General features: G+C 44.8%; 52 protein-coding genes and 6 tRNA genes (1 of these 58 only partly in view). 16 read left to right on the forward strand and 42 right to left on the reverse strand.

The genetic code is table 11. The features are described from left to right. Window positions 1-37: 37 nt before the first annotated feature. The 11 genes from HLM86_RS05765 to lolB form a co-directional block, all read right to left on the reverse strand. Window positions 38-122: transfer RNA gene (locus tag HLM86_RS05765), tRNA-Leu, on the reverse strand. Between the two features lie 30 nt (window positions 123-152). Beyond that, window positions 153-237: transfer RNA gene (locus HLM86_RS05770), tRNA-Leu, on the reverse strand. Between the two features lie 47 nt (window positions 238-284). Then, a tRNA-Met gene (locus HLM86_RS05775) sits at window positions 285-361 on the reverse strand. 78 nt (window positions 362-439) lie between these two features. After that, window positions 440-514: transfer RNA gene (locus tag HLM86_RS05780), tRNA-Gln, on the reverse strand. Between the two features lie 32 nt (window positions 515-546). Continuing rightward, window positions 547-631 (reverse strand) — tRNA-Leu (locus HLM86_RS05785). A gap of 38 nt (window positions 632-669) precedes the next feature. After that, window positions 670-746: transfer RNA gene (locus HLM86_RS05790), tRNA-Met, on the reverse strand. A gap of 267 nt (window positions 747-1,013) precedes the next feature. After that, complete coding sequence (ychF, locus tag HLM86_RS05795; protein WP_076587558.1) at window positions 1,014-2,105, reverse strand: redox-regulated ATPase YchF; 1,092 nt, start codon at window positions 2,103-2,105, stop codon at window positions 1,014-1,016. Between the two features lie 11 nt (window positions 2,106-2,116). Next, a complete protein-coding gene (gene pth / locus HLM86_RS05800; RefSeq protein WP_076587600.1) occupies window positions 2,117-2,707 on the reverse strand; it encodes an aminoacyl-tRNA hydrolase in 591 nt (196 codons plus the stop codon). 148 nt (window positions 2,708-2,855) lie between these two features. Then, entirely contained in the window at window positions 2,856-3,800 is a 945-nt protein-coding gene (locus HLM86_RS05805) for a ribose-phosphate pyrophosphokinase (protein WP_076587556.1), read from the reverse strand. A 29-nt stretch (window positions 3,801-3,829) separates the two neighbouring features. Next, a complete protein-coding gene (ispE, locus tag HLM86_RS05810) occupies window positions 3,830-4,702 on the reverse strand; it encodes a 4-(cytidine 5'-diphospho)-2-C-methyl-D-erythritol kinase (protein ID WP_170882392.1) in 873 nt (290 codons plus the stop codon). Next, a complete protein-coding gene (gene lolB, locus HLM86_RS05815; protein ID WP_170882470.1) occupies window positions 4,699-5,316 on the reverse strand; it encodes a lipoprotein insertase outer membrane protein LolB in 618 nt (205 codons plus the stop codon). The genes ispE and lolB overlap by 4 nt, the downstream gene beginning before the upstream one ends. Before the next feature lie 162 nt (window positions 5,317-5,478). Here lolB and hemA point away from each other — a divergent pair, with 162 nt between their 5' ends. The 8 genes from hemA to ybaK all read left to right on the forward strand — a co-directional run bounded on the left by hemA (window position 5,479) and on the right by ybaK (window position 13,470). Next, window positions 5,479-6,735: a glutamyl-tRNA reductase gene (gene hemA, locus HLM86_RS05820; RefSeq protein WP_076587552.1), complete on the forward strand. Its 1,257-nt coding sequence runs from the start codon at window positions 5,479-5,481 to the stop codon at window positions 6,733-6,735. A gap of 54 nt (window positions 6,736-6,789) precedes the next feature. Continuing rightward, window positions 6,790-7,878, forward strand: coding sequence for a peptide chain release factor 1 (gene prfA, locus HLM86_RS05825; protein WP_076587596.1), 1,089 nt, complete (start codon window positions 6,790-6,792; stop codon window positions 7,876-7,878). Between the two features lie 3 nt (window positions 7,879-7,881). Then, window positions 7,882-8,751, forward strand: a complete 870-nt coding sequence (gene prmC / locus HLM86_RS05830) for a peptide chain release factor N(5)-glutamine methyltransferase (RefSeq protein WP_170882471.1) — start codon at window positions 7,882-7,884, stop codon at window positions 8,749-8,751. 2 nt (window positions 8,752-8,753) lie between these two features. Continuing rightward, a complete protein-coding gene (locus tag HLM86_RS05835; protein WP_076587548.1) occupies window positions 8,754-9,137 on the forward strand; it encodes a SirB2 family protein in 384 nt (127 codons plus the stop codon). Window positions 9,138-9,156: 19 nt separating this feature from the next. Then, on the forward strand, window positions 9,157-9,966 hold the full coding sequence (locus HLM86_RS05840; RefSeq protein ID WP_170882393.1) for a SirB1 family protein: 810 nt from the start codon (window positions 9,157-9,159) through the stop codon (window positions 9,964-9,966). 43 nt (window positions 9,967-10,009) lie between these two features. After that, window positions 10,010-10,861 (forward strand): 3-deoxy-8-phosphooctulonate synthase, encoded by an 852-nt coding sequence (kdsA, locus tag HLM86_RS05845; protein WP_170882394.1) that lies wholly within the window; start codon window positions 10,010-10,012, stop codon window positions 10,859-10,861. 395 nt (window positions 10,862-11,256) lie between these two features. After that, window positions 11,257-12,918: a bifunctional UDP-sugar hydrolase/5'-nucleotidase UshA gene (gene ushA, locus HLM86_RS05850; protein WP_076587543.1), complete on the forward strand. Its 1,662-nt coding sequence runs from the start codon at window positions 11,257-11,259 to the stop codon at window positions 12,916-12,918. Between the two features lie 78 nt (window positions 12,919-12,996). Continuing rightward, entirely contained in the window at window positions 12,997-13,470 is a 474-nt protein-coding gene (gene ybaK / locus HLM86_RS05855) for a Cys-tRNA(Pro) deacylase (protein ID WP_076587541.1), read from the forward strand. An 81-nt stretch (window positions 13,471-13,551) separates the two neighbouring features. Here ybaK and HLM86_RS05860 read toward each other — a convergent pair whose 3' ends face one another. Further along, window positions 13,552-14,799: a uracil-xanthine permease family protein gene (locus tag HLM86_RS05860; RefSeq protein ID WP_076587539.1), complete on the reverse strand. Its 1,248-nt coding sequence runs from the start codon at window positions 14,797-14,799 to the stop codon at window positions 13,552-13,554. A gap of 234 nt (window positions 14,800-15,033) precedes the next feature. Here HLM86_RS05860 and HLM86_RS05865 point away from each other — a divergent pair, with 234 nt between their 5' ends. Then, entirely contained in the window at window positions 15,034-16,224 is a 1,191-nt protein-coding gene (locus HLM86_RS05865; RefSeq protein WP_170882395.1) for a DUF2066 domain-containing protein, read from the forward strand. A gap of 31 nt (window positions 16,225-16,255) precedes the next feature. Here the strand turns inward: HLM86_RS05865 and HLM86_RS05870 are convergent, their stop codons facing one another. The 4 genes from HLM86_RS05870 to bepA are packed head-to-tail and all read right to left on the reverse strand — an operon-like array spanning window position 16,256 to window position 19,091. After that, complete coding sequence (locus HLM86_RS05870) at window positions 16,256-16,675, reverse strand: DUF2069 domain-containing protein (protein WP_076587535.1); 420 nt, start codon at window positions 16,673-16,675, stop codon at window positions 16,256-16,258. A gap of 1 nt (window position 16,676) precedes the next feature. Further along, entirely contained in the window at window positions 16,677-17,246 is a 570-nt protein-coding gene (wrbA, locus tag HLM86_RS05875; RefSeq protein ID WP_076587533.1) for an NAD(P)H:quinone oxidoreductase, read from the reverse strand. Next, window positions 17,243-17,587, reverse strand: a complete 345-nt coding sequence (arsC, locus tag HLM86_RS05880) for an arsenate reductase (glutaredoxin) (RefSeq protein WP_170882396.1) — start codon at window positions 17,585-17,587, stop codon at window positions 17,243-17,245. The genes wrbA and arsC overlap by 4 nt, the downstream gene beginning before the upstream one ends. Window positions 17,588-17,636: 49 nt before the next feature. After that, window positions 17,637-19,091, reverse strand: a complete 1,455-nt coding sequence (gene bepA, locus HLM86_RS05885; protein WP_170882397.1) for a beta-barrel assembly-enhancing protease — start codon at window positions 19,089-19,091, stop codon at window positions 17,637-17,639. Between the two features lie 227 nt (window positions 19,092-19,318). On the opposite strand from bepA, the gene HLM86_RS05890 reads away from it, so the two are divergent. The 3 genes from HLM86_RS05890 (at window position 19,319) to HLM86_RS05900 (ending at window position 22,696) form a co-directional block, all read left to right on the forward strand. Continuing rightward, entirely contained in the window at window positions 19,319-19,555 is a 237-nt protein-coding gene (locus tag HLM86_RS05890) for a sulfurtransferase TusA family protein (protein WP_076587527.1), read from the forward strand. Further along, complete coding sequence (locus HLM86_RS05895) at window positions 19,548-20,621, forward strand: AI-2E family transporter (RefSeq protein ID WP_076587525.1); 1,074 nt, start codon at window positions 19,548-19,550, stop codon at window positions 20,619-20,621. Before HLM86_RS05890 ends, HLM86_RS05895 begins: the two co-directional genes overlap by 8 nt. Window positions 20,622-20,824: 203 nt before the next feature. After that, window positions 20,825-22,696, forward strand: a complete 1,872-nt coding sequence (locus HLM86_RS05900) for a methyl-accepting chemotaxis protein (RefSeq protein ID WP_076587523.1) — start codon at window positions 20,825-20,827, stop codon at window positions 22,694-22,696. Between the two features lie 42 nt (window positions 22,697-22,738). On the opposite strand, the gene bcp is transcribed toward HLM86_RS05900, so the two are convergent. Both bcp and HLM86_RS05910 read right to left on the reverse strand, forming a co-directional pair. After that, window positions 22,739-23,206 (reverse strand): thioredoxin-dependent thiol peroxidase, encoded by a 468-nt coding sequence (bcp, locus tag HLM86_RS05905; RefSeq protein ID WP_076587521.1) that lies wholly within the window; start codon window positions 23,204-23,206, stop codon window positions 22,739-22,741. A 12-nt stretch (window positions 23,207-23,218) separates the two neighbouring features. Further along, on the reverse strand, window positions 23,219-23,761 hold the full coding sequence (locus tag HLM86_RS05910) for a glycine cleavage system transcriptional repressor (protein ID WP_076587519.1): 543 nt from the start codon (window positions 23,759-23,761) through the stop codon (window positions 23,219-23,221). 296 nt (window positions 23,762-24,057) lie between these two features. Here HLM86_RS05910 and dapA point away from each other — a divergent pair, with 296 nt between their 5' ends. After that, window positions 24,058-24,936 carry a 4-hydroxy-tetrahydrodipicolinate synthase gene (gene dapA, locus HLM86_RS05915; RefSeq protein ID WP_076587517.1) on the forward strand — a complete coding sequence of 293 codons (879 nt, stop codon included), beginning with the start codon at window positions 24,058-24,060 and terminating at the stop codon, window positions 24,934-24,936. Between the two features lie 55 nt (window positions 24,937-24,991). Beyond that, window positions 24,992-26,008: an outer membrane protein assembly factor BamC gene (bamC, locus tag HLM86_RS05920; RefSeq protein WP_076587514.1), complete on the forward strand. Its 1,017-nt coding sequence runs from the start codon at window positions 24,992-24,994 to the stop codon at window positions 26,006-26,008. A 77-nt stretch (window positions 26,009-26,085) separates the two neighbouring features. Here bamC and HLM86_RS05925 read toward each other — a convergent pair whose 3' ends face one another. After that, complete coding sequence (locus HLM86_RS05925; RefSeq protein ID WP_170882398.1) at window positions 26,086-27,411, reverse strand: Na+/H+ antiporter family protein; 1,326 nt, start codon at window positions 27,409-27,411, stop codon at window positions 26,086-26,088. A gap of 34 nt (window positions 27,412-27,445) precedes the next feature. After that, complete coding sequence (gene rnt / locus HLM86_RS05930) at window positions 27,446-28,099, reverse strand: ribonuclease T (protein ID WP_076587511.1); 654 nt, start codon at window positions 28,097-28,099, stop codon at window positions 27,446-27,448. Between the two features lie 201 nt (window positions 28,100-28,300). Here rnt and motY point away from each other — a divergent pair, with 201 nt between their 5' ends. Beyond that, on the forward strand, window positions 28,301-29,182 hold the full coding sequence (gene motY / locus HLM86_RS05935; protein WP_076587509.1) for a flagellar protein MotY: 882 nt from the start codon (window positions 28,301-28,303) through the stop codon (window positions 29,180-29,182). A 29-nt stretch (window positions 29,183-29,211) separates the two neighbouring features. Here motY and HLM86_RS05940 read toward each other — a convergent pair whose 3' ends face one another. Both HLM86_RS05940 and gloA read right to left on the reverse strand, forming a co-directional pair. Then, on the reverse strand, window positions 29,212-29,649 hold the full coding sequence (locus HLM86_RS05940; protein WP_076587507.1) for a DUF2753 domain-containing protein: 438 nt from the start codon (window positions 29,647-29,649) through the stop codon (window positions 29,212-29,214). A gap of 99 nt (window positions 29,650-29,748) precedes the next feature. Next, on the reverse strand, window positions 29,749-30,165 hold the full coding sequence (gene gloA, locus HLM86_RS05945) for a lactoylglutathione lyase (RefSeq protein WP_076587505.1): 417 nt from the start codon (window positions 30,163-30,165) through the stop codon (window positions 29,749-29,751). Window positions 30,166-30,714: 549 nt separating this feature from the next. Here gloA and HLM86_RS05950 point away from each other — a divergent pair. Next, window positions 30,715-32,985 carry an AAA family ATPase gene (locus HLM86_RS05950; RefSeq protein ID WP_254868760.1) on the forward strand — a complete coding sequence of 757 codons (2,271 nt, stop codon included), beginning with the start codon at window positions 30,715-30,717 and terminating at the stop codon, window positions 32,983-32,985. Window positions 32,986-34,917: 1,932 nt separating this feature from the next. Here the strand turns inward: HLM86_RS05950 and HLM86_RS05955 are convergent. From HLM86_RS05955 to HLM86_RS06045, 20 genes are all read right to left on the reverse strand, one after another. Next, the gene (locus HLM86_RS05955; protein ID WP_122056052.1) at window positions 34,918-35,169 is read right to left on the reverse strand and encodes a hypothetical protein; all 252 of its coding nucleotides are present in this window, start codon (window positions 35,167-35,169) and stop codon (window positions 34,918-34,920) included. 522 nt (window positions 35,170-35,691) lie between these two features. Next, entirely contained in the window at window positions 35,692-35,934 is a 243-nt protein-coding gene (locus tag HLM86_RS05960; protein WP_170882247.1) for a type II toxin-antitoxin system TacA family antitoxin, read from the reverse strand. Window positions 35,935-36,219: 285 nt separating this feature from the next. Beyond that, window positions 36,220-36,765 (reverse strand): hypothetical protein, encoded by a 546-nt coding sequence (locus tag HLM86_RS05965; RefSeq protein ID WP_170882399.1) that lies wholly within the window; start codon window positions 36,763-36,765, stop codon window positions 36,220-36,222. Window positions 36,766-36,817: 52 nt separating this feature from the next. Then, window positions 36,818-40,591, reverse strand: coding sequence for an anti-phage protein Upx-like protein (locus HLM86_RS05970; protein WP_170882400.1), 3,774 nt, complete (start codon window positions 40,589-40,591; stop codon window positions 36,818-36,820). Window positions 40,592-41,514: 923 nt separating this feature from the next. Continuing rightward, a complete protein-coding gene (locus HLM86_RS05975) occupies window positions 41,515-41,766 on the reverse strand; it encodes a hypothetical protein (RefSeq protein WP_170882401.1) in 252 nt (83 codons plus the stop codon). A gap of 188 nt (window positions 41,767-41,954) precedes the next feature. After that, window positions 41,955-42,842: an ATP-dependent DNA helicase gene (locus HLM86_RS20160; RefSeq protein WP_254868761.1), complete on the reverse strand. Its 888-nt coding sequence runs from the start codon at window positions 42,840-42,842 to the stop codon at window positions 41,955-41,957. A gap of 34 nt (window positions 42,843-42,876) precedes the next feature. Next, window positions 42,877-44,010, reverse strand: a complete 1,134-nt coding sequence (locus HLM86_RS20165) for a helix-hairpin-helix domain-containing protein (protein ID WP_254868762.1) — start codon at window positions 44,008-44,010, stop codon at window positions 42,877-42,879. A gap of 7 nt (window positions 44,011-44,017) precedes the next feature. Further along, the gene (locus tag HLM86_RS05985; RefSeq protein ID WP_170882402.1) at window positions 44,018-44,413 is read right to left on the reverse strand and encodes a VPA1267 family protein; all 396 of its coding nucleotides are present in this window, start codon (window positions 44,411-44,413) and stop codon (window positions 44,018-44,020) included. 42 nt (window positions 44,414-44,455) lie between these two features. Further along, entirely contained in the window at window positions 44,456-44,878 is a 423-nt protein-coding gene (locus HLM86_RS05990; protein ID WP_170882403.1) for a hypothetical protein, read from the reverse strand. A 10-nt stretch (window positions 44,879-44,888) separates the two neighbouring features. Further along, window positions 44,889-47,210, reverse strand: coding sequence for a hypothetical protein (locus HLM86_RS05995; protein ID WP_217702102.1), 2,322 nt, complete (start codon window positions 47,208-47,210; stop codon window positions 44,889-44,891). Beyond that, on the reverse strand, window positions 47,207-48,853 hold the full coding sequence (locus tag HLM86_RS06000; protein WP_170882404.1) for a hypothetical protein: 1,647 nt from the start codon (window positions 48,851-48,853) through the stop codon (window positions 47,207-47,209). Before HLM86_RS06000 ends, HLM86_RS05995 begins: the two co-directional genes overlap by 4 nt. Beyond that, window positions 48,850-49,935 (reverse strand): site-specific integrase, encoded by a 1,086-nt coding sequence (locus HLM86_RS06005; RefSeq protein WP_217702103.1) that lies wholly within the window; start codon window positions 49,933-49,935, stop codon window positions 48,850-48,852. Before HLM86_RS06005 ends, HLM86_RS06000 begins: the two co-directional genes overlap by 4 nt. Window positions 49,936-50,291: 356 nt before the next feature. Further along, window positions 50,292-50,927, reverse strand: coding sequence for an endonuclease III (nth, locus tag HLM86_RS06010; protein WP_170882405.1), 636 nt, complete (start codon window positions 50,925-50,927; stop codon window positions 50,292-50,294). A gap of 32 nt (window positions 50,928-50,959) precedes the next feature. Continuing rightward, on the reverse strand, window positions 50,960-51,652 hold the full coding sequence (locus HLM86_RS06015; RefSeq protein ID WP_076587501.1) for an electron transport complex subunit E: 693 nt from the start codon (window positions 51,650-51,652) through the stop codon (window positions 50,960-50,962). Continuing rightward, entirely contained in the window at window positions 51,645-52,280 is a 636-nt protein-coding gene (gene rsxG, locus HLM86_RS06020) for an electron transport complex subunit RsxG (RefSeq protein WP_076587499.1), read from the reverse strand. The genes HLM86_RS06015 and rsxG overlap by 8 nt, the downstream gene beginning before the upstream one ends. A gap of 8 nt (window positions 52,281-52,288) precedes the next feature. Then, entirely contained in the window at window positions 52,289-53,335 is a 1,047-nt protein-coding gene (rsxD, locus tag HLM86_RS06025; protein ID WP_076587497.1) for an electron transport complex subunit RsxD, read from the reverse strand. After that, window positions 53,335-55,758 carry an electron transport complex subunit RsxC gene (gene rsxC / locus HLM86_RS06030; RefSeq protein WP_171831434.1) on the reverse strand — a complete coding sequence of 808 codons (2,424 nt, stop codon included), beginning with the start codon at window positions 55,756-55,758 and terminating at the stop codon, window positions 53,335-53,337. Before rsxC ends, rsxD begins: the two co-directional genes overlap by 1 nt. A gap of 8 nt (window positions 55,759-55,766) precedes the next feature. Further along, window positions 55,767-56,351, reverse strand: a complete 585-nt coding sequence (rsxB, locus tag HLM86_RS06035) for an electron transport complex subunit RsxB (protein ID WP_076587494.1) — start codon at window positions 56,349-56,351, stop codon at window positions 55,767-55,769. After that, entirely contained in the window at window positions 56,351-56,932 is a 582-nt protein-coding gene (gene rsxA / locus HLM86_RS06040; RefSeq protein WP_076587594.1) for an electron transport complex subunit RsxA, read from the reverse strand. The genes rsxB and rsxA overlap by 1 nt, the downstream gene beginning before the upstream one ends. Window positions 56,933-57,195: 263 nt before the next feature. Next, a protein-coding gene (locus tag HLM86_RS06045; RefSeq protein ID WP_170882407.1) for a lytic transglycosylase domain-containing protein crosses the window boundary here: on the reverse strand, window positions 57,196-57,671 show its 3' portion. The gene runs 223 nt beyond the window's last position; 476 of the gene's 699 nt are visible here — the last part of the coding sequence; the start codon falls outside the window, past its right edge; the stop codon is at window positions 57,196-57,198.

The raw sequence follows: 57,671 nt of genomic DNA on the forward strand, positions 1-57,671 counted from the left end.
GACCTGCAGTGAATCAACCACTGGTTGATTCGAATAATGGTGCGGAAGGAGAGACTTGAACTCTCACACCTTGCGGCGCCAGAACCTAAATCTGGTGCGTCTACCAATTCCGCCACTTCCGCGTATTATTCTATATGTAGTTTATGTCAAGATGGTGCGGAAGGAGAGACTTGAACTCTCACACCTTGCGGCGCCAGAACCTAAATCTGGTGCGTCTACCAATTCCGCCACTTCCGCTTCTTGAAACTACAGGACTGAATGCTAAGGCGAACAGTCTAATTTAATGGTGGCTACGACGGGATTCGAACCTGTGACCCCATCATTATGAGTGATGTGCTCTAACCAGCTGAGCTACGTAGCCACTCGTGAGCGAGACAATATAAACCTTCCCGCTCTTAGTGACAAGCCTTTTTCTATAGGGCTTAGCACTTTAAATAAATGGCAGGTCTACCTGGATTCGAACCAGGGAATGGCGGCATCAAAAGCCGCTGCCTTACCACTTGGCGATAGACCTGCAATGAATCACTCAATGAGTCATTCTAATCATGGTGCGGAAGGAGAGACTTGAACTCTCACACCTTGCGGCGCCAGAACCTAAATCTGGTGCGTCTACCAATTCCGCCACTTCCGCATTATCCCTAATCACTTTCTCAGACAGAAAGGTAGTAATGGTGGCTACGACGGGATTCGAACCTGTGACCCCATCATTATGAGTGATGTGCTCTAACCAGCTGAGCTACGTAGCCATTCCAATAACGTCCTAATCAATAAGCAATGTTATTGTTGGGAACGGCGCGCATTATGCGAAGTTGAGACAAAATCGTCAATAGTTTTTTTGAATAAATCAGCACAAAACAGTTGTTCGGTTTCTTTTTAAGCAAAGAGGCGTGGAAACGATCGAAAAGTGGTAGCAAAATATGGTCGTTTAACTCATTTAAGTGAAATGTGGCTAGACAGAAAACAATAAAGCCAGCACTCGTGCTGGCTTTGAAAGTCAATAACTTGCAATGAAATTACACATTAAAACGGAAGTGAACAACATCCCCATCTTTGACGATGTATTCTTTACCTTCTAAACGCCATTTGCCCGCTTCTTTTGCGCCACTTTCACCTTGGTGAGTGATAAAGTCATCATAACCCACCACCTCGGCTCGTATGAAACCTTTTTCGAAGTCGGTATGTATTTTACCTGCAGCTTGTGGCGCGGTCGCCCCGACAGGGATGGTCCAAGCTCGGACTTCCTTTACGCCAGCGGTGAAGTAGGTATGGAGCGTTAACAGCTCGTAACCGGAACGAATCACACGATTTAGACCGGGTTCTTCAATCCCCATATCGGCAAGGAATTCCTCGCGGTCTTCATCATCCAGTTCGGAAAGTTCGGATTCTATGGCTGCACAGACGGGGACCACGACGTTATTTTCCTTCTCGGCAAACGCCCTTACTGCATCCAGATAGGGGTTGTTTTCGAAGCCATCTTCGTTAACGTTAGCGATGTACATGGTCGGTTTGAGCGTCAAGAAGTTCAGGTAGCCTATGGCGGCGAGTTCTTCTTTGGCCAACTCAAGGGTTCGTGCCATTCCGCCTTCGGTTAACACGGGAAGAAGTTTTTCCAGCACAGTCAGCTCGAATTTTGCGTCTTTGTCACCGCCTTTGGCTTTTTTAGCGTTGCGCTGGATGGCGCGCTCACAAGCATCAAGATCAGCCAGAGCCAGTTCTAGATTGATGACTTCAATGTCTTCAATCGGTGATACTTTGCCTGCCACATGGACAATGTTTTCATTTTCAAAACAGCGAACAACATGGCCTATAGCGTCTGTTTCACGGATATTGGCCAGAAATTTATTTCCTAAGCCCTCACCTTTGGAGGCGCCCGCAACAAGACCTGCTATGTCAACGAACTCCATTGTCGTTGGCAAGATCTTTTGTGGGTTAACAATTTGTGCCAGAGCGTCAAGGCGAAGATCCGGTACAGGCACAACGCCAGTATTTGGCTCAATAGTACAGAAAGGGAAGTTAGCTGCTTCTATTCCTGCTTTGGTGAGTGCGTTAAACAGAGTCGACTTACCTACGTTAGGTAGACCAACGATGCCACATTTAAAACCCATGATAATAAACCTTATTCTGCTTTGAACGTATGTAGCCGATTTTGTGCTTTGGATAAGCCATCCTTTAAAAGGATATCCAAGCTGCGGACAGATTCGTCGACTGCGGCATCAAGAAGTTCTTGTTCTTTAATGGGCGCTTTACCTAGGACAAAACCCGCTACTTTATCTTTGTGTCCCGGATGGCCAATGCCAAGTCGAAGACGATAGAAGTCTTTGCTATTTCCCAATTTGTTGATGGTGTCACGCAGGCCATTGTGGCCACCATGACCGCCGCCTTTTTTAAACTTAGCGATTCCCGGAGGTAAGTCCAATTCGTCGTGCGCTACCATGATTTCTTGCGGAGAAAATTGGTAGAACTTTGCCATTGCGGCAATCGCTTTGCCAGAAAGGTTCATAAACGTTGTAGGGATGAGTAATCGAAGATCCTGACCATTGATCATGATGCGTCCGGTCATGCCATAAAACTTAGCGTCATTTTTAAGCGTGATACCGTGAACGCGTGCGAGCTCTTCTACTACCCAAGCGCCAGCATTATGACGGGTTCTGGTATATTCGGGCCCAGGATTAGCCAAGCCGACAAGAAGTTTGATTTGTTGACTCAAGGTGAGGATCTCTCTTGGAATCTCAAAAAGCGCAGTATCATAGCACAGAAATATTACTTCGAGCGAGTGTACTGGACTGGCTTGGCTTGTCATATAAAAAAAGCACCCCTAATCAGGGGTGCTTAAACCATGTTTCAGAGATGAGTAATCAGTTAAACATCGCAGAAATTGATTCTTCATTACTAATGCGGCGAATCGCCTCAGCGAGCATACGAGACAAGCTCAAGGTGGTGACTTTGCCCGTTGCCTGCATTTCTTTGGATTGAGTAATTGAGTCGGTAACGATGACTTGATCCAAGACTGAGTTTTTGATGTTTTTGGCGGCGTTGCCAGAGAAGACCGCATGGGTTGCGTAGGCAAAAACACGTTTTGCTCCACGCTCTTTCAGTGCTTCGGCTGCTTTACACAACGTACCACCTGTATCAATCATATCGTCGACAATAACACAATCACGGCCTTCCACTTCACCTATCAGGTTCATGACTTCAGACACGTTCGCTCTTGGACGTCGTTTATCAACAATCGCGATATCAATGTCGCCGAGCGCTTTTGCTGTTGCACGTGCGCGGACCACACCGCCAAGATCGGGTGAGACGACAACTGGATTCTCCAAACCGCGTTCAGCCATATCATCAAGGAGGACAGGCGTGCCGAATATGTTGTCGACGGGGACATCAAAAAAGCCTTGAATCTGTTCAGCGTGGAGATCAATCGTTAGAACGCGATCAACACCAACGTTGGACAGAAAATCGGCCACGACTTTCGCGGTAATAGGGACTCGAGCAGAACGGACTCGTCGGTCTTGGCGAGCATAACCAAAGTAAGGAATAACGGCTGTAATACGGCCCGCTGAAGCGCGGCGCATTGCGTCAATCATCACTACCAGTTCCATTAGGTTATCGTTAGTGGGTGCGCAGGTGGATTGGATGATGAAAACATCACTACCACGTACATTCTCGTTGATTTGTACAGCGACTTCGCCGTCAGAAAAACGAGATACAGTTGCGTCACCAAGAGAGATGTAAAGACGATCAGCAATACGTTGGGCTAGTTCAGGTGTAGCGTTACCAGCAAAGAGCTTCATATCAGGCACAGTGGAAACCTCAGGGTTGCGTCCAGTATTTAGATAGATAGATTGTGAGCTAAGCGATACTTAGCGAGCGTCTCATACAAAGGGGAGATGTTTTTCCCTTTTGCCACAAAAGCAAAGACGCTGTCAGAGCGTTTTTCAAGGACCTGTTTTGCTTCGCGTTGACTCGAAAACTCAGCAAAAACGCAGGATCCAGTCCCTGTTAGTCTTGACGGCGCGTATTGTAGCAGCCAAGAAAGTTGCTTATCAACCTCTGGATAAAGCATTCTCACAATTTTTTCGCAATCGTTTTCGTCGGCAGTGTCAAGAAGTGTTGCCACGTCACGTTTTGGCGTGTTTCTGGGTAATTCTGGGTGAGCAAAAATATCGGCAGTCGCGATACTGATATTTGGTTTAACCACGAGATACCATTTTTCATCAGGTTCGACTGGTGTGAGATGTTCACCAATCCCTTCGGCAAAGGCGGCAAAACCACGCGTAAAGACGGGCACATCTGCGCCGAGTGAGAGCCCTATATCCGCCAATTGATCGACGGTCAGTTGAGTTTGCCATAAATGGTTCAACGCGACCAAGGTTGTGGCGGCATTTGAAGAGCCTCCCCCAATACCTCCGCCCATCGGTAGCACTTTATGGATCTTTATATCTGCGCCCAAAACACGCTCTGATTGCTGCTGTAAAGCCGTCGCTGCTTTCCATATGAGATTATCAGTTAACACCACACCGGATAAATCCGGAGTAATGGTGATCGTTCCACTGGTGTTGGCTGTGATTGTCAGTTCATCGCCATAATCAAGAAACTGAAATAAGGTTTGTAGCTCGTGGTAGCCATTGTCTTTTTGGCCTGTGATATACAAAAAAAGGTTCAGTTTAGCCGGAGAGGGCCAGAACGTAGTTTCCGCTATCATGGTTCAAGGTTCCAATTTGTGATCACCATATTGATGGATATCTCGCCCTGCCTCAATTTGAGTTTCTGTGGTAAAGGTAGCGGCGTCCCTTCGTAGGTGATGTCCTGATAATTCAGGTATTCGAGGTGCCAAGATTTATCATTGATGGTTTTGGTTAGAGAAGCCAGAGTATGTGTCGGGTTAAGCTGGTGCTGGTCAGCTCCTGTTGGTCTGCCAAGAAACCAGTCGTTGAGCTGCTCAACGGGGAGGGCTAGCCCCGTTAACCGTTTGATCAAAGCCTGAGCATCATGTGCATAGAAGGTGTCACCATCGTAGGTTTCGACTGAGGAACCAGAAGCGTCGATTTTCATATTGAGAGCCGTCTGGCCGATAAAGGTTGTGAGCCTTAACTGGGTGAGGGTGACTTGGTGTCGCCAATGAAAATTGAGTGACTGGCGCTGTGCAGGAGAAATATATCCCAGCTTTCCGCTTGCCGAGTAACGGTCGATGCTGGCCAATCGCTGTTGGTGTGTTTGCCATTCTACGTTGGTCGTACTAGTGTCAATAGTTGTACATCCTGAAAGAATTAAACTACTGAGAAAAAAGATGAAGATGGGACGAAAGTAAGCCGTCATTGTTGGTTTTTTATCCATTTTGGCGCTTGTCTTTTGTCACACTATATCACTGATGTGATAGCGTCGTAAAAACATCTTCCGAATACCCTTTAATTAAATTGGGCCATACAGTAAAATTCCGGTCTTATTTGTTCATTTGCTGATTCAGAGAACCGAGATCACATGTCTTTGCTTGCTATAGGTATCAACCATAATACGGCCTCAATTGAGCTGCGTGAGAAAGTCGCATTTGGTCCGGATAAATTACCTCAGGCACTGGCGCAACTTGGTACCCACCCTCACGTCAACGGCAGTGTCATTGTCTCGACCTGCAATCGGACGGAAGTATATTGTGATGTGAAAACGTCGGGCCGTGGCAAAGTTATCGATTGGCTGGCACAGTTTCATCAGGTTAACCCAGAAGATTTAAAGCCAAGTTTGTACATTCATGAAGAGCAAGCTGCTATTCGTCATTTGATGAGGGTATCTTGTGGGCTCGACTCTCTAGTGTTAGGTGAACCCCAGATTTTGGGGCAAATCAAGCAAGCTTATTCCGAATCTCGCGAACATAAAACCGTCGATACGGCAATGGATAAGTTGTTTCAGAAAACTTTTTCTGTGGCCAAACGAGTTCGTACCGAAACGGATATAGGGGGCAATGCTGTTTCGGTTGCTTATGCGGCTTGTACGCTTGCTCGGCATATTTTTGAGTCTCTTAAAGACTCGACCGTGTTGCTGGTTGGAGCGGGTGAGACGATTGAACTGGTGGCCAAACACCTTGCGGGCAGCGGGTGCAACAAAATGATTGTTGCTAACCGAACCCGCGAGCGGGCGCTTGCGCTTGCTGAACAGTTTGGCGCGGAGATAATTAGCTTACCAGAGATACCGGACTATCTCCCGCGGGCCGATATCGTGATAAGCTCCACCGCTAGCCCTTTACCTATTATTGGCAAAGGAATGGTAGAAACCGCACTGAAAGCTCGCCGCCATCAACCCATGTTGCTGGTGGATATTGCGGTTCCACGCGATGTTGAATCTCAAGTTGCGGACCTTAATGACGCATACCTTTACTCGGTTGATGACTTGCAGTCGATTGTGGAAAACAATATAGAGCAGCGTAAAGTTGAGGCGATTCAGGCAGAAGCCATTGTGAGTGAAGAAAGTGCAACGTTCATGTCTTGGTTACGTTCGCTGCAAGCCGTTGACAGCATTCGAGATTATCGCAATGCGGCGAATGATATTCGCGAGGATGTCTTGAACCGAAGTTTACAGTCGCTGGCGGCAGGAGCCGACCCAGAAAAAGTGCTACTGGAACTCAGTAATAAATTAACCAATAAGCTTATTCATGCCCCCACCCGTGCATTGCAAAGTGCAGCACAACAAGGGGAACCCGCTAAGCTACACACCTTGAGACAAAGTTTAGGTCTTGAAGATTCCTAATTTTTGTTGGTCGTTGCGACGGCCAACCTATCGACCCCTGAGTTAACAAAAACTATGAAAGCCTCTATTCTAACTAAGCTAGAAACCCTTGTTGAACGGTATGAAGAAGTTCAACATTTACTTGGTGACCCTGGTGTCATCGGTGATCAAGATAAATTCCGTTCTCTCTCAAAAGAGTATTCTCAATTGGAAGAGGTGACTCAGTGTTTTCAGGCTTTTCAGCAAGCGCAAGACGATTTGGCTGCGGCGGAAGACATGGCAAAGGAAGACGACGCTGAAATGCGAGAAATGGCTCAGGAAGAAATGAAAGAAGCCAAAGCCACGATTGAACGTCTCAATGACGAACTGCAAATTCTGTTGTTACCGAAAGACCCAAATGATGATCGTAACTGCTTCCTTGAAATTCGAGCGGGTGCAGGTGGAGACGAAGCGGGCATTTTTGCTGGTGATTTATTCCGGATGTACAGTAAATTCGCTGAAAAGAAAGGGTGGCGTATTGAAGTGATTTCTTCAAATGAGTCAGAACAAGGCGGTTACAAAGAGATGATTGCTAAAGTCAATGGCGAGGGCGTTTACGGAGTGCTGAAGTTTGAGTCTGGCGGTCATCGTGTGCAACGTGTTCCAGCAACGGAATCTCAAGGACGGGTTCATACTTCGGCATGTACGGTTGCTGTGATGCCAGAGATCCCTGAAGCAGAAATTCCAGAGATCAAAGCGGCGGACCTTAAAATTGATACGTTTCGCGCCTCGGGAGCGGGTGGTCAGCACGTTAACACGACCGATTCGGCTATTCGTATTACCCATTTACCGACGGGCACCGTGGTTGAATGTCAAGATGAGCGTTCACAACACAAAAATAAAGCGAAAGCGATGTCTGTTTTGGCGGCACGGATTATACAAGCAGAAGAAGCTAAACGGGCGGCTGAGGTCTCGGATACACGACGAAATCTGCTCGGCTCTGGGGATCGTAGCGATCGGATTAGGACTTATAACTATCCGCAGGGGCGGGTCTCTGATCATCGAATTAATCTGACGATTTATCGGTTGAGTGAGGTGATGGAAGGGGAATTAGTGACGTTAGTGGACCCAGTCATTCAGGAATATCAAGCCGATCAACTGGCAGCACTTGCTGAAAGTCACTAAGTGATGATAATCCTCACGACCATTGAGCAAACGTTAAAGCAGGCGTCCAAAGCGCTAATGGAGAGCGGCAGTGATTCGCCTTCCCTTGATGCGGCGGTACTGCTTTGCCATAGCTTAGGTAAACCCCGTTCGTTCTTGCTCACTTGGCCTGATAAACCACTTCAACCGGAACAACTTGCAGATTTTGAGGCAATATTAGACCGCCGCCTTAAAGGCGAACCTGTCGCCTATATCATTGGAAAGCGAGAGTTTTGGTCATTGCCATTGAAAGTGTCACCTTCTACCTTGATTCCTCGGCCAGATACTGAGCGTTTAGTGGAAATCGCGTTAGAGAAAAGCGAGGAAATATCGGGTGATATTCTGGATTTAGGGACTGGAACCGGCGCTATTGCACTGGCGTTGGCCTCTGAACTTCCAGATCATCAGGTATGGGGAGTCGATCTCCAAAAGGAAGCTCAGCAGTTAGCTCAGGACAACGCGCAGCGTTTGCAATTGACGAACACTCAGTTTTTGTCAGGCAGTTGGTTTGACCCTTTGCCATCTGGTACAAAGTTTGCTTTGATAGTTTCAAATCCGCCTTATATCGATGAAAAAGATCCTCATCTGTCTCAGGGCGATGTGCGTTTTGAACCTTTAAGCGCCTTAGTTGCTGAGGATAAAGGATTGGCTGATATTCAGTTTATTGCAAAACGTGCTTTGGATTTCTTACATACCGATGGCTGGCTGATGTTTGAACACGGTTTTGAACAAGCAGAATCGGTCCAAGCTATTATGAGTGATTTTGGGTATCAAGAGATAAAAACGTATAAAGATTATGGTGATAATGACCGAGTAACTGTCGGTCAATTGCCATCAATAAAGCAAGAGAGATAATTATGTACGAAGGCTTGAAGCACTTTCATTTGCTGACCATTGGCGTCAGCGCAATCCTATTGTCGGTGCGCTATGTGTTGATGATGACCAACTCAGATCTTCTGGAAAAGAAGTTTTTAAAAGTATTTCCTCATATCAATGATACCTGCTTATTGTTGTCTGGTATCGGCTTAGTTGTGATTACTGGGTTTATTCCTTTTACATCGGCGGCGCCGTGGTTGACGGAAAAGCTCACTTGTGTGCTTGCGTATATTGCCTTGGGTGTCTTTGCACTCAAGTTAGGCAAAAATAAGTTGTTCAGAACATTTTCGTTTTTTGGCGCGCTAGGTTGGTTAGCCATGGCAGGTAAAATTGCGGTGACCAAAGCGCCAATGTTTTTGAGTTAATAAGCAACAGGTAATCAACATGCTTGAATTGTTTGATGAAGATTTTGATGCAATGGAGCTTGCCGAAGGGGCGCTGATATTAAATAAAGCGGTCGACCCTTCTACTGAGGTGACTTGGGCGGAGCACGAACTGCGTCGGTTGCTTCAAGAGGCTCAGTCATGTCTGCGTCATGATGGTGATGAAAAACAAGGTTTTGATTCACTCTTGAGATTGTTTTATTGCCAATGGGGATTCTGTGGCGATCACAACGCTTACTTTGATTCGGCCAATGCGTTTATTGATAAAGTCCTTGAACGACGCAGAGGGATCCCTGTCAGTCTGGGCGCTTTACTGCTTTATTTTGGCCGAAAGCTGGGCTTTCCAATATCGGGTGTTACTTTCCCGAGCCAGTTTTTGCTCAAATTGGAATGGCCCGGTGAACCCCCACTGTTTATCAATCCGTTCAATGGTGAGTATGTGTCCAAACATATTCTCCGAGCGTGGTTGATTGGTCATAGTGGTCCGTTGGCGAAACTCGAATCTACCCACCTCAAAGTCGTTGATAACCCGACGGTCATTGGTCGATGGCTCGCGTTAATTAAGAGTGCGTTGTTGCGCGAGGAACGCTATACCTTAGCGCTTAAGTGCACTGATTTAGCGTTAACCTTTGTCCCCGATGACCCTTATGAGATCCGAGATCGTGGGTTTATTTACCAGCAGTTGGATTGTCACCAAGTGGCGCTGAGTGATTATCAGTATTTTATTGACCAATGTCCGGATGATCCTGCCACTCGATTGTTAAAAAATCAGGTCAATGCGATGAGTCAGACTCAGGTTACCCTGCATTAAGTCCGTCCTAGGTTGGACGACACGTTGAAAGAGAGAGAGTAAAATGGAACAAAAAATCGTTCATGTTGGTGATATTCCAGTGGCTAACAATAAGCCCTTCACTTTGTTTGCTGGTATGAATGTGCTTGAGTCGCGAGATCTGGCGATGCAAATTTGTGAACATTATGTCCAAGTCACAGATAGATTGGGTATCCCTTACGTTTTTAAAGCGTCTTTCGACAAAGCAAACCGAAGTTCAGTTCATTCATATCGCGGTCCTGGTCTAGAAGAAGGGATGAAGATCTTTGAAGAGCTCAAAGAAACCTTTGGTGTAAAAATTATTACGGATGTTCACACAGAAGCACAAGCTAAGCCGGTGTCTGAAGTGGTGGATGTGATTCAACTGCCGGCATTTTTGGCTCGTCAAACCGATTTGGTTGAAGCGATGGCAAAAACAGGTGCTGTGATTAATGTTAAAAAACCTCAGTTTATGAGTCCAGGTCAAGTCGGAAACATAGTCGACAAATTCGCGGAGTGTGGGAATAGCAACGTCATTCTTTGTGAACGAGGTTCGTGCCTGGGTTATGACAACCTCGTGGTTGATATGCTGGGCTTTGGTGTGATGAAAAATGCGACCAAGGGTAGCCCGATCATCTTTGATGTGACCCATTCTTTGCAAATGCGTGACCCTTCTGGTGCAGCGTCCGGTGGCCGTCGAGAACAGACGGTAGAATTGGCCAAAGCAGGTCTTGCGACGGGCATTGCTGGGCTTTTCATTGAAGCGCACCCAAATCCGGACCAAGCAAAATGTGATGGTCCTTCAGCGTTGCCACTGGATCAACTGGAACCTTTCTTGACACAAATGAAGGCGCTGGATGATCTGGTTAAAAGTTTTGCACCCATCGATATCCGTTAGACTGAAAGCAAAAGGTTAGCCATTGGCTAACCTTTTTTGTATTCCCATCGGCGGATTACGCTGGATGAATCATATACTCACTGTTGATTGTGAAATCATTGATGGGTCATAGTCAATGCTGTTAACGGATAGCCTTCCACGTTAGTTCACAGTCAAATCTTTGCTTGTGAACCTCTCCTGAAGCATGTGCAATCGGATCGCGTTATTACATACTTATATATCAATTAAAGTGATCAAGTCTAAATAAATATGAAATTAATATGTCATGCCAAAGTGGTTAATTTAGACTAGCCAAAATTTTACTGGGTACTCAATCATTCAATGCTCCACATTTGGGCATTATGAGTGCTCAATATTCAAAACAGTGAAATCTTCACAACTTTAAAGGTATGACAATGAAGCAACGCCTGATTGTAAAAACCGCATTGAGCGCCGCTATTCTTGCCACATTAGCTGGTTGTGCCTCGGCACCGACACACGAGTGGAAAACCGACAAAACCTATAAACTGACCGTACTGCACACCAATGATCATCATGGACGTTTTTGGCAGAATAAATACGGTGAGTATGGAATGGCTGCACGTAAGACGCTGATTGATGACCTACGCGCGGATGTGGAATCGGAGGGCGGCAGTGTTCTTTTATTGTCAGGGGGGGATATCAATACTGGTGTGCCTGAGTCAGATTTGCAAAATGCTGAACCGGATTTTAAAGGTATGAGCAAAATCGGTTACGACGCGATGGCATTGGGTAACCACGAGTTCGACAACTCACTTGAGGTACTGTTTCAACAGAAAGAGTGGGCAAACTTCCCCATGTTATCGGCCAACATTTATGACAAAGAAACAGGTGAGCGTATGTTCCAAGCTTACCAGATGTTCGATAAACAAGGGATTAAAATTGCGGTTATCGGTCTGACGACAGAAGACACGTCTAAAGTAGGCAACCCAGAGTTTATTGGTGGTCTTGAGTTTAGAGATCCCAAGAAAGAAGCCCAAAAGTTAATCGCTGAAATTAAAAAGACAGAACACCCTGATCTGATTTTTGCGGTAACGCATATGGGGCACTACGAAAACGGTAACCGGGGTATTAATGCGCCGGGTGATGTGGCCCTTGCTCGTTATCTGGATGAAGGTTCTCTCGATATGATAGTGGGCGGTCACTCTCAGGAACCTGTATGTATGGAAGCGCCGAATGTGGTTAAGAAGAACTTCAAACCATCTGACGAGTGTAAACCAGACCTTCAGAATGGTACGTACATCGTTCAGGCTCATGAGTGGGGCAAATATGTCGGACGCGCTGACTACGAGTTCCGTAATGGTGAACTTGAGATGGTGAGCTACGATTTAATCCCCGTAAACCTCAAGAAGAAAGTGAAAGTCAATGGTAAGAAACAGCGAGTGCTGATTGAGAGCGAAATTCCTCAAGATAAGGACATGCTCGACTTCTTACGTCCATACCAAGAGAAAGGCAAAGCGGAACTTGACGTCAAGATTGGGGAAATCAATGGTGAACTTGAAGGTGATCGTAATGTCGTTCGTTTCAAGCAGACCAACCTCGGGCGTTTGATAGCAGTTTCTCATATGGAACGTGCTAAAGCCGATTTTGCAGTCATGAATTCGGGGGGGGTGCGAGATTCGATTGAAGCGGGTAACGTGACCTATAAAGACGTTCTGAAGGTTCAGCCTTTTGCTAATATCCTTACCTATATCGATATGTCAGGCAAAGAAGTGCTTGATTACCTCAACGAAGTTGCGACTAAACCTGTTGATTCTGGCGCCTACGCTCAGTTTGCTGGTATCTCAATGACGGTTGCCAATGGGAAAGTGTCGGATGTCGTGATCGGTGGCGCGCCACTGAGTTTGGGTAAGACTTACCGATTTACGGTACCAAGCTTTAACGCAGCAGGTGGCGATGGTTACCCTAAATTGACGAATCATCCAGGTTTCGTTAACACTGGCTTCGTAGATGCAGAAATTCTAAAAGAATTTTTGGAAAGTAATAGCCCAGTTGACGTAACTAAATTCGAACCATCGGGTGAGATCGTTTACCAATAAATTTGGTCATCATCCGGCCCCGCCATTCTCTCAGGCGCTGCTTTACGGCAGCGCTTTTTCATCCTCTAGGATAGTGTCATGACCCCAGCCATCAACCTCGCGAAAAAGAAAAAAGTGGCGTTTACTGTTCATCAATATGAGCATGATCCTGCCGTGGTGAATTATGGAATGGAGGCGGTACAAGCGTTAGGGCAAAATCCAGAACAAGTCTTCAAAACCTTGTTGTTCAGCCTGAATGGTGAGGCTAAAACTCTCGCCGTTGCAGTGATACCAGTGAGTCAAAAACTCAATCTTAAGTTGGCAGCCAAAGCGGCAAAGGTAAAAAAAGCGCAAATGGCCAATCCCGATATTGCTCAAACGATAACAGGCTATGTCGTGGGTGGAATTAGCCCTCTTGGGCAGAAAAAAACCTTGCCGACTTTCATTCATGACAGTGCCTTGGCACATCAAGTTGTTTATGTCAGTGCGGGAAAACGCGGCCTTGAAATTGAACTGACTCCGCAAGACCTTGCCGTCTTGACACAGGGCCAGTTTGTGTCGTTATGTGGGTAAACATCATGCATTGTTGCCGTGTTCAATCAGAGCGGCGTGTAAAAACGCCACTCCTAAATACGCCGTTACGTTGAGCAGAGGTTAACGGTCTTGCTCGTCTATTTGGGCATGATCAACGATATGGTTTTCGCCTAGATCTTTAGGCAATATTAAGTTGAGTAAAATGGCAACAATACCGCATAGGCTCACACCTTGGAGGCTAAATTCGCCGATGCCAAATGCCATGCCACCGATGCCAAATACCAATGTAATCGCCACAATCACCAAGTTACGTGATTGATGCAAATCAACATTGTTCTTGATCAGTGTGTTGAGTCCGACGGTTGCAATGGAACCAAACAACAAAATCATGATTCCGCCCATAACCGGCATAGGAATCGTTTGCAGTACTGCACCTAATTTCCCCACCAACGCTAAAACAATCGCAGAGACGGCAGCCCAAGTCATGATGACAGGGTTAAAAGCTTTCGTGAGTAGGACCGCGCCTGTAACCTCCGAGTAAGTGGTGTTGGGCGGTGCTCCAACCATAGAAGCGGCGATAGTCGCGATGCCATCGCCAGTCAGGGTGCGATGCAACCCTGGTTTTTTTAGGTAGTCTTTTTGAGTCACGTTTGAGATTGCTAACATATCTCCCACGTGTTCTACCGCAGGTGCAATGGCGACCGGAATCATAAACAGAATGGCATTGATGTTGAATTCTGGCATTGTAAAGTTTGGCATTGCTAACCACGCCGCATTTTGTACGGGTGAAAAATCGACCACACCAAAGGCTAGGCTGGCTATGTAGCCAACAACTATGCCGCCTAAAATCGGGGTGAGTTTTAGGAATCCCTTTGCAAAGACGCTAATTACAATTGTGGTGAATAGAGAAAGACTGGAAATGATCAGCGAAGCGTTAGCATCAATCAATTGTGTCCCATCGCCCCCTTTGCCCAGCGCCATATTGACGGCCACCGGTGCCAAACCTAATCCTATCACCATGATGACAGGGCCTACGACGACGGGGGGGAGTAACCGGTGTACGACCTCGACACCTCGGACTTTGATTATCGCGCCCATCAGGACATAGACACCACCAGCTGCCATAAGACCACCCATGGTTGCTGGGATCCCCCATGCTTGAACACCGTACAAAATCGGTGCGATAAACGCGAAGGATGAGGCAAGGAAAATCGGCACACTTCGGCGTGTAACTAACTGAAAAAGAAGTGTCCCCACTCCAGCGCCAAATAGAGCGACACTGGGGTCTAAACCTGTGAGTAGTGGAACCAAGACGAGTGCACCAAATGCAACAAAAAGCATTTGTGTTCCTTGAATGGCATTTTTCATCATGTATGTCCTTTAGTGGTGGCCAATCTACAAGCCGTCCAGCGCACTGAAAAATAAATTTTCCGGATTCTACCACCATGGCAATCGATTGCAATTGAGTTCGGAGCAAACAGTGAGGCGCGAGTGTGAGAAGATTTGGCACTTATAAACACATAAAACCGTGCATTAGTTGCTCCTTTTTCGATAGTTGCTTATCATCCGAAGTTGCAATGTTCAATTGACCGTAGGAAAGCTATGCGACATTTCGTTTTGTTGGCGTTAGGGTTGGTCGGGTTTCCGGCTGCCGCTCTGACTAATGTAGATTTATATCAGACTGAGATAGTACTCGATCAAGCGACCGACAAAGGTGACGCGCAAGCTCGGGTAGAAGGCATGAAAGAGATCATCATTCGTGCTTCGGGAAGTCAAAGCTCGGTGTCGAGTCCAGTGGTACAGAAGGCGTTAAGAAAGAATGGACAATACTTGTCTCAAATGAGTTACGGCGAATTGGAAGGCAAAAAGACAGTGAGACTCGGTTTCAACGCACCTCAAATTCGTTCGTTACTCAGCCAAGCACAGCTACCTATATGGCCAGCATCTCGATCCAACCTACTTGTGTGGTTAATTGAAGAAACTCAATTTGAGCGCAATATACAGTGGGAGCACTCAGAGTCGGGGGTGTTGCGTCAACTCAAAGAGCAAGCGCAAAAAAGAGGCTTACCTTTGACCTTACCTGTCGGGGACATAGACGATATTACCCGTGTTGCCGTGTCTGATCTTTGGGGTGGGTTTACACGTCCGGTAGGAGAAGCCAGTCAACGTTACCCTGCGGAAGCGGTTTTGATTGTCCGTGTTCAGGGTGAAGCACTGAGGTGGACGCTCTATGACCAAGCACCAGCCAGCATTGGCCTTACTCAACAGGCGCCGTTATCTGGGGCAAGCCGTGGTGAAGCTGGCGCAACCCAGCTTATCGACCAATTGAGCGATTTTTACGCCAAGAAAAATGCTGTTGTTGTCGCGAGTGAATCGTCACAAACACTTAAGGTGAGATTCACCTCGTTAGGTAATGCAGTGGACTTCTTTTCTTTGGAAAGGCAACTCAAGAAACTCAGTTCTGTTGCCTCATTGGACATTGTGAAAATTCAAGGTAATCAAGTTGTGTTCAATGTCCATCTGATTGCGTCTCAGCGTGAATTTGAACAAGAGCTGAGTCGGGTCCCACAAGTTATTAAGCCACTTGAGACTGCCCAGCCTCCTGTGCCTGAAGTCATAGAGGGTGTTGTTGAAAATCCTGATGAGGTAGGCTCTCTTCCACAGGGATCGGAAATAAGCCTGTCGCCACATATATTAACGTTTGGCTGGCAAGGGCGTGCTTCATCTGATGCTGACATAGTAGAAGAATCAGATGAAACGGACGTGATGTTGGAAGCCTTTGAGGAATTCTAATAAAAAAGGTCTGGCATTGGCCAGACCATGATCATTCGAATCGTTCTTTCTCTTGTTTTTCGACTTTAGAGAGTCGAGTGAGGGTGAGGCCTAATTCTTTCCCTCGTGCTCTTGCAAAGAGAATATTGCCGATAAAGGCTGAGAACGTGAGGGCTAACTCTACAAGAGCAAGTGAGCGTTCTCCGCCATCGATATAAACAATGGTTAAAGCGTGTAAAAAGTAGAGCATTAAAACAAAGTTAGCCCAAGCATGGGTATAGGGTTTGGCTAACAGGATGCCTGGTAATGGTAAGAGCAAGGGGATACTCCATGCTAACGCTAAAACGAGATTATTGAGATGAGGATGGGGTGATAGGCTAACTTGCCAAAGCACGACCCAAGCCAACAATCCCAAATTTCCGCATAGTGCCAGTCTTCTGAATTGCTTGGTGCTCGTTTGCATTTGCTGCATGCTATGAATCCTTCATTTTAAGTGCGGTGGTGGCCAGCCTTTTACCCAATTGTTGGGCCAGTTCTATTTCATCCTGACTCAAAGTATGACCGTCGTGGCTGACAGAAGTCGCACCATAGGGAGTCCCCCCACTTTTGGTGGTATGCAGTTTGGGCTCTGAATAAGGGATACCTAAAATCATCATGCCGTGATGAAGCAGTGGCAGCATCATACTTTGGAGCGTGGTTTCTTGCCCTCCATGCAGGCTGGAAGAAGCACTGAATACACAAGCAGGTTTATCTATCAGATCACCAGACACCCACAAGGGGGTTGTCTGGTCCCAGAAATGTTTCAGTGATGCCGACATATTGCCAAACCATACAGGACTGCCCATAGCCAATCCGTCACAGCGTTTGAGTTCCTCTATCGACAATACCGGGTCTTGGAGGTGGGTTTGCTCGCTCAGATCAGTGACGCTGCGCAACAGAGCATGACAATGCGGTATTGACTCTACGCCTCGAGCAATCTGTCGCGCGAGTGTTCGTGTTGTACCATGGCGGCTGTAATAGAGGACGACAATATCACAACTCATAGTATGTCAAGGACCTGTTCTGGTGGTCGACCAAGTTTGGCGTGGCCCTTGCTAACCACAATAGGGCGTTCGATTAACTTCGGGTTTTTGGCCATCGCTTCAAACAATTGTTCATCGGGGGCATCTTTTAAATCAAGGGTCTGATAGATCTCCTCCTTGACTCGCATCATCGCCCGAATATCCGCTAAATTTAGCTGACTATACAATTGCTTGAGTTCAGCCACAGTCGGAGGTGTATCCAGATACTTGATGATTTCAGGCTCTATGCCTTTTTTTTGAAGCAAGGTTAACGTTTGACGGCTTTTTGAACAGCGTGGGTTGTGAAAAATCACGACGGACATAATGTATTTCTCCCAAAATTTTGTATCGTTAGCACCGTTAATAGGCACACTATTGTAACGCTAGAAATCGTTCGCGTTGAACCATAAATTGATCGATTCGTGCGTCATAACGCGCTTGTTTAAGGCTGCCAAGCTCTGCCAGCTGACTGGCTTGAGTGTAATATTGGATGGCCTTATCCCAATTGGCTTTCAACGCGAGAATTTCTGCTCTTGCGGCAAGATCTTCGTCGCTGTGCCCAGAATGAATGTTGGCTTCAGATAATAGGTGCCACCCAGTGACGTCGTTGGGGCTATTATGAGTGTAACGTTGTAGTACTCGAATCGCCTGTTCATTTTTGTCTTGCTTCATCAGAGCGTTGGCGTAGTTGATGGTGAGCACGGGATTATTTGGTTTATCATCGAGCGCGGCAAATAACATTTTTTCTGCGAGTGCGGGTTTATCTTTTGCTATATATAAATCAGACATGGCATCCAGATAAAAAAGGTTGTTTGGCTCCTGTTTCAGCAAAGTTTGCAAGATGGACTCGGCTTCTTGTAACTGATTATTATCTAAGTGCACCAGTGCCTTTCCATATTGAAATGATGGCTTTAAGCTCGGGGAAGCTTTTTTTTCAGAACGCTTGAACCAATCTAAAGCAGACTCTGCGCTGGTGCCCGCGTATCGAGCGACGACTCGGGCTCTGGCAAGATGATAGTTCAGCGAGGGAGCGAGCTTTTTCTTCGGGAAATTCTGAGCCCGTGCGCGACTGTCTGTGATCCGGTCTTCGGGGAGAGGGTGGGTTAAAAGCATCGGTGGTGGTTTGCTCGCATAGCGATATTCGTCTGCCAGACGGCCGAAAAAGCGTGGCATGGCATTGGCTTCAAAACCGGCTTTTGACAGTGTGTTTATACCAAATCGGTCGGCCTCTTTTTCATTGCTTCTCGTGTAGTTGATTTGTCCCTGAATATTGCCTGCTGTTGTCGCTGTTAATGCCGCGATACCGGCTTCTGGAGCGGCAATGGCTAGCAGCAATGACCCCGCAATGGCAGCCATGGTCGCGGGAGAGCGCCGAGCTTGCTCCTCCATACTCCGGGCTAAGTGACGCTGAGTGACGTGAGCAATCTCGTGTGCGATGACCGATGCCAGTTCGCTCTCACTTTGTGCATGGAGGAACAGTCCTGAGTGCAAGGCCACATAGCCGCCAAAAAAAGCGAAGGCGTTAATGTTGCGGTCACGGATCATAAAAAAGGTAAAGGGTGTTTTGACATCATTGGCATTAGCGACCAATTGGTGGCCTAAATTATCAATGTAAGCGTTTAATACTGGGTCATTAACGATCGGTTGACTGCTGCGCAGCATACGCATATAAGCATCACCATACTGACGTTCTTGATCAATAGTGAGGGTGCTACTGGCTGTTGTACCAATGTCGGGTAAATCTAGCGAATTGGCAAATGCGGGGGGCTGGGTGGCTAAAATAGAAGCAGCGCATAGGCAGGCCAGTAAGCGAGTACGTTTAAACATATTTTCGGTGATACTCCGTAATCATTGAATGCATGACTGAACTCACCTGCTCAGTATTACAGCGTTTGACACTGAATTGTTGAGATGGTTTCACGTTTATCTCACCTGAACGGTCTCGCTTGGGAGTCATGTCAGCGTTAAACTTTTCGTGCATTGACGTATTTGCGCTGACGCTTGAAAAAAAACTCTATACAATATTGCGCCTATGATAAGCATCAGGCTGAAAAATGAAACTGAATCTTTTAGATTTGCGCCAAGAGCGATGCCCAATGGCACTTTTACTTGCCAAACGTCACATTAAAGGGTTGGTTGAGGGAGAGCAAACGTCTATTTATGTTTCAGATCCCAGTTCGTTGTCTGACATTAAACGCTTCCTTTTGACGCAGCCACTTGAGTTGGTCTGTATCGCTGAGGATGATTATTGTTGTTTGCAAGTGACTAAAGGAATCTTGTCTAATGTTTGAAATGGTCAGTCGTTGGTACAAGCGACGCTTCTCTGATCCCCATGCTGCAAGCTTAGTGGCGATACTGTTGTTTGGTTTTATTACGATCTATTTTTTCGGTCATTTAATTGCGCCGCTGTTGGTGGCGATTGTGCTTGCCTATTTGCTTGAATGGCCAGTCGCTCAGCTTGCACGGCTAGGTATTCCGCGCACGGTGGCGGTGATTTTGGTAATTTCTGGTTTTACTAGCCTGATGTTGATCGCTGTATTTGGCCTTGTTCCGACTATTTGGCAACAAGTAGGAAATTTAGTGAATGATGTCCCATCAATGTATTCAGGCCTGCAGAAAGCGATCGCAGAGTTGCCACAACGCTATCCAGAACTGGCAAACTTCCAAATTGTAGAGTCTTTGGTCACTAACGCAAAAAACCAAATCATTGGGATGGGAGAAACCGTTGTTAAAGGGTCGGTCGCTTCTTTAGTTAGCCTTGCTACGCTGGCGGTGTATTTGATTTTGGTCCCTTTATTGGTTTTTTTCTTACTTAAAGACAAGAAAGAGATGATTGCGATGGCAAGTGGTGTTTTACCGCGCAATCGTAAGTTGGCCAACAAAGTTTGGCATGAAATGAATCAACAGATTTCCAATTATATTCGTGGCAAAGTGATGGAAATTCTGATCGTTGGTAGTGTGAGCTATGTGACTTTTGCCATTATAGACTTACGCTACTCGGTACTATTGGCTGTGGCTGTTGGCCTGTCTGTGCTGATTCCCTATATTGGAGCGGCCGCGGTGACTGTACCTGTTGCTATCGTCGGGTTGTTCCAGTGGGGGCTATCCCCTCAGTTTTATACGTTATTAATTGCTTACGGTATTATTCAGGCGTTAGACGGCAACGTGTTAGTCCCTGTTTTGTTTTCGGAAGCGGTTAACTTGCATCCTGTGGCGATCATTGTTGCAGTTCTGGTGTTTGGTGGCCTATGGGGATTTTGGGGTGTCTTCTTTGCTATCCCATTAGCGACATTGGTCAAAGCCGTCTGGAACGCGTTACCAAGCCATGATGAAGAGGTTTATACTCACCCAGGTTAAATGATTTTTTATAGAATAATCAATAAAAAGCCCTAAGATATGCATTTTGGGGCTTTTTATTTGTGGAGAGGGTATATACTTTTCAAAAGACTGTTTTACTTTGTACATTATTTGTTAGAGATTTATTAAGCCTGTGCTTCTTAGGGCGATATAATAAACTGATAACTATTAACGAATGTACGAACTACTCTTTGAGGGACGCTATGAGATTTAGTCAAAAGATTGTTGCTGCATCATCAGCCTTACTGTTAGTCACCGTGGTGCTACTCTCAGTACAACAATTGAGCACGGTCAAACGGGAAGTTGAAGAACTGGTTGATACCAGTCTTACAGAGATCGTGAAAGGGGTAAAAAATACGGTTACCTCTGATGTGGAGAGTAAAAAGTCGCTGGCAAGGTCAACCACGGAAATATTGGCGCTTGATCCCCAGAACAAAGCCTATGTGAAAGACGTGTTGGAATCCCCCAATCTTAAGAGCAGCTTTCTGGCGGTGGGTTATGCGTTCGAATCAGATGGCTCTGTCGTTGAAAATGATGATGGGTGGGAAGCAGCAGCTGATTATAACCCGCGGGTCAGACCATGGTATAAGGAAGCCAAAGCTCAAGGGACTCTCGTCGTGACGGCTCCTTATGTCGACGTATCGTCGAAAAAAGTCATTATCTCAATTGGTACGCCTGTTCGTGACAATGGCCAGTTTATGGCGGCGATGTTCTACGATGTGGAACTTACAGGGCTTGCAGACCTTGTCAACAGCGCCAATCTACTGGATGCCGGATACCTTTTTATTATCACAGCGGATGGCACCACCATCGCGCACCCTGAAGCGAAGAACAACGGCGAGAATTTGTCGACTTACCTTCCTGAGGTGAATATTCGGGAGGGAAATCAGCGCATAGAGAAAGATGGCATATCTTATTTAGTTCACTTCACCAAAGTGCCAAGTGAGAACTGGTACATCGGTGCCATTGTTGATGAAAGTATCGCCTTCGCTACGATTGATCATATGCGGAGTAGCTCCATGCTTTATGCATCGATCAGTGTGATCCTCAGTGTCTTAGTGCTGAGCCTCTTGATCCGGTTCCTGATGCGCCCATTAGGGACGTTAAATGATGCGATAAAAGATGTGGCCTCGGGGCAAGGTGATCTAACCAAACGTTTGGATACCAATACTGATATCGAATTTGCTCAATTGGCGCATGGCTTTAATACCTTTACGGAAACGCTACAAAAGCAAATTCAGCAATCAAAAGCGATCGGTGCGGAAATTTTGCGCGGCACTGAAATGACGGTACAAGGTTCGCATGAATCATCAGAAGCGATGCGCAGTCAGCTGCATGAGCTTGAGCAATTGGCCACGGCGATGAACGAAATGGCTGTGACGGCGACCGAAGTCGCAAACAATGCTCAAGGCGCCGCTTCCGCGGCTAAAGATGCGGATGATGCGACTCAAGACGGATCGACGGTGGTGAGTGAGACGACAACCTCGATCGATGCGTTATCTGCTCGTATTGATCAGGCCGTTGAAGAAGTTCAGGGACTGGAGTCAGCCACTTCAAATATTGAAACCATTTTAAAAGTCATCAATGATATCGCGGATCAAACCAATCTGTTGGCGTTGAATGCGGCCATTGAGGCGGCAAGGGCAGGAGAGTCAGGTCGTGGCTTTGCGGTTGTTGCCGATGAGGTAAGGACTCTGGCACAGCGGACACAAGAGTCAACCACTGAAATCCGTAACATGATTGAGCAGCTCCAATCTGGGGCGAGCTCGGTTTCAGCAGCCATGCGAGAGAGCAAAAGCACGGCCGTTGAGGCGGTGGATAAAGCTCAAGCGGCCGATGAGTCTTTACAGCGTATTCGCGAGTCGATTCAAAGAATTACGGATATGAACATGCAAATTGCTTCCGCGGCAGAAGAACAAAGTTTGGTTGCCGAGGAAATCAACAGTAATACGGTCAAAATAAAAGACTTGTCGACTCAGGTGGCTGATGCTGCTGATGAAGCCAATATGGCGATGCAGGTGCAAACCGAAAATGTCCGAGAACAAGACGCGATTTTGAATAAATTTATTGTTTAAATGGGAATAAAAAAGCCAGCACACATTGTGTGCTGGCTTTTTTTAGTCTTGCTTGAGGTAATCGAGAACCACTTCATGGTGATTCTTGGTTTTGAATTTATCAAACACGTGTTCAATAATCCCGTTCTCATCGATGAGGAAGCTAATTCGATGGAGGCCGTCGTAGACTTTACCCATAAACTTCTTTTCTCCCCAAACACCGAACTGCTCAGCGACAGCATGGTCTTCGTCAGAGAGCAGTGTGAAATTGAGGTTGTCACGTTCAATAAACTTGCCGAGACGTTTGACTGGGTCAATACTGACCCCAAGAACGACGAGGTTGTGGGCATCTAGCTCGGTTTTTGTATCTCTGAGGCCTTGGGCTTGTACCGTGCAGCCCGGAGTCATGGCTTTTGGGTAGAAGTAAAACAGGACCTTTTTACCGCTAAAGTCGCTGAGTGAGACAGCCTTACCATCTTGATCCAGTAGTGAAAAAGCAGGAGCAGGGGAGCCTGCGGTTAGCGTATTCATTGACTTTCCTTTCTATTGACTGTTATTGGTCATATTGATGTCACCCTTGACGTCAAGGCTTAAACATAATGCATTAAACTCTTGCTCAAGGTTACTCATGTCGTATTCAGCCGCACAAGTTGCTGTAATGCCAATATGGAATTGATTGGTGGTGGACAAAGCTTTTGTCTTGTCGACGACTTGAGCGCTTAATGACGACAGGCCGATATTTCTGTCGGCAAAAAATTGGGTGAACTTTTCTGTTAGTCCTACTTTATCTTCGGATTCAACGAGGACTTCTATTCGATAAGAGTTGTCGATGCAGGCATGCTCTGAGGTACGCTTGGTGATGGTAATAAGATCAAGATCTTGTCCCAGAAGAGGCAAGGTCGTTTCCACGCGAGTGACGGCGGTAGCGTTACCAGAGAGTAACATGATCAGTGTAAAGTCATTGCCAAACAGTGCAATGCGACTATCAACAATATTGCATCCAGATTGTGTAACCAAGTGCACTACTTGATTGCAGACCCCCGGGCGGTCAGTTCCTACCGCTGTAATCACCAGATGATGAGTCATAATATTACTTCGAACATTGTTAGGATTGTTAATGAGCTAGCTTAGCACAGAAATATCAGAGAAAAATCGACACCAGTGAAAAACAAAGCGCATTTTATTGGCGAGGATAGAGTCTCCCAAACCTACGTGCTTCTCACCTTGTCTTGACAACAGACCCCAGAAATGAAGTAAGTTGCCAAAGTGGTCACATCTGACAAATATTCATTCAATTAGGTGATTTAAGCAGGTTTAATCTCTTGTGTTTTTCAATCGCCTTACAGTACCATGCAAACAGTATCTAAATTAGGGAGAAAGACATGTTTTCAGGAAGTATCGTCGCGTTAATTACACCCCTCACTCGTGATGGTGAAGTAGATTACGTAAGCCTGAAAAATCTGGTGGATTTTCACGTTGAAGCAGGCACCAATGGCATTGTGGCGGTTGGCACTACCGGCGAATCTGCAACCTTGACCATAGAAGAGCATGTCAAAGTGGTGAGCAAAACCGTTGAATTTGCCAATGGTCGAATTCCTGTTATTGCAGGCACAGGAGCGAACGCTACTCATGAATCAGTGACCTTCAGTCGTTTACTGAACAATTCGGGGATAGTGGGTTGCCTGAGTGTTACGCCTTATTATAACAAACCGACTCAAGAAGGTTTGTTCCAACATTATAAAGCGATTGCGCAAGAAAGTGATGTTCCACAAATCCTTTACAATGTGCCAGGTCGCACCGCGGTAGACTTGTTGCCAGAAACGGTGGCCCGTTTGTCGGAAATAGATAATATTGTTGCGCTGAAAGATGCGACCGGTGATTTGAGCAGAATTGCAATTCATCGTGAACTTTGTGGCGAAGAATTTATCTTACTCAGTGGGGATGATTCAACGGGACTTGATTTTGTGAAGCAAGGTGGTCAGGGCGTCGTGTCTGTAACGAACAACATTGCTGCCGAAGACATGGCCCGAATGATGAACTTAGCGCTCGACGGAAAGTATGAAGAAGCAGAGATCATTAATCAGCGTCTTATGCCACTTCATAAGAATCTGTTTATTGAATCTAGCCCTATCCCAGTGAAATGGGCCGCAAAACAAATGGGTTTGATCCAGCATGGTGATTTAAGGTTACCGTTGACCGAGCTATCTGAAAATGCTCGTCAGATTGTCGCACAGGCGATGACACAAGCTCGAATAGACTAAATTAGAATGAATTGCCGGCTGTTTCATCATCGGCATTGACTTATCAGGAGTTTCAATGAAATTGTCTCATCAGCTAGTGGTTAGTTCGCTAGCTGTTCTTGTTTTAAGCGCTTGCTCTGGCAGCGCCTCTCAGCGTCGTCAGGCAAAGGACGACTTTGACTATCTCAACACCACCCCTTTGAGTGAGTGGAAAAACATTGATGGTGCTGAGCCTAGATACTATAAGAATTATCAGATCCCCCAAGGTGACTACCAAGGAGGTCTAGGTAGTGAGGTTGATATTCGACCGCCACAACAGGTGCTGGAGTTGATTCCCGGTGCGCGCGCTGAAAGTAAAAATGGCGAAGTCACTCTATGGTTGTTGCGCTCGGATGAGCTGGATAAAGTTTGGCAAACGGCGATGGTCATGCTTGACGAGCAAAAGATTTCGCTGAGAAAAAAGACCGATAATCGGGTTGAAACGGACTGGGTAACGTGGGTATCGGAAGACGAAGATGTAGAAATTGGTTCTCGATATGTGATCAGTACGGTTGAAGCTAACCATCGTTATGGATTCAACATATCTCTGATAGATTGGCGCAAAGGCGGTAAAGAAATGCCCGTTTCTATGACCAATAAGGAGAGATATAACTCGTTGATGACGAATTTGGTCACGGCTCGATACGATTTGGAGACTCGTCAAGAAGCGGCGCGTCGTGCAGAGGAATTGGTCAAACGCATCCCGATTACAATGGGGACGGATCGAGGCGGTTTACCCGTTATTATCGCTCGTGCACCCTACGATGTTTTGTGGCCACGCTTGCCTCAATTGTTACCGGAAATGGGATTCACGCTTGAAGAACGTAATCAATCTCAGGGAACGATCAAGGCAAAGTACGCGGCACCTAATGATGAGTTTTGGACGAATATAGGGGTAAAACCTATTGAGTTACCGTCAGGGACATACACGTTCTTATTTGGTGATTTAGGTAACCGAACGTCAATTAACGTGACAGATTCGTCAGGAAAACCGGTCGAGGAAGCGTTGATGAAGGATATGGTGCCCGTCTTGTCTGCGGTTGCAGATAAGTAGCTCGTTACGATAGCCGTTAATAAAAAAAAGCTGACTCAACGTCAGCTTTTTTTATGTTCAAATGGTAGCGGCAACGATCAGAGCACCATCGCGGCAATCCAGCCAAAAATAATCAAAGGAATATTATAGTGCACAAATGTCGGCACAACAGTTTCCCATATGTGTTCATGCTGCCCATCAGCGTTAAGACCGGACGTTGGACCCAAGGTTGAGTCGGATGCAGGGGAGCCTGCATCACCTAACGCCGCCGCCGTGCCAACAAGAGCTATGGTTGCCATAGGCGAAAATCCAAAAGCCGCTGCAAGAGGAACGTAGATCGTCGCAATAATAGGTATGGTTGAGAATGAGGAGCCAATACCCATGGTCACAAGCAGGCCAACCACTAGCATAAGAAGTGCGGCTAAAGGCTTGTTGTCACCAATGCTGGTTGATAGCGCATCAACTAATGACACAACCCCCCCCGTTTGTTTCATCACGGCGGCAAAGCCAGCCGCTGCGATCATGATAAAACCAATCATGGCCATCATGTGTACGCCTTTGGTAAAGACGTCATGGGTTGATTTCCAAGCGATAACACCACCGAAGGTAAAGACCATAAAGCCCGCAAGTGCACCGATGATCATTGAACCCGTCGCCAGCTGTACCGAAAGGGCGACTAAGATTCCCACGCCAGCGACGAGAATGTTTTTCTTATTGATTTCTGCTGTTGTCGTGAGTTCATCTGGTCGTTCCGCGACGTTATATTGACGTGGTTTGCGGTAACTCCATAGAATGGCAGTAAGTAGGCCGACAATCATTCCGGTGGCAGGAAGTAACATCGCTATTGGAACTTGATTGGCGACAACAGATTCGAGGCCGTTGTCATGAAGATTCTTAAGCAGAATATTATTGAGGAATATGCCACCAAAACCGACAGGAAGGACCATATACGGTGTCACCAACCCGAAAGTGAGCACGCAGGCGACCATGCGACGATCAAGCTTGAGCTTGGCAAAAACGCCCAATAGAGGCGGAATTAGAATTGGAATAAATGCGATATGCACAGGCACAATATTTTGTGAAGACATAGTCACTAGAATTAGGGCGATCAGCACGGCATATTTTAGGCCCGTTGATGCGGCGTTATTTTCTTGGCCATGAAGACGTTTAATGACGCTATTTGCCATTAAATCGGTGATCCCCGACTTCGATATTGCGACGGCAAATGTACCCAACATGGCATAACTGAGCGCGATTGTCGCACCGCCGCCTAATCCGCTTTCAAAGGATGAAACGGTGTCGATAAGAGGCATGCCAGCGACGAGCCCACCGACGATAGCGCTAAATGTCAGGGCGACCACGACATTGACGCGCATCAGTGCGAGAAGCAGCATGATACAGACTGAAATTACAACAGGATTCATAGTTTACTCGTTTGTTGTGTTTACTTGTATTTATCTATTGGTTATTAGTGTCATCATCTAATGGCCAGCCACCTAGGGCTTTCCACCTATTGACGATACCGCAGAAGAGATCGGCAGTCTTCTGAGTATCATAAAGAGCCGAATGGGCTTCTTTGTTGTCAAACTCCATCCCCGCTGTGGCACAGGCTTTTGCAAGCACAGTTTGGCCAAAAGCCAGTCCACTTAATGTTGCGGTGTCAAATGTCGCAAAGGGATGGAAAGGGACGCGTTTAAGATGACTGCGTTGGCTAGCGGCCATAACAAAGTTGTGATCAAAAGTGGCATTGTGTGCCACTATAATCGCACGGCTGCATTCTGCCGCTTTTTGTTCTTTACGCACCAGCTTATAAATTTCTTTGAGTGCCTCAGACTCACTTACCGCGCCCCGCAACGGGCTGAAAGGGTCTCGGATACCATTAAATTCAAGCGCGTCTTTTTCTAAATTCGCACCTTCGAAAGGCTCAACATTGAAGTGAATCGTTGATGCAGGATGCAGCTCACCGTGCTCATCCATTTTCAACGTGATAGCACAGATTTCTAAAAGGGCATCCGTTTGCGCATTAAAACCAGCGGTTTCCACGTCAATAACGACAGGAAAATAGCCTCTAAATCGTTTTTTTAGCGTCAATGCTTCATTTTCTACAGTCATGTTGGCCTAGTATTGTGCGATAAGGGCAGCATTATTGCAGATTCTCTTGGGAAGAAAAACCAGATTGTCGAATTAATCGCAAGGGGGAGGTATTGATAAAAATAACGGAATCCCTCCAGTTGTTGGCGAGATTATTGCATTAAAAGCTGTGTAGTATGATCAACGGCAAAAAACCGTAACCAGTAAGAGAAGCGACACGCCATGAATAAAAGGTTAGCAACAGGACTCACTTTAGCATTTTCTTCCATTGCCCCTGCATCATTTGGAATGGAAGTCCGCTATGTTGCCCAGCCACAGCAGTCACAATGGCAAATGATTGCTAATAACCCACTTGAGTGCCGCATGGTTCATCCCATTCCTAAGTACGGTGACGCGGTGTTTTCTTCTCATGCGAGTAAAAAAATCAATCTCGATTTTGAACTCAAAATGAAGCGTCCAATGGGAAAAACACGTGATGTTTCTCTGGTGTCTATGCCTCCAGTCTGGAGGCCGGGAGACAGAGCGGAGCGTATTACTAATATTCGATTTTTTCAGCAGTTTGATGGCTATGTGGGTGGCCAAACCGCATGGAGTATACTGACAGAACTTGAAAAGGGACGCTATCCAACGTTTAGTTACCAACAATGGCAAAGTCGTGATCAAAGAATCGAAGTTTCTTTGTCTTCGGTATTATTCCAACCTTCATACAGCGTATTTAGTGACTGTATCGCTAATCTTTTACCCTATAGCTTTGAGGACATTGCGTTTACTATTCTGCACTATGACCGCTCCAGTGTTGAACTTAATAAAGCGTCCCAAAAAAGGCTGGCGCAAATCGCTGATTACATTAGGCATAATCAGGATATTGATTTGGTATTGGTGTCCACCTACACCGCCAACGATGAAAGCAAAAGCGCTAGCCAGAACTTGTCTGAAAAGCGGGCGGAAGTCTTGCGTGAGTACTTTCAATCACTTGGGCTGCCAGAAGATAGAATTCAAGTGCAAGGTTTTGGTCGCCGCCGTCCCATTGCGGATAATGCCTCTCCACTAGGTAAAGATAAAAACCGCCGTGTTGTTATCTCTTTTGGTCGAACTCAGGTGTGAAAGGGTGGATCACTGCGTATTGTGTTTGTCTAATTGAGGCGAAATTGGGCAATAAGGTTGCAGTTAGATGCGGTATCGATGTCCTGAACCCATTTTGCGACCTGAGGGTTCGGATGCCTTTTCATGAATTCAATGAGTGCTTTTTTGCAACAGCCCATTGAATCTACAAATGCCCCGCACCCTTTGTTTGGACACTGTGGTACTAGAGTCAGTACTTTTTCTGAAGCCAGCTGTAAGTATTTGAGTTCATACTTAGTGTCGCCCACGCTACGCCAGAACTGTGCCATGTTATGGCATGAAATGACGGACACCATAAATCTGTCTTCGACGTCGAATTGTTCGGACTCTGCGATACTCTCACTCAAAGTGAGCGCCTGTTGGTAGTGGAGAATACTGCGCAGATGATCGTCATCAATCATGGCTTGGTCGGCCAATAGCGTATGCTTTTCCCAGTCTGTGAGCACCATTTTTCTTATCACTCTGCCATGTTATTATAACTTTAATATAAATGATAATCATTATCATGTAAAGTCTAAAGGAAAGGACAGCATAGGGCTGTCCTTCTTTTAGCCTTCTAAACCTGCAGAGGCGTTTTTATTCTGAATGAGTTCAAGTTGATAACCGTCTGGATCTCTGACGAAAGCAATATGGGTGGTGCCTCCTTTTACTGGACCGGGCTCACGTGTGATATGACCACCTGCCGCTTTGATAGCGTCGCAGGTTTGGTAGATGTTTTCGACACCAATAGCAATATGGCCGAACGCATTCCCTTGATCATATTCTTTGGTACCCCAGTTATACGTCAGTTCAATCACCGCACCTTGTGATTCGTCCCCAAACCCAAGAAAGGCGAGCGTATACTCGTATTGTTTATTCTCATTGGTACGAAGTAACTGCATGCCCATGACCTGAGTGTAAAATTTTATCGACGCATCTAAATCGCCGACACGAAGCATCGTGTGTAAAATACGTCCGTTTGACATTGTCTTGCTCTCCTAATTTTCTGGATAAACCTTTTCTTTAAATTTCTTTTATATTCACTAAAAATTCGCTCGATTTGGTGAGTGAGTGCGAGTGCACGTATATCAAAGGCTAACGCATATCTAAGTTATGATTATCCTTTACGAAAAATGCGATTTTTGTAAATACAGCGATGTAACGAGCAAAAAATTTAAAAACTTAAGCCCGTTTTTCTTTACAAAAATAGTAGCAAATTTAGAACGAGCACTCTATAAGATTTCTCCCAGAAGGCTTGGCAAGGCGATGGCCTCACTGTGTGAAACCATCACCCTACCAAAAGGGTATTTAAGGGAAATGATGGTAAAGTAAAATAATAAAGCGACTCCTGACGCTCGCACAGCTAACTACTCGCTAGGCATTTATGATTTTCCTTGACCATCGGTATCACAACTCGTAGAAGAGCCTCCCGTAACTCGCTTTTGGACATAAACGTTTTAGTGGTCATCAGTAATTCGACAAAAACACATAACTTGATGTATCGAAAACTGTCTAGAGATCTAAAATGTCACATAATGAAACTGGTACAATATCCCAATCATATTAGTTGGGATAACTTGATGTTTAAGAGCATAAAATCAATAAAGAACTTCGGTATCTTCAAAAACACCAAAATGAATGGTGGTCAACCATTTCTGCAGTTTAATCTGATATATGGATTTAACTATTCGGGAAAGACAACGCTCTCACGTATCTTCAGAGCTATGCAGCAAGGATACGTTCATGAAGACTTTGCTACTGCAAATTTTACAGTTGATCGCTATGAACAGGCGCCTGTATCAAGTGCTGCGTTAATTCCTATAGCAAACCTCCGTGTCTTCAATTCAGATTACATCAAAGACAACGTTAATTTTGTAGATTCAAGCGTGAACCCAGTACTCATTGTCGGTGAACGTAATATTGAATTAGAGGATGAGCTTAAACAGCTTGAAGAAGTTTTAATCCCCGCAGGGCAAGATGTGTGGGGGCATCTAAAAGATTTAGCTGAAAACAAAGATAAAGAAAAAAATAAACGCCTTCAGGATGTTGCTAAGTTGGTAAACACTTTAAGTGTTCTAGGCAATTCCAAATTTGACATCCGCGGTGTAAGAACATTGTTATCACAGGTTTCATCAGAAGACCTTAAGACTGACAAAGAACGGTTACTACTTGAAGAAACAGCCCGCTTACAAAAATCAGATCTCATCAGTAATCCTACTATTAGTTTACCCAACACATCAGCCTTGCTAGACCAAGTTCAGGCAATTTTAGCCGAATCGGTTACCCGCACAACTATTGAAGAGTTAGAAGCCAACGCAGGCCTGCGTAAGTGGGTCGAAGATGGTATCAAGCATCATGGTGAAGCAAAAACTTGCCAATTCTGTAAGAGTCCACTGGAACAAGTTAGGTTAAATGAGCTAAATGCTTATTTTTCCGACTCTTACAAAGCACTTTCCGCAAAAATCAACGCTGCTATCAAACAAGTAGCAACCATCAAACTAACGTATTCTGTCCCTAAAACAACGAGCCTATACTCTGATTTAATTATCAACTTCGAACAGTTAATGGAGAAGATCCCTCAGCTTGAAGAACAGGTTGAACAGGTAAAAAAACGTCTACTAGAGGTGTTAGAAGATAAACGCAACCGTATGGAAGAAGTTGTTCCGTTTTCGCAATCTGATTACCTAATGCCAATCACCTCAGATCTGCTTGAGCAACTCAAAATTCCAGTAGGTGAGCACAACAGACGGTCAAGAGAACATAGTAAAGAACAAACAGCAGCCCGAGATGCAATTAAACGGCATTTTGTTTATGTAGAAACTATGGAATACAACCATGCAAAAGCCAGCGAAGAAGTTGTTGCATTACAAGAACAACAAGGAGAATCAGAGGGTGAATTACGTCGCCTAAATGATCGTGTGATGGAAATCAAAGCAGCCCTTCGAAATGTTAAACAAGGTGCTGACAACCTAAATGATAACCTTCGACTTTATTTTGGTAAGACAGATATTGAAATTCAACCTGTTGGTGAAACCTACCAGTTCATGCGTGAAGGAAGGCCAGCAAAACATCTACCTGATGGAGAGCGCACTGCTATCGCCTTTGCCTATTTCATCACTGAACTAGACGATGAATCCTTGAAGGACACGAAACCGATTGTGTACTTGGATGATCCGATCTGTAGTTTAGATTCGAACCATATCTACAATGTTCTTGGTATTATCAAAGACAAGTTGAATCATGACAAAGTTGAGCAGTTGTTCATATCAACACATAATTTCGAGTTTTTCAATTTGGTGAAGACATGGTTTGATTACTACAAAATGGTGAAACGTGGTGATGACGTTAAGCCTAAACGTGCTGAGTTCTATTTGGTCAATCGCAAGCAAAATGCATCAACAGTGGAACAGTTGCCTAAAAATCTAAAAGACCACAAATCTGAATACGCCTACTTGATAGCAAAAATCAAAGAAGCAGTCCGAAACCCTGAGCAATTTGATGCGATATCAGTTCAAGCATACGTACGAAAGATATTAGAAGTCTATTTTACGTTTAGGTTCAATAAACCATTCCGAGCTAATAACAACAGTTTCTTAGAGCAGCACTTGTTGAAAGATATAGAGAATGCTTCCACTAAAGCAACAACGCTTTATGAATTCATCAATGAAAGAAGTCATGCACAATCTATATCCTTTGGTGTAGAGCTGCCCGATGCCTTACAAGCACAATTACAGGGGGTTTGGAACATTATTGATGAAGCAATTCGTACGAATGATAAACCACACTACGAAGCATATTACGTTTAGTTAGTACCCATACCTATCTTTAGAAAGCCACTAACCGGAATGTTGGTGGCTTTGAAGTAAGGAACTTTCTCATTCCTGTATATATGCCAAATGCATGAGCCAAGTTTGGTCACATTAAGGTTTACCGAAGTTAGGTTCTGTAGGTTGCTAGCACGCTTTGGGGCACAAACGAGTCAGACAAGCTTGAAGCTACAGTTATCACGTAAAATAGAAAATTGAGAATAATGTTTGCTGTCGGAAAGCCGCTTAGTAAAGCTTCCAACCCTGTTGGTTACCTGTCAATTTCACCGTGAAATCCGACAATAAAAAGCAACCTAAGTGTATGTTTTGTAATAATTAATTGCAGGTGCAAAAGTTGTCTTTTTTTTTAGAAAACGCATTCCGAACTGAAGGCGGTCAATACCAGCTGCTATTGACCGCTGGTCGCGCGTAATAGAGCTACTTTTTGTAGTTATGGTCGTGTCTGTGTTTTAGACAAGCTAAGCTAGATCCCTTTAGATTTACCACGTAAATTTATGGTTTATAAGTACTTTAAGGGGAAGAGAAGTTCATTCCGCAGGTTGCGATTCGCACACTGCGAAATGAGCGTCTAACTAGAAAAGGGGCAGAAGTGATTTACTAAGCTACCTGTTTCGCAATTATGCAAGACCCTCTTGCAAAATTTAGGTATTAAACTTTGTCCAACAGGCTATTGGACAATTTGGGCATGTAGGGGTTGTTGCAAACTCTGCAACTATTGAGGGTTCCTCGATAATTGTTCATTAGCTAGTCCTATGGGTTTTACTGTGGCTCCTGAAACGTTGGGGGGATCTCTGAGTTACGATGATAGGTACCTATAGTTTTCACTCCACATCGCAACTTGCGCATCGCAACTTGCGATGTGTGATTACTTAAAAGTTTTCAAAGTAAGATTAAAGATTTTAATAATTACAAATCATAACCTTAAGGATGAAACCCGTTGGATCATTGTTGATAATAGTAAGCATTAGAGGGCGAGCATATCACTTAAAAAACGGTCCTAAACAGAGAGGTTTGCTAGTTTATTAGTAGCGCTGCTTTTGACACTTCGAGTTATGTTCCTAATTTCGCTAGATCATACATTCAGCGAATTGTCTTCGTATAAGTTAGCTAAAGAGCCCATGGCATTATATAAGTAAATTAGTAGCGAGAGCTTGGAGAAGTTTCCCAGGAAGTAGTGAGTACCAATTGGCCCACATAGAAAATATCAAAAGCTTCACTTCTGTATTCCGGGGGAGGATTAATGCTTATCGATATTGAATGTTTCTGGAGCAATAATTGAGGCCACCCTAACAATGCTGGCATTTTCATGAGACGCGACAAGGCCGGCAATCTCTCGACCAATTCTTTTAAACTTTTTAGTCGAAAAAGAAAGAACATTCACTTTTCTGGTCGAGATTATGCTCAAATTCTAACTTCGACCAAAAGGATCAACTAATAGAGTGGCGTGTTCGACCATGATAATTAAACCTTTTAGTCGAGTGACTATTTGAATTACAGAGGCGTGATAGCTATGAACTGCGTTAGCTTGTTTCTTTGAGGAAGTAAGCTTACTGCATTCGGTTCTTCGCTTTACACTAATAGCGAGAGCCTCGGTTATCCCTGCTTTATTCTTTGAGTTACTATTTACTGTCTAGCCAGAAGTAATGGTATCAATTTGAATCTAGCGTAATTGCAAAGCAGCCAACCGAGGACATACGATAAGCCTAAGGTACTCTCCCTCCCATATTTGGTGATGAAATACCTGGCACCGCACCCAGAATTCAAATTAATGAAAACATTCTGTATGTAGCTGTTATACAAAGCCTGTGGCTTTGTCGTATCTGAAAGTAAGAGCAATTGTGCAAGGACTTCTTGCACAAATTATTTTACTGCTATCTAAATTGATTGAGGCAAAACTGAAGGTTAGCTAGTTTAAAATGGGAAGTGATCTTCTTCATACCCTTCAACCCAAATTACTAGCTTTTCAAGCTCATCACCTTCGGGTGTGCCTGGTTCAGCCACATCAAACAAGGATTCAATTCTTTTCAAAACGGCTTTATAGTCGCTTTCTGAGGGTTCTAGTCCCACTTCATCTAATGAAACTGTAGCAAGCCCATCAGCGTGGGCAGTATTAGGTGTAATACCCTTAAGTAGTTCTTTTTCTGATAGCTTTTTCTTGCTCATAAGTCGTTTCTCGATTCGAAAATGACATTAGATTAGTTTATAGCACAATGGACTACTAGCCGTAATGTAGAACCTTATTCAAATAAATCTCATGTTAATTTCATGCGCTCTAAACACGTCTTGGGGCAAATTCTCGTTTGTTGATTTGCATACAAAGGGTCATCATGCTTAGCTCGGTTGGTAAGACCTATCCATCGTCCACCCGTAATTATCGCACTCAACAGTATCATACTGTTGAGTGCGATACTGTCTGGTGCGATAAGTATTCATACCTAAAAATTCTTGAAGTTAAAACCATTGATCAACACACTATGGGTCAGGAATAATTTGTGAAACAGGTTGTTTCACAATTTGGCGACAAGCTGTTGCCAATTTGACAGCGACCAGTGGCATTACTCAGCTTTATCTAAAAGCAAGCAGGCTCTAAGAAGGTTTGGGGCATTTATGTGCTAGTAGGTTACTTCCGCTAAAAAGAAAAGGCTCGAGCTTCGTTTCAGTGGCTATGGGGTGAAATGAGTTGGATCATTCCCAAGGTGCTTTTCGTTTGAAAAGCTTTTTGAAATCTTCTATTGCTGTTGGAGCTGGGGCTGAATTCAGGAAGGCTACAAATCTTTCATAATCGGCATCTTTTAACACTATATGCTTTGCCTGATTGAGCATTTTCGTCCATTCTTCAGTATCGATATCACTCAGTTCATCTGCATGTGCAGTATAAGCTGTAAGGCCTTCTAATAGCTCTTCTTCGGTCAATTTTTTCTCGCTCATCGCATGCAGCCTTACTGAGGATTTAGGTTAGTTGCAGTATAGCAAAATCAGTCCGGATGCCGTTAGGTCGAATACGCTGAAACACACTTAATGGGGCAGAACCGAGCTAGGAGGCACTTTGTTAAAAAGTGCCACATTTAAAGCTTCAGCTATATGAAGCCTCTGGACAAAAATACGTTAGAGTATAGATTCTAACGTGCCAACATTGGATTAGAAAAAGTATCTTGAAGCCTTAACTTTTGAAAGCCGTCTAGAGTTGTCAGGACTTACCGTACTCCTTTTTAACTAAATTGGCTTTTCCTCCGTAATTATATTTTTAGATAAATCTTTTAACTTTTTAATAAACACATCCCAGTTATAACCAGCGATACCACCAATAGATAGATACCCTAAAGTGGCAGTGTTATGGTCTTTTGTATCAAGCCCCCCGGATAACACTACTAAGCCACTTTGAATAATGGCGAATGCTAGAGTCCCTATTATCAGAGCCAGTAGAGGAGAAAACATAAATCCCCAAAGGTGGTCTTTATCAAAGGCTTTTTCGATTGCCTGATATCTGTGGAAAGACACAATAGCTAAAAGAGCACCTCCAAGGACTGCTCCAACTTGTGTAAAAAGTAACGAAACAGCTATGCTTGGCAAAGCATGATCTTTGTCGATAGCCCATAAGGTTGAAATGCTGGAAAAATTAGATACCCACCCATCAATGAGTAGCCAGATAGCTCCTAAAGTACAAACAAAAATGTATGGTGGAACTAGATACAGCAGAAAACCACCATTACTTGTTTGGGATATAGTTTCACTTTCTTCACTCGTGTTGGAATAGCTCATTTATTGCCCTTTAATCCGCTCTCTGCGGTTTTTCAATTTTTTGATCATTGAATTAGACACTTAGTTCGTCAAAGAAGCTAACTGTAATTGGTATATCACTGCCAGATTTATCGTACGAAACAGGAACGCTTTGCTTAAACAGCAACATTACTTTCAATTCGTTTATCGATTCGAGCTTCAAGTAATCCCTTAATTTATCGATGTTTTCATCCAAAACTTGGAAGCGATCTATGTGTTTCCTTAGGCGATCAGGTTTGCCATCTGATTTTGTCACACCTCGAAATTCATATGTTTGTTTAGCTATTTCACCTTGAGTTTTGGCAAACTCTAAGTCTTTACACTCAACGAGGTAGACAATTTTTTCAGAAGGGTTCCATGCGAGCACATCAACATCTCCAAAGTCTTTCTTGGTTCTTTTTTTAAGAATCTTGCTGACCTTCACATCAGCCTCAACGTTCCAACCAAAGCTACTGAATTTGTCAGCAGCTTCTTGGTTGAATCTGTGCCCCGACTTATTTCGTTGCTCTCCAATCCATTTTTTCATTGCTTTAGTGTTGAAAAATGAGCCGTCTAGAGTTGCGTCAAATGAATTGGATAAGCAATACAAAACCCCTCTTCGTATTAAGCTAGGGGCTATAACAAGCTTATCACCAAGTATGATTAATGGCCGCGCTGTCAATGACAACCTGCGTCGATATCTCCATGGAGAAATATCGCTTACACGATAACCTGAAGATAATGCCATCCAACTGGATCTTTGTGGCAGGGTAAATCTATCCATAAATGCTTTCAACGCAGCATCAGTTACTCCATTAGTATTCGATTGATAAAACAGCTCTGAGCATGAGATTTCATAGACAGCTTTGTTTTTTTCGACCCCGATGTTTTCAAAAACATCTAAGATTTTTCTGGCTTCATCGATAGATACTCCAAACTCTTCATCCCAAGCAGATTCGAATTCTTGACCTAGTAGGCCGGTAACCTTTTCATGAACTTCTGGTTCAGAGAAGTAATCATCATATTTATCCGAAGCATGGTTTATCATCACTGTCTGAACGGACTTACTGTAAGGGTTTACTACCGTATCATACGCAGTGTGATCGAATTGCACATCACCATACGTGGAAAGCCTTAGTTGGGGCTTAACCAACTCGTACATTATCGAATCTGATAGATTTCCATATTGAAAAATAGCAGTTGCAAAAGTTATGAGCGTAGTTATATCCAGATTATTTGGAGCTTTGCCTCCATTATCTAAGGATTCACAGATGGCCATTTCAATTAGAATCCTAGAACCCGTAAGTGCAGCGTTATTTGACGAAATCCGCTCCAATGTTACCGAATATACATCATCTTTATCCTTATGAAGTCCAAGTATGGCTTTGAAAGTACGTTGCCAATGCTCAGTATCTGCTTCTACTGCAGCATGGTTTTCAAGCAAGAAAAGAATTAGTGCTTTCTTGTTGAAAGACCCCAAGTAAGACTGAATTTCCTTCCAAAGATTCAACGTTAAATCTTGCAAATATTGTGTGCATTCAGTTTTGCCGTAGATATTGCATGGCTCGGTATAACTTTTCGATATCCATGCTAACCCAATTTTACTAGTGGCATCATCAAAGCGGTCTAATGCTAGAGGTGCAGGTAAGCCCGTTTTGACGTAATCAAGAAAGGATTGTGCAGTGATCATATGCACTTCTTTACCATAATTATCCGTAAAAACATGATCTAGAACAGTTTCAACAAGCTTCTCATGGTCATTACATTCAACAGACTCTTTTATAAAAACAGTAAGCAATGACTTTATAATTGTTCTCTCAGCAACGTTGTCAACTCGATGGAATGCTAGAAAATAGTTTTTCAAGAACTTGCAGTTTATATGCAAAATGTCGTTATCTACAGATGTAGAGGACTTTGTTAAAGTGCTTAGAGTTTCAAGGGCAAGTACTTGAGATACTTTAGTCGGGACATCAACATCTTCAAATTCAATTTTAAAACAAACTTTACCGTATAATGAAGAGAGGCCTAATTTAGACAAGGTTAAATCAGCTCTATATATCCAATTACAAACTCCATGCCACAATCTATATAAAAGGTCCTTATTCTGCTCTTCAGAATGTGCCGGAGTGCACCACCATGAGCACAAATTCCCTTCGATCAGGCCTAGTAACTCACCATTTTCAAGATTATCTACCGATGCATAAATTGGTTTGAAACGATCTTCTTTGAAGTAACTACTTGTAGTCAATCTTCTGACAGAAATTAATTCACCATTTGGATTTAAAACTTTATGTATATCATCCTCATTTTGCACTTCCCAACGAACATCTAACAGAGCATTCTGCGTGATCATCATAAATAATGATGAGTTGCCAAGGTCTTCATCGAATGCTGAATGAGGGATAATGTTAAAATCGTTATCTTTAGCCCACCCATATAGATTGAGTAATCCGTTTACATTTTGAGTGTGGATTCCAACTTCAAGTACTCTGTGTTTTGCTTCAATCAACCGCCAGAAAGTAAATGGATTCATACTAGTGATTCGATTGAAAGTATCCAAATCAGGCGCAGGAACAGACTCTAAAAGCCAGTTACTAGACTCCGATTCACGCTCAAGTGATATCAGAACTGAACGCCCCCAACCACAACCAATAAGAACGCTAAGGCCCCTCTTAAACCCATCTATTTTTGAAGAATAGTTATACGCTTTTTTAATTCTTTCCTTAATGGCATTTTCTAAGTCAACGTTTGACGTCGATGCGCCGTTAACAAGCCCACTTTGATAGTCACAAAAATCATCAAAAAACAGTAAAAAATGTACATATCTATGCTCATCAATACCGACAAGAGCATCTGCCCCGACAATGCTTCCATTTGAGTCTCTAAATGGTGAAAATGGTACATTGCTTATTTTTCCCAGTAACCGTGAGCCTTCACCAAAGAAACTAGCATATCTGACTTGCATGGCATGCTGTAGCTGATCCAATAAACCAAGCTTATTGGCTTGTTCGATCACAAAGAGACGAATTGCGACACTTAGCGCTGTTGGTAAAGCTAAGATATACGAGCCATCTTGTGCCCTGTAAATAGGCTTACGTTCCAATGAGGAGCTTCCAAAATCTTCATTAGTAAGCGCAATAACATCAGGTTTTTCAATAATAAATGGATTAAGGTCCTTCTCCGCGACTCCCAATTGAGTTAAATCATCCAAGGAAAAACGGACTATATTAGGTTTTTCAGTAGATATATAAGAATGAAAATCCCATTCAGATTGAGGGGAGTCATTACCTTTTTGATAACGCTTTAGACTTGTCCTACTAATGGACTCATTAGATAAGGAAAGGATTGCTCTTACTGATTTCTTTATACCTGAAAACGGATTAGTCTCTGGCATTTCATCTACTAGGTCGATAAAGATTTGTGTATAGAAACAGGAGCTTTCCCATAGCCCATTGAGGAACATATACGAGCCTTTGATTGAGTTGGCTACCCCAACCATTGTATCTTCAGCTGGATCTTCCCATGAACCAATATATGTAGAATGAATGCCATCAAATAATCGACTTATGTCGAATGCATTCAGTACTTTATGACCACACTGAGATAGAAAAAGCTGATGAATCATAGCTTCAGTAGTTACCAAGTTACTATGAAGATCTTCTTCGTATAGTAGTCCAGCTAGTTTTATAAGAGCATCTTCGAATTCAAAGCCATCAAATAGTTCACTGACATTATGATCTGCCCTAAATTGACCAAAAGTAGGGCTCATCATTTGTTGGCTAGCACTTAACAGGCCTAAGTCGGAAAAATCCATATCATTAATATTCATATCTACAATTCTTGTATTTTTAGTTGTACTTAAACGAATTTTTACCGCTCTAGAAGCAACTAAATACCTAAAGCTTTTCAGGCGGATTTATTCCGTGATTATATGCAACTAATCATATCGATAATTATACTCACGCTCAATCGAAAACCCGCACCGCCTAGAGTCTAGAATGCAAACTTCAGAAATTGCCGAAAGTTTCCACTTGATTCTGACCGACACAGATCAATGCGATTTTCAACCAATTCATGCCTCAAGTGCGCATGGTCTAATCCTCATTAATCGGATTAGATTTGATAGGGGAAATGCACGCCCTTAAAATATATAGAGTATTAGTGCTGAACGATTTTGGGGTAAAACCTTCCTAGAGTTATCACGTAAAATAGCAAAGTGAGAATAACGTTTGCTGTCGGAAAGCCGCTTAATAAAGCTTTCAAACCTTCTGGTCTACCTGTCAATTTCACCGTGAAATTCGATATCAAAAAGCAGGTTAACTGTATGTTTTATAATGATTAATTTCGGTTGCAAAAATCACCGTTTTTTTAGGAAAAGTATCCCGAACTGAAGGGGCTCAATATCTGCCACTATTGACCGCAGGTAGCGCAGAATAGAGCTACTTTTTGTGGTTATGGTCGTGTCTGTGCTTTAGCTAAGCTAGCTCCACACGTAAGTTTTAGGGGAAAGATAAGTTCATTTCGCAGGTTGCGATTCGCACACTGCGAAATGAGCGTCTAACTCGAAAAAGTGCAGGTATGAGTTGTTTCTTTACTCGAGCAACTATTGCAATAGTTCAACGACCGAGGAAACACCTCTACAGTTGATTAATAAGTAATGTACATGTTTTGCACATCAGCTAGCTCTGTTGCTGAAATTATGCTTTCTGAAACGTTTCGGGCTAAATGTTGCTCAGTTGTGGGCTAGCTAACTTAAAATGGGAAGTGCTCTTCTTCATTCGCTTCAACCCAAGTCACCAACTTTTCAAGTTCGTCACCTTCGGGTGTGCCTGGTTCAGCCACATCAAACAGGGATTCAATTCTCTTCATAACGGCTTTATATTCGCTTTCTGAGAATTCTAGCCCTAGTTCATCCCATGATACCGTTACAAGCTCATCAGCATGGGCAGTATCGGGTGTGATACCATCAAGTAGTTCTTTTTCTGACAACCTTTTCTTGCTCATAAGTCGTTTCTCGATTAAAAAATGACATTAGATAGTTTATAGCAAAATGGGCTACTAGCCGTAATGTAGAACCTTGTTCGAAACACGTAATAGGGCATAAACGAGTTTGAAATTGCTAGCTCAACAGTTCTTTCAGATAGCTATTCCGCTTATGAGAGTGACTAGGTGCCTCGGTGATCTGCTTCATGTCAAACGATAGGGATTTCACTTTCAGCCCTCGTAATTGCCGTATAGAGCCAAGCTCTATCTACAATCCTTCCTTTTTGCAGGGCGATAATGATGCGCGGGAACTGTGATCCTTGAGCTTTGTGCAAGGTGATTGCATAACCCAACTCCATGCAGTCTAGAACGGTTTGTGTTACCTCGACCTTTTCACCCGTATCCAGTGTTACTTCACCGTAACTGTCACCAGAAGGCTTGACGCTGGTTAGAGTGCCAAGAGAGCCGTTCTGAATGCCTCTGTCGTAATGATTCTGCGTGAATAAAATCGCATCATTCAAGCTAAGTGGTAGAAAGAACTTGTCGCCATTGATTTCGAATTTAAGGCTATCGCTGTTTGGATTGACCGCTTGTTGGGTTAGTTTATTAATTTCTGATACGACCGCCTTGGTTGGAGCCATGACACGACTGCTTTCAGGGGACTCTTGGTAAAGCTCACAACAGACTTTGGCAATGTCTGTTGTGCTGGTTTCGTGAAAGTGTATTGTCCCCGTGCTTAATTGATTAGGTATCACACCTTGATTGATGAGCATTGAGTACTCAGGGATACCCGTTGAACCTTCCTGTCTCTTGACGATATCTAGCATCGTATTAGCCACCGTTTTTGCTTCAACGATATCTGCCAGCACTTTGCCGCAGCCAATCGGTGGGAGTTGTTCGGGATCGCCAGTGAATATCAATCGTACAGAGGGATGAATGTGATTCACAAGGCGATACATCGTCGGCAAGTCAATCATGCTCGCTTCATCAATCACCAGTAGATGATTCGGCTGCTCCATACTTGGCTCAATCGGTTCCTTACGAAGTAACTTAGCAATAGTTGAAGTGATAAAGGCGATTGACTCATGTAGCCTCATTGCAGCGCGACCACTGAGCGCAACCGCGTGTATCTCAAAACCGAGTGGCGGTAAGCCCTGAGAGCCGTTCTAAGTACCGTTGTCTTGCCAGTCCCAGCACACCGCCAGTAATGCAGATTACAGAGTTGTCCAGGCATGTTATTGCGGCCTCGATTTGCTTGGAGGTTAAGTCATAGGGCAGTTCCGCAGCCGCAGAGCAATAGGCAGCATTGGCGTTTTCATCAAATAAGTCATTTCGCTTAGTCAGTGTATTAAGCCGTTTGGCAACGACACTTTCCATCAGAAGTTGCGCCGTTGGGTGGTAGGCTCCTGTGTCGGAATTTAAAATATACTGAGCTTTATCATGACCTGATTGGAGCGCCTGAGTGACTAGTATTTTGTCTTTCAATAGTTTGTTGAGGTAAGGGCGCACATTGGCATGAGTGGTATAGGTGTGACCTTTTTCAATCTCTTTGCGAATTGATATTTCCAGAGCCGCGCTGAGCCTTCTTGGGTCATCCTTCGCAACATCGCTCTTAAAATCCGTTACCTTGGTAATATCTTCAATGGCACTGAACGAAAGACCAAAGCCTATCAAAGCATAAGGATTATCCTTAATTACCTCGATGGAGGCTTCACCGTGATGCTTGAGCAGCCGTTGCTGCACACTGGCGGGGATGTTGTGCTCACTCATCCAGTTGCAATACGCCAGATTTTTATATTTGGCGTACCCCTTAAAGAGCGCTTCCAATGAATCGTCACTCAGAATCGATGTTAGACGCTTTCTAGACTCAGGGGTGTCATTTTGCAGTGTGGCATGGAAGTCTTTACCCAAGAGCTGCCAGAGCGCTCTAGCTTTACTTTCTCCAACGCCTTTAAAGTCAGCTTCTCTTGCGATAAAACGAATGAGTTGTTCGCCAGTTTCGGGCAGCGTGCATTCAATATGCTTGGGTGATTCATACATGTGCTGCTGCATGACATAATCACCCATCTCCATATTTTCTATCTGGCGAGCGCCTTTGACTGACCAGTGCTGACCCAGCGTTGGAAGCACAGGGATGCTATCGGGGTCGGCTTTGATCGTGACGTAATACTTCCCACTATTAGTTTTGTAAGAGTCTTTCGCCAGTGGTACACCACTGAATATCACCATATTGGTCGAGCGATAAGGAATACTGGTTACACGCATTTGGTCTTCATGCAAAGCGCTCAAGTCGCTTTTCAAGCTCCTTGACCTTGGCTTTCAATTCAATGTTCGCAGCTTCTAATGACGATACCCGCTTTGAATCGAGCAGCTTACGATTCGCTGTGTTGTCGTAGGCTTTCGGTTTGCCCTCGTTCTTCTTGGCAGCGTCGGTCAACGGTGGCAGGACAACTTTACCACGCAGCTCATCCTCTAAGGCTTTGAGTGCTTTCTTGAGGGAAGGGTTTTGGATTAACGCCGATTTGCCACAACCGATACCCTTTGCCATTTCGATTCGATTAAGCTGACCTCTGAACACGATTTGTTTAAACTCATCGTCCGTCTGTGTGGCTTTCCACACTTCAAATGCTTCCAAGTTTTGCTGTTCTTTCTGCTGACCACTTGCCATGTTATCTCTCGCTATATCGTAATGCGAGGTTTAGCTCTATTTCTACTTATTGCTGCGCTCAACGTCTTGTAAGGTCTTTTGAAACACATCCATGACGCTTGGGTTAGTTTTGCCAATGCTGGATAACTTTTGAATGAAAGCCTGAAGCTTACCAATCTCTGACTGTGCGACCGCAAGTTGCGCTTCCAGTTGTATCACCTTTTCTGCTAAATCCACGTCTTTTTGCAAGTAAGCAAGCAATTCCTTGTTTTCATGCGAAACAGGCTTGCCCCTTAAGACTTGCTTTCTCTGCTTGTACTCGTGCTTGATATTGGCGTACTTGTCGAGCGTTTGTCTCGTAGTGGCAATACCTAAGCTGGATTCTATTTTTGTGACTAACAAATCCCAAGTTAGCTTGCCTTCCCAGCTTAGGATGAGGGCTTGAATGGAGATTTGCTGTTCAGTTTCTAGTGATTTAATTGCCATATTTATTACCCTAGAGTGAACCCAAGAAACCTAAGAAGTTATCTGTGGCTTCATCTCTTTTATTGTCTTTTTTTGCCTCAATAGCAGCTTGCAGGGCTTGCTCGGTATCAGGCAGCGCTAGCTTTTGTTCTTCCACCGTTTGGGTCTCTAAATTGGTGATTCTTATGCTGTTTGAACGAGCTAGCAATCGCACCATACGACCTTCTTCTATTGCCTCATCGGACAGCACCTCAATGAGTTTTTTTAGCATGCAAGTATTGCGATAATGGGTTCTGTACCATTTCTGCATCCCTTCACTTGTTTCAAAGTTGATAGACGCCTGAACCCTTTCTAAGTTGTGCGTTTGCACTTTCAAATCCTTCTGGAGTAAGTCGATTGCCTCCCTATCATGGGTTACATGGCAAGAAGATGAACATAACGCACATTGCGTTTCAAATTCCGACATATAAGTACAGGGTGAGAGGGCAAGGTTTTGATCGCAAAATCCTGTCTCATGAACAAAAGTCGGCGTTTCATTGTCGATAGCCTCATTAAATTTTTCCATGGTCAAGATACGAAGATTTAGTTTATTTTCGACCTCGCTTTCTGGTTCATTAGAGTAAGAGATATCGCCAATGACAGAAGCGTTTTGAGCGTCAGTGGTATGGATATAAGTCAGTGTCTGCTCGGCGCTCTTTCTGCCTGACAACATAGAAATAAGGTGGTGAGGCAGTCCTTTTTTCGCCAGAAAATCATTTTGCCAATGGCGCAGTTGGTGCGGCTTGAGCAAAAAGCTAGATGAGAACCCGTGTCGCTCAAAGAGCGTAAGCCGATTCTTATTGCCTTTTATTAGGTCGTCACGAAAGAGACCACTTAGCGAACTGATAGGAACTAAAAGGAAGGGGTGTGTCACTTTGCCGCAAAACTGCTTTTGTGTGTATGCAAATAGTGCGTTCTCAAAATCGACATGCTTAGTTTGATACTTATTGTAACCTTTTAGGTGAGATTGATTCATCTCGATGGTGTGATTCTGAAACTCTGCCACGGTGAGTTCTTCCTTGCCTGCTATGTACTTATCGTATTGATGCTGATTACTGAGCGGACATCCTGTAAGTGCTTGAGAGTAAGGGCAATTACTTTTAAACACCAGTGTGTCGAAGGCTTCAAGCTGTGCAATGGGCTTGATGAACTTTGGATACTGCGGTCTATATGTCCTATCTATTGCTCCAGTCGTATCAGGCGTGACGCGAACACATTTATCACTACCGTCAAAAAAGCCAAGCAGCAAACCAAGATGTAATAGGTTGGTTGATTTGCTCATGGAAGGCTTAAGCAGGGCAATATTCTCATCACTGGGCTTAAATTCACCGAGCACTTCTTTTAGAGGGCGGTTCGGTTTTTGATAGAACCGAGCTAGCGCTCTTGCAGGTTCTGTAGCGAGAATGGTGTAATGCAAGGCTCTGTCTAAACTATCGACCATTTCTGCATTAATGTGGTTTGCATTATCCTTGTACCCCTTCGAGCCTCGCCAGTTGAGGTAATGCACCGTTTTTTTCTTGCCATCGACAATTTGTGTATGAGGCTTTATGCGTTGCACTGTTAAAAGCACTTGCTCTGCGCCGATTCGATTGGGTGAAGCCATGCCAAGTACTGCCATTGTACAACTAAAGCTGTCTCGCTGCCCTTGCGTTGGTAATAAAAGGGGTTGCCAAGCCTCAACATCTCCCTTGTCACCATCTTGATAGGCTGGAATAACATCATAGAAGATAGCCCCGAGCGCCAGTAGTGCTCTTTCTGAGGGGAGCTTGTTTTGTTCCGCTTGCAATGCATCATCGCCACTTTTAGAGCGAATTGATTCATCGTTGGTAGTCTTGATGTAGGGCTGACAGCTTTTCGCGAGCATTTTATGTTGATGCAGCCAGTTGATAAAAGATGTTAAGTTAGTGCTGTATGTCATCAGGTTGATGGCAGCTTGAATCCTTTCAAGGGTGGCGGTCGCGATATTCTCATTTAGGTGGCAAAGGAAGAGTCTTGCGGCTGTGATTTTTTGTGCTTTATTGTGTGTAGATACGTTTTTTTTCAATATATCAAGTGCATAGGCAAATAATAAGTCATGCATCTCAGTTGGTAATCGATCCTCATCCGTGAAGCGCGTTCCCACTTTGGGCCTCTTTCTATTTAGATTACAAAAGAGAATATTCAGGGTTCTGTTGTCACTGTCGGTAAACGTGACAGCAATATCCCCCCATGACGCAGGCTCACCTTGAGCGTTGGTAAATCCAATCAGAGGCTGTGCTTTCTTTTTGGCGACGTAAGCGCGTTGATTATCAATATAGCGGTTAATCTGGGTCATTTTTGCGCTCCCACTTTCATGGTTTTTCGTTCTTCGCACAGCATTATTGTCACTCTGATATAGAGAATAATGGTTTGCAGTCGTTTAACCGTAGCGGGGTGGCCTGATTGACTATTAATCGCCAGTTTACGCTCTGCCTTATCTAAATATTGCTGATGGTTTGCGGTTTCCAAAGGTTGAAAGTTATCACAGGGATAGCACCCCATTGGGGCAGCTCCCTTTGATTGACAGCTTGAGCAGTTGGTCGGGTTAAGTTTGTGTCCCATCTCTTCATCAAACGGGCTTTTCACCATAAAGTCAGGGTGTTGCTGTAATTCTTTCGAAGATACGCTATCAAAACGTTGGATAACACTGTTACCCGCAAAGGCTTCGTCAATTTTGACTCGTTCAGGCGCTTTTAAATCAAGGTAGTCTAGTATTGCCGCCACCGTGACACCTGTAATGGCAGCAACTTGCGCAGGGCTTAACCCAATCCAAGCGGCGAGGGTTAACTGGGTATGACGCCAGCGATTGTTTTTAAATACAAGGGGCTTATGCGCTATTCGATCACTCTTGATGTCTAATTTTTTCTTGAAGAGGTAAACAATATTATGACTAAGAGTACTTGAATTGAGGTGGAAAGCCTCTGATGTATTGCTCACGGATTGAAAGAGACTCTCTTTGGTATCAACTCCTACCGAGAATAAACTTTGGTCTGGAAACAAGGGAAGTCGTTGCATCAGCTCTTTTGTTTCACTCTTAGAGAGGACAACGCCATTCTTGCTCAATGAGGCGCAAAGGAAGGTTTCGTACACTTGGTAATACTGAAGCAATAATTCAGACAGATTTGGATCCAAGCGATGTGAGCGTGACTCGGCATCGACTCTAAACGCTCCATCTTTACCTTTGAAGGTTCTTAGGTGCAATTGCTCTACGTAAGAAAAATGATGCTGTGTTAAAGGCTGCCAATGACGGTTGCTTTCTTTGTGCGACTTAAATGTTTGACCCACCCGCAAAAGGTCACACCATTTAATTTTAACCAGTTGCGACGGTCTTCTTACAATGGCCACCATCAACTGACAAGCCAGAACGTTTCTAAGGCGAGTGAAAGGCTGTATTGTTGCAATCTCACTGCTGAGTGCATGGAGGGTTTCAATTCTTAGTGCTTCAAGAAGGTTATCACGCTCGATTTCACTGTAAGCCCCCGTTGTTTCATCAAGGATATTTTTTGGGTTACCTTGTCTGCTTAAACTCTCACTCTTAACGATGTCATAGAGCGGAGTAAGAAGACTGCTATTGTACTCATGACTTCGTTTGTTAAATGCGTATAGGGCATTTTTCACACCCTTTTTATAGTCCGTGAGTGTTAACCACCACGCCTCAAAAGTCGTTGGCTCTAAGTAATCGCAAATGGTTTTTAAGGTGCTGACATGCCCATTTATGCTTGAATAAGCATAATGTTTAGCAACGTGCGCGATAGCCAGTCGTAGGTCGAGAAAGGCTTCGCTATCTAACGCATTCATCCAGTCAAGGTAAAGGGTTTTCTTGTAGCTAAGCACCCATTCATCAGAAAAGAGATCGAACTCGTAACCCGTTTCTTTTGATTGAAAGGTTCGTTTCCCGTTATAGTTATTTTTTAAGCTTTTAAGTTCAACGCTGTTCATTTGCTATCTCTCAGGTTGGGTACGGATTGGCTCTGGTTCTTGGATGAAATTTCAGCTACCGTCATGGCTAATTGGAACTCGTTGTAGACTGATGCCATTTTTGAATTTTCTACCCAACCCATCGCATATTTGCGAAGGTCTTCGATTTTATCAGGTGAGTACCCTTTGGCTTTGGCTTTGTTTTCAAAGATTTCATTCCATTTATGACGAAGTAGATGTGGATGTAGTGCTATCCCAACGCAATCTCCAATCGTCTTAATGATTTTGTGAATTGCATTGTAAGATATTGGTTTCCCAATGGTTTTTCCTTTTTCTGAGATGAAAAGGAAATCATGCTTATGAGAGTTTGGTGTACTTTTGCGCACTGTTTCGATGTAGAGCTTAATCAGCTTCATTAAATCGTAAGAGATTGGAACAGATAATGCTTTTGTTTTGTTTGCAGCGGGAAGACGCCTTGTGTCCGTTGGGTCATCGGGGGTTCGGGTGAGCAGGAATCTAGGATTGTCCCAATCGTCCACTAAATCACTCACTTTCAATTTCAAGACAGCCCCAATACGAACACCTGTATCAATCAATATCTGGGTGATAATTTGATTTCGAAGCTTGCTCGACTTGAAGGGGTTGTTTGAAGAGCGCTCTTGAATAACCTCTAATAAATTAAAAAATTTATCGGATGGAATGACCGATTCAAGGGGATCTTTTGTGATGGTATTGTCTTTTCGGGAGCTAGAAATTGCTGTACTGATGTAGAGTTTGAATTTATTAAATTGGTCATCTGTGGAGATTTGCTGCTCAGTCTCAGCTCTATCGTAGTGATGGCACACATATAAAAATTCAATGTAGGCTTTAAGACGGTTGAGGCGTTGATGAAAAGTATGCGCTGATACTTCTGGTTGACTGTTGGATGTCGCATGGATTGCATCCCTGATTCTTTTATCGGTAAGGCTAACTACAGCGCCGCTTTCGCTCTCATCCTCAGTGTCCACATAGAATTTACAAGCACGAATATAACCGTCTATTTCCTCGATAGATAGAAAAGAGCCACTTGCTACACGCTCGACAAGGTCAATGTTCTTTTGCATGAAGAAGCAGTACAAAAACTTCAACTCATAAGCGTATTTCTTTCGAGTGTAGAATGATGGTGACTGTTTTGATTTCCCCTTTTTTGAATTCACCTTTGAAAGTGGGGACTTATGATTGCCATTAAGATAAGCGTTAAGGTACAAGCAGCAAGGTAGACCACTCCCCCGAACAACTACGGGAAAAGAAGCGTTATTTATATCCTTGTATATCCTAACTTGAATACTTTTACTCAAACCAATCATTACAAAATTCGTCATCAGTTACACATAAATACACCATATGTACTTTTTTAATATTTGTAAAGAAAAAAAAAGGATTCCAAATGGAATCCCTATCTTTATCGTGCGTTGGTTCTTTACGTTTTTTTTGGTGGAGAGTACTCGCATAAATCCTCGATGATACAACTGCCGCAGCGTGGTTTTCGAGCAACACAGGTGTATCGACCATGAAGAATTAGCCAGTGGTGAACATCAATTTTGAATTCTTTTGGCACCACTTTTAGCAGTTTTTCCTCAACGTGATCGACGTTTTTTCCCATGGCAAATTTGGTTCGGTTAGAGACCCGAAATATATGCGTGTCGACGGCAATGGTTGGCCAGCCAAACGCTGTATTTAATACCACATTTGCCGTTTTACGCCCAACGCCTGGTAACGCTTCGAGTGCTGCTTGATCTTCCGGAACTTCACCATTGTGTTTGTCGAGAAGGATTTTGCAGGTTTTGATAACGTTTTCTGCTTTGGAATTAAACAGGCCGATGGTTTTTATATACGCTTTGACACCATCGACACCGAGTGCCAGTAACCCTTGAGGGGTATTGGCAACGGGGTAAAGTTTGTCGGTTGCTTTGTTGACGCTGACGTCTGTTGCCTGAGCTGACAAAAGTACCGCGATTAACAATTCAAATGGGCTATTCCAGTTGAGCTCAGTTTCAGGGTGAGGGTTGTTGTCCCTCAAGCGCTCCAGTATTTCTTGTCTTTTTTGTTTGTTCATTTTAGCAGTACTGTCCAGTGTGAAGGTTTTGGTTACTGGTTAGTGACTCGAGCGCGTTCAATGGTGGGTTTTTCTTTTATTGGTTGGCGCTCTTGTTGGTATTTATCAACGATATTTTTTACAGCAATAAGAAGACCGACCCCTATAAAGGCACCTGGTGGTAACAGAGCAAGCAAAAAATTACTCTCGAACTCAAAGATTTCAATACGTAAAGCAGTGGCCCAACTGCCTAATAGGAGATCTGCGCCATCAAAGAGCGTACCGTTGCCAATGACCTCCCGCATTGCGCCAAGTACCACAAGCACGCTTGTCATTCCCAGACCCATCCAAAATCCATCTTGCGCTGAGGGCAGCAGCGGGTTTTTTGAGGCAAATGCCTCGGCACGTCCAATAATAATACAGTTGGTCACGATGAGGGGGATAAAAATTCCGAGTGATAAGTATAGGCCATACGCGTAAGCGTTCATGAGAAGTTGTACGCAAGTGACCAAGGCCGCGATAATCATCACGAAGACTGGGATACGGACTTCTTTAGGAACAAAATCCCTCACCAAGGATACGGTGACGTTCGACCCCACTAACACGAGTAGAGTCGCCAAACCAAGACCGAGCGCGTTGGTAATGGTTGAAGAAACGGCAAGCAGCGGGCAAAGCCCCAGCAACTGGACTAACGCTGGGTTGTTATCCCACATTCCATTTTTTATCAGAATTTTATGTTCACTCATCACTGCCTCCGCAGTTCAGGGGCTGGTTGAGAATTTGAGTCCGCTCTTTGTTAACAAATTGTACCGTATTTCTCACTGCTTTGACTACCGCCCGTGGCGTAATGGTAGCGCCTGTGAATTGATCAAACTGTCCGCCATCTTTGCGTACCTTCCAGCTTGAAAGGTTATCGGGTGTGACGGTTTTGCCTGAAAAACTCAGAATCCAGTCTGTGATACGCAAATCAATCTTATCCCCTAACCCGGGTGTTTCTTGATGGTTGAGCACGCGAGAGCCGAGAATGGTCCCATCTTGTTTGATACCAACGATAATCTTTATGGCTCCGCTATAGCCATCAGGTGCCACCGATTCAATGGCCATCGCGGTGGGTTGACCATCTAGGCTAGCCATATAAACAGGGACAGGCATGTCGGTCCCAAGCGCAGGGTCGGATACCAGCGTACAGGACTGGTAGAGATTATTATTATGCATATCCTTGGGAATGACTTGGTTTAGTACCGACAACAGCTGTGCTTGTTCTTGTCGTTGGATTTGGTCTTTGGTGAGGTATTGCGTGAGAGCGACCACGCCCGTTGACGCGCACGCAAATAGTGCCAATACCACTCCATTTTTACGAATAACGTTTAACATCATGCCCCTTAGTGACCGTAGGTTCGAGGTTTAGTGTAATAATCAATCAAGGGTACTGACATGTTACCCAGTAATACCGCGAACGCGACGCCATCTGGAAAGCCTCCCCAGCTGCGTATGATAAAGACCATGGCACCGATAAAGGCCCCAAAGACGAGACGACCCTTAACGGTTGTAGAGGCTGAAACTGGGTCCGTGGCGATAAAAAAGGCCCCCAGCATGGTCGCACCAGAGAGAAGGTGCACGATGGGGGATGCTGTATCACCCGGCGTCAGTAGGGAAAATAGGCTACTGATAAGCATTAAGCTGACAAGAAAGCTCACAGGAATATGCCAACTGATCACGCGCAGTTTGATCAAGACTAGGCCGCCTATCAGGTAGCTCAAATTGACCCATTCCCAACCTATGCCTGCTAGCCCCCCAAATTGTGGTTGTCTTAGGGCTTCTGCGGCCGTGTTTCCAGTTAATAGGGCCGTTTTAAACGCATCCAGAGGAGTGGCCATTGTCACCCCATCAATCCCGGTTCTGATCTGCTGTAGAGACAAACCATCAAGGTTAAAGCTGGTAAAAATCAGTGAAAATGCGTCACCAAACGAAATTGGGGTGGGTTGCAGAGCATGAGGTGAAAGCCAACTGGTCATCTGCACTGGGAAAGAAATCAGTAGCACGACATAAGCGACCATGGCGGGGTTAAATAAGTTATGTCCAATCCCCCCATAGAGGTGCTTGGCAACCAAAATGGCAAAAATCAGGCCAATCAGCACTAACCACCAAGGCGATAGCGGTGGTATAGCAATGGCCAGTAACCAAGCCGTGACTATGGCGCTGTTGTCTCTTAAAGCGGAGATAGGGTGACGCTTGCGTGCAACCATGACACTCGCTTCTAAGGCTAAGCTGACAATGATGGCAAAACCAAGCTGAATTAACGTTCCCCAGCCAAAGAAATAGGTCTGTGCCGCTAAGCCAGGAAGCGCACACAAGGCGACCCATTTCATTAAATCGGGTGTACTTCTGCGATTGTGCGCATGGGGTGAACTGGCGATAAAGAAGGCCACTAGTCGTTCTCCTCGAATTTACGATTTGTTTCTTTATTAGCTTTGCGCGCTTTTGCTCGTGCAATCGCGGCGGCCACGGCAGCTTTTTTCGGGTCGTCGCTGGCGGGCGTAGGCTGAGCCGCCTCATCGTTTTGAGAAGGGGCTTGTTGTTCTGCTTTGCGCGCTTTTGCACGGGCAATCGCGGCGGCCACGGCGGCTTTTTTCGGGTCGTCGCTGGCGGGCGTAGGCTGGGCCGTCTCATCGTTTTGAGAAGGGGCTTGTTGCTCTGCTTTGCGCGCTTTTGCACGGGCAATCGCGGCGGCCACGGCGGCTTTTTTCGGGTCGTCGCTGGCGGGCGTAGGCTGGGCCGTCTCATCGTTTTGAGAAGGGGCTTGTTGTTCTGCTTTGCGCGCTTTTGCACGGGCAATCGCGGCGGCCACGGCGGCTTTTTTCGGGTCGTCGCTGGCGGGCGTAGGCTGAGCCACCTCATCGTTTTGAGAAGGGGCTTGTTGCTCTGCTTTGCGCGCTTTTGCTCGTGCAATCGCGGCGGCCACGGCGGCTTTTTTCGGGTCGTCGCTGGCGGGCGTAGGCTGAGCCGCCTCATCGTTTTGAGAAGGGGCTTGTTGCTCTGCTTTGCGCGCTTTTGCTCGTGCAATCGCGGCGGCCACGGCGGCTTTTTTCGGGTCGTCGCTGGCGGGCGTAGGCTGGGCCGTCTCATCGTTTTGAGAAGGGGCTTGTTGGTCTGCTTTTTTCTGTCTTGCCTGACGTTTACGTTCTTCTCGTAAGGCCATCATTTCTGAGTTGTCAGGTTCAACCTGCCCCGACTGTATCGCTGCGGCTTGTTTGGCCTTTGCTTTTGCAATGGCCGCAGCCACGGCTGGTTTGACACTCGTGGGCTCTTGGCTGGTCTCATTTTGTTTCGCTTTGACGCGCGCTATCGCCGCAGCCACTGCATCGCCGTCACCAGATTGTTTGCTCTCTTTACGACGATCCTCGGCGGCCTTTTTAAATCGATTTTCTCTCTCTAATTTATCACGCTCTAAGCGGGCCTTGCGCTCTTCAAAGCGCAGCTTGGCACGCTCGGCATTGTCTGCTTCTTCCTTTCGAGTTCGGATTTCTGCTTTCGCTTGGCGATAATAATGCACCAGAGGGATTTCGCTTGGACAGACGAACGCACAAGCGCCGCATTCAATACAGTCCTTCAGGTTTAATTCTTCACATTTCTCATACTCGGCCGCTTTTGCGTGCCATTGGAGTTGCTGCGGAAGGAGCGAGGCAGGGCAGACTTGCGCACATTCGCCACACCGGATACAGGCCATTTCATATTGACTTGGCGCAATTTCTTTACGCGTCGGCGCCAAAATACAATTGGATGTTTTGGTAATGGGGACGTTGGCATGCGGAAGTGTAAAGCCCATCATGGGACCACCCATAATTAGGCGAGGGGTTTTCTTGTCTGCGCTATAGCCAAATTCATCAAGCAGAGCTTGAACGGGTGTGCCGATCAATGCGGTAACGTTGCGCGGCTGTTCGAATGTATCGCCCGTTAAGGTGACAATACGTTCCAGAAGGGGCTTCCCATCACATACCGCGTGCTTGATGGCGCGCAGAGAGCCAACATTCTGAACCAGAATTCCGATCTGTGCTGGGATGCCGTTTTCCGGCACCTCTCTGTTAGTCAGAATTTTTATTAGCTGCTTTTCCCCACCAGAAGGGTATTTAGTGGGTATCACTCGAATGACAATATTTTTGTGCACACAGGCTTTTTCTAGTGCTTGAATCGCGAGGGGTTTATTGTCTTCAATGCCTATAATTGTCAGCTTCGGTTTTAAAATATGTTCGACAATCTCAATACCTTTGAGCACATCATCAGCGTGGGTCTGCAACAACATATCATCAGAGGTGATGTAAGGTTCACATTCGGCGGCGTTGACAATAAGGATTTCAGTACGACCCTGACCGGATTGCACCTTCTTCGCGGTTGGAAATCCAGCACCACCCATGCCTGAGATACCGGCTTGACGAATGATTTCGATGAGATCGTCGGGGGAAGTGCGAGTAAAATCGCTTTGTCCACAATGTTCTATCCAGCGATCCTCACCATCGGGTTCAATAATAATGCAGGTTTCAGATAACCCTGAAGGGTGTGCAGTAGTTCGCAATTCAATGGCACTGATAAGGCCAGAGGTTGGGGCATGAATAGGCAGACTAAAACTGGTATCGTATTGGGTTAAAGCTTGACCCTTCAATACGCGTTCGCCAACACGGACGGTAATTGTCCCTGGTTTCCCAATGTGTTGTTTAACTGGGAGAACAATTTCTCTTGGGATAGACGATCGGGTAATGGGCGTTGTGACCGATTGGCGTTTGTTCTCAGGCGGGTGTACCCCGCCTGGAAAACCCCACAACGCGCCTGATTTTATTTGTTCAATAAGTGAGAGCATACCGATCCTTAATTCACGTCGTTCTGCGTGACGGCAGAATGGGTAACATTAACAACAGGAATGGCGTCCATTTGCCACTTCCAGCTCGCTGTTGTGGTCTCTACAGCGATCATTTCAATACAATCGGTTGGGCATGGTGCTACACACAAATCGCATCCAGTACACTCATCCTTTATGACGGTATGCAGAGCTTTCGTTCCCCCAACAATCGCGTCTACAGGACAGGCCTGAATACACTTGGTGCAGCCTATACACATGTCTTCGTGGATGTAGGCGACTGTTTTTACTGCGTTCTCTAAGTCGTGAGCAGAGTCGGTGGCGTCGACGCCCATTAAGTCAGCCAGCTTTTCTATGGTTGCCTGACCACCGGGAGGACATTTATTGATTTCGTCACCATTTGCAATAGCCTGCGCATAGGGACGACAACCGGGGTAACCACATTGGCCGCACTGAGTTTGCGGTAAAAGAGTATCAATCTGGTCAACTATCGGGTCTGCATCGACTTTGAAGCGCACAGATGCGAACCCCAATATCGCGCCAAACACCGCGGCAAGGAGGACGAGCGCTAGCACAGCAATTAGAATGGCACTCATTACAATTTCACCAGTCCAGTGAAGCCCATAAATGCCAGTGACATTAAACCTGCAGTAATCATTGCAATCGATGCGCCTTTGAAAGGTGCAGGTACGTCGGCCGCATTGATGCGTTCTCGCATCGAGGCAAAAAGGATCAAGACCAGAGAAAAACCAACCGCTGCACCGAAACCGTAGATGATCGATTCGATGAAATTGTGATGTTCATTGATGTTGAGCAGTGCCACGCCTAACACCGCGCAGTTTGTGGTGATCAAGGGTAAAAAGATACCAAGCAAACGGTAAAGCGTTGGGCTGGTTTTGTGCACCACCATTTCGGTGAATTGCACGACAACTGCGATCACTAAAATAAAACTCATGGTTCGTAAATACTGCAGACCCAATGGCGCGAGAATGTAATTTTCAACCAAGTAGGCGCAAACAGACGCCAGAGTCAGGACGAATGTTGTCGCTAAACCCATTCCAATTGCGGTTTCCAGTTTCTTGGAAACGCCCATAAATGGGCATAGGCCTAAAAATTTTACCAGTACAAAATTGTTGACTAGCACGGTGCCAACCAACAACAACAGATATTCGGTCATAATTATAAATTTAAGAGCTTCCGATCCCGACATTATCCTGCTTTGCTGAGTCAATAACAACCAAGGAAAGATAGGGATTTACATAGTTGTTTAAAAATTATACGGGATATTCTAGGATTTTGGGGCAATTGGTCGTTTAATGATGAAAGTCTTGTCTTGGGCAGCAGCTAAAAAAATCATCACTCGAATGTCATTTTCATCTTCATTCTTCATGTGAATGTTATTCAGTTGCCTTCTTTATTTTTATCCAGCCGAAGATGAGACTATAGCCTGATTAAAGGTGGGAGAGGTCTAAGGTCGATCAGTGGTGGCAAGTCTGAAGTTCCAAATAAGAGCATTGGCGGCGGCCCATCGTCCAACAACGTGTCCAACTTAATTAAGTGAAGTAACGCGTAAAAGCGGCGCACATATTGTTTGGTTTCTTTCGGCAGTTTCAGGGAAGAAAACTCGCGAGTACCGGCTTTTTTAATTGCACGCGCGACTCTGCCTTCTCCTGCGTTGTAGGCGGCCAGTGTCAGGGAAAGATCATCAAATTTGTTATATAAGAATACCAGATAACCAATAGCAGCTTTTGTACTGGCTATCGAGTCAAAGCGCTGGTCGTCTCGCTCATCAATGTTTAGCCCAAAGCGTTGAGCGGTCGCCGGAATCAGTTGCCAGAGCCCAGCGGCATTGGCCGGTGATACGGCTTTAGGGTTATAAGACGACTCAAGCATGGGCAACAGCACCAAATGCTTAG

Source organism: Vibrio ostreicida (assembly GCF_013074385.2).
Lineage (GTDB): Bacteria > Pseudomonadota > Gammaproteobacteria > Enterobacterales > Vibrionaceae > Vibrio > Vibrio ostreicida.

Bases quoted from the DNA above. Each gene is read 5' to 3' on its own strand.
- ychF (WP_076587558.1), bottom strand. From the start codon at position 2,105: ATGGGTTTTAAATGTGGCATCGTTGGTCTACCTAACGTAGGTAAGTCG.
- ispE (WP_170882392.1), bottom strand. From the start codon at position 4,702: ATGATAGCGGAAACTACGTTCTGGCCCTCTCCGGCTAAACTGAACCTT.
- lolB (WP_170882470.1), bottom strand. From the start codon at position 5,316: ATGACGGCTTACTTTCGTCCCATCTTCATCTTTTTTCTCAGTAGTTTA.
- hemA (WP_076587552.1), top strand. From the start codon at position 5,479: ATGTCTTTGCTTGCTATAGGTATCAACCATAATACGGCCTCAATTGAG.
- prfA (WP_076587596.1), top strand. From the start codon at position 6,790: ATGAAAGCCTCTATTCTAACTAAGCTAGAAACCCTTGTTGAACGGTAT.
- prmC (WP_170882471.1), top strand. From the start codon at position 7,882: ATGATAATCCTCACGACCATTGAGCAAACGTTAAAGCAGGCGTCCAAA.
- HLM86_RS05835 (WP_076587548.1), top strand. From the start codon at position 8,754: ATGTACGAAGGCTTGAAGCACTTTCATTTGCTGACCATTGGCGTCAGC.
- HLM86_RS05840 (WP_170882393.1), top strand. From the start codon at position 9,157: ATGCTTGAATTGTTTGATGAAGATTTTGATGCAATGGAGCTTGCCGAA.
- kdsA (WP_170882394.1), top strand. From the start codon at position 10,010: ATGGAACAAAAAATCGTTCATGTTGGTGATATTCCAGTGGCTAACAAT.
- ushA (WP_076587543.1), top strand. From the start codon at position 11,257: ATGAAGCAACGCCTGATTGTAAAAACCGCATTGAGCGCCGCTATTCTT.
- ybaK (WP_076587541.1), top strand. From the start codon at position 12,997: ATGACCCCAGCCATCAACCTCGCGAAAAAGAAAAAAGTGGCGTTTACT.
- HLM86_RS05860 (WP_076587539.1), bottom strand. From the start codon at position 14,799: ATGAAAAATGCCATTCAAGGAACACAAATGCTTTTTGTTGCATTTGGT.
- HLM86_RS05865 (WP_170882395.1), top strand. From the start codon at position 15,034: ATGCGACATTTCGTTTTGTTGGCGTTAGGGTTGGTCGGGTTTCCGGCT.
- HLM86_RS05870 (WP_076587535.1), bottom strand. From the start codon at position 16,675: ATGCAGCAAATGCAAACGAGCACCAAGCAATTCAGAAGACTGGCACTA.
- wrbA (WP_076587533.1), bottom strand. From the start codon at position 17,246: ATGAGTTGTGATATTGTCGTCCTCTATTACAGCCGCCATGGTACAACA.
- arsC (WP_170882396.1), bottom strand. From the start codon at position 17,587: ATGTCCGTCGTGATTTTTCACAACCCACGCTGTTCAAAAAGCCGTCAA.
- bepA (WP_170882397.1), bottom strand. From the start codon at position 19,091: ATGTTTAAACGTACTCGCTTACTGGCCTGCCTATGCGCTGCTTCTATT.
- HLM86_RS05890 (WP_076587527.1), top strand. From the start codon at position 19,319: ATGAAACTGAATCTTTTAGATTTGCGCCAAGAGCGATGCCCAATGGCA.
- HLM86_RS05895 (WP_076587525.1), top strand. From the start codon at position 19,548: ATGTTTGAAATGGTCAGTCGTTGGTACAAGCGACGCTTCTCTGATCCC.
- HLM86_RS05900 (WP_076587523.1), top strand. From the start codon at position 20,825: ATGAGATTTAGTCAAAAGATTGTTGCTGCATCATCAGCCTTACTGTTA.
- bcp (WP_076587521.1), bottom strand. From the start codon at position 23,206: ATGAATACGCTAACCGCAGGCTCCCCTGCTCCTGCTTTTTCACTACTG.
- HLM86_RS05910 (WP_076587519.1), bottom strand. From the start codon at position 23,761: ATGACTCATCATCTGGTGATTACAGCGGTAGGAACTGACCGCCCGGGG.
- dapA (WP_076587517.1), top strand. From the start codon at position 24,058: ATGTTTTCAGGAAGTATCGTCGCGTTAATTACACCCCTCACTCGTGAT.
- bamC (WP_076587514.1), top strand. From the start codon at position 24,992: ATGAAATTGTCTCATCAGCTAGTGGTTAGTTCGCTAGCTGTTCTTGTT.
- HLM86_RS05925 (WP_170882398.1), bottom strand. From the start codon at position 27,411: ATGAATCCTGTTGTAATTTCAGTCTGTATCATGCTGCTTCTCGCACTG.
- rnt (WP_076587511.1), bottom strand. From the start codon at position 28,099: ATGACTGTAGAAAATGAAGCATTGACGCTAAAAAAACGATTTAGAGGC.
- motY (WP_076587509.1), top strand. From the start codon at position 28,301: ATGAATAAAAGGTTAGCAACAGGACTCACTTTAGCATTTTCTTCCATT.
- HLM86_RS05940 (WP_076587507.1), bottom strand. From the start codon at position 29,649: ATGGTGCTCACAGACTGGGAAAAGCATACGCTATTGGCCGACCAAGCC.
- gloA (WP_076587505.1), bottom strand. From the start codon at position 30,165: ATGTCAAACGGACGTATTTTACACACGATGCTTCGTGTCGGCGATTTA.
- HLM86_RS05950 (WP_254868760.1), top strand. From the start codon at position 30,715: ATGAAACTGGTACAATATCCCAATCATATTAGTTGGGATAACTTGATG.
- HLM86_RS05955 (WP_122056052.1), bottom strand. From the start codon at position 35,169: ATGAGCAAGAAAAAGCTATCAGAAAAAGAACTACTTAAGGGTATTACA.
- HLM86_RS05960 (WP_170882247.1), bottom strand. From the start codon at position 35,934: ATGAGCGAGAAAAAATTGACCGAAGAAGAGCTATTAGAAGGCCTTACA.
- HLM86_RS05965 (WP_170882399.1), bottom strand. From the start codon at position 36,765: ATGAGCTATTCCAACACGAGTGAAGAAAGTGAAACTATATCCCAAACA.
- HLM86_RS05970 (WP_170882400.1), bottom strand. From the start codon at position 40,591: ATGAATATTAATGATATGGATTTTTCCGACTTAGGCCTGTTAAGTGCT.
- HLM86_RS05975 (WP_170882401.1), bottom strand. From the start codon at position 41,766: ATGAGCAAGAAAAGGTTGTCAGAAAAAGAACTACTTGATGGTATCACA.
- HLM86_RS20160 (WP_254868761.1), bottom strand. From the start codon at position 42,842: ATGAGGCTACATGAGTCAATCGCCTTTATCACTTCAACTATTGCTAAG.
- HLM86_RS20165 (WP_254868762.1), bottom strand. From the start codon at position 44,010: ATGCGTGTAACCAGTATTCCTTATCGCTCGACCAATATGGTGATATTC.
- HLM86_RS05985 (WP_170882402.1), bottom strand. From the start codon at position 44,413: ATGGCAAGTGGTCAGCAGAAAGAACAGCAAAACTTGGAAGCATTTGAA.
- HLM86_RS05990 (WP_170882403.1), bottom strand. From the start codon at position 44,878: ATGGCAATTAAATCACTAGAAACTGAACAGCAAATCTCCATTCAAGCC.
- HLM86_RS05995 (WP_217702102.1), bottom strand. From the start codon at position 47,210: ATGACCCAGATTAACCGCTATATTGATAATCAACGCGCTTACGTCGCC.
- HLM86_RS06000 (WP_170882404.1), bottom strand. From the start codon at position 48,853: ATGAACAGCGTTGAACTTAAAAGCTTAAAAAATAACTATAACGGGAAA.
- HLM86_RS06005 (WP_217702103.1), bottom strand. From the start codon at position 49,935: ATGCAAAAGAACATTGACCTTGTCGAGCGTGTAGCAAGTGGCTCTTTT.
- nth (WP_170882405.1), bottom strand. From the start codon at position 50,927: ATGAACAAACAAAAAAGACAAGAAATACTGGAGCGCTTGAGGGACAAC.
- HLM86_RS06015 (WP_076587501.1), bottom strand. From the start codon at position 51,652: ATGAGTGAACATAAAATTCTGATAAAAAATGGAATGTGGGATAACAAC.
- rsxG (WP_076587499.1), bottom strand. From the start codon at position 52,280: ATGTTAAACGTTATTCGTAAAAATGGAGTGGTATTGGCACTATTTGCG.
- rsxC (WP_171831434.1), bottom strand. From the start codon at position 55,758: ATGCTCTCACTTATTGAACAAATAAAATCAGGCGCGTTGTGGGGTTTT.
- rsxB (WP_076587494.1), bottom strand. From the start codon at position 56,351: ATGAGTGCCATTCTAATTGCTGTGCTAGCGCTCGTCCTCCTTGCCGCG.
- rsxA (WP_076587594.1), bottom strand. From the start codon at position 56,932: ATGACCGAATATCTGTTGTTGTTGGTTGGCACCGTGCTAGTCAACAAT.